General features: G+C 68.9%; 60 protein-coding genes (2 of these 60 cut by a window edge). 39 read left to right on the top strand and 21 right to left on the bottom strand.

The genetic code is table 11. The annotated features are described in order from the left end of the window. From ACWCRJ_RS10225 to ACWCRJ_RS10200, 6 genes are all read right to left on the bottom strand, one after another. Positions 1-154, bottom strand: partial view of a glycosyltransferase family 2 protein gene (locus ACWCRJ_RS10225; RefSeq protein ID WP_450938840.1) — the 5' portion only. 890 nt of this gene lie to the left of the window's left edge; only the first 154 of its 1044 coding nucleotides appear in the window; its start codon is at positions 152-154; its stop codon lies off the left edge, out of view. After that, positions 151-864, bottom strand: a complete 714-nt coding sequence (locus tag ACWCRJ_RS10220; RefSeq protein ID WP_450938839.1) for a phytanoyl-CoA dioxygenase family protein — start codon at positions 862-864, stop codon at positions 151-153. Before ACWCRJ_RS10220 ends, ACWCRJ_RS10225 begins: the two co-directional genes overlap by 4 nt. Next, positions 861-1865: a UDP-glucuronic acid decarboxylase family protein gene (locus ACWCRJ_RS10215; RefSeq protein ID WP_450938838.1), complete on the bottom strand. Its 1005-nt coding sequence runs from the start codon at positions 1863-1865 to the stop codon at positions 861-863. Before ACWCRJ_RS10215 ends, ACWCRJ_RS10220 begins: the two co-directional genes overlap by 4 nt. 598 nt (positions 1866-2463) lie before the next feature. Continuing rightward, complete coding sequence (locus tag ACWCRJ_RS10210; protein ID WP_450938920.1) at positions 2464-2970, bottom strand: GNAT family N-acetyltransferase; 507 nt, start codon at positions 2968-2970, stop codon at positions 2464-2466. Positions 2971-2984: 14 nt separating this feature from the next. Then, a complete protein-coding gene (locus tag ACWCRJ_RS10205; protein WP_450938837.1) occupies positions 2985-3836 on the bottom strand; it encodes a hypothetical protein in 852 nt (283 codons plus the stop codon). Positions 3837-4449: 613 nt separating this feature from the next. Beyond that, positions 4450-4866: a hypothetical protein gene (locus tag ACWCRJ_RS10200; protein WP_390677397.1), complete on the bottom strand. Its 417-nt coding sequence runs from the start codon at positions 4864-4866 to the stop codon at positions 4450-4452. 611 nt (positions 4867-5477) lie between these two features. Between ACWCRJ_RS10200 and ACWCRJ_RS10195 the strand changes: the two genes are divergently transcribed. The 15 genes from ACWCRJ_RS10195 (at position 5478) to ACWCRJ_RS10125 (ending at position 21431) form a co-directional block, all read left to right on the top strand. Beyond that, positions 5478-6881 (top strand): helix-turn-helix domain-containing protein, encoded by a 1404-nt coding sequence (locus ACWCRJ_RS10195; protein WP_450938836.1) that lies wholly within the window; start codon positions 5478-5480, stop codon positions 6879-6881. A gap of 63 nt (positions 6882-6944) precedes the next feature. After that, positions 6945-7943: an asparaginase gene (locus ACWCRJ_RS10190; protein ID WP_450938835.1), complete on the top strand. Its 999-nt coding sequence runs from the start codon at positions 6945-6947 to the stop codon at positions 7941-7943. A gap of 33 nt (positions 7944-7976) precedes the next feature. After that, complete coding sequence (locus ACWCRJ_RS10185) at positions 7977-8444, top strand: PPC domain-containing DNA-binding protein (RefSeq protein WP_450938834.1); 468 nt, start codon at positions 7977-7979, stop codon at positions 8442-8444. 166 nt (positions 8445-8610) lie between these two features. Continuing rightward, positions 8611-9075 (top strand): GNAT family N-acetyltransferase, encoded by a 465-nt coding sequence (locus tag ACWCRJ_RS10180; RefSeq protein ID WP_450938833.1) that lies wholly within the window; start codon positions 8611-8613, stop codon positions 9073-9075. 413 nt (positions 9076-9488) lie between these two features. After that, positions 9489-10727 (top strand): helix-turn-helix domain-containing protein, encoded by a 1239-nt coding sequence (locus ACWCRJ_RS10175; RefSeq protein ID WP_450938832.1) that lies wholly within the window; start codon positions 9489-9491, stop codon positions 10725-10727. Positions 10728-10836: 109 nt separating this feature from the next. Then, positions 10837-11277, top strand: coding sequence for a hypothetical protein (locus ACWCRJ_RS10170; RefSeq protein ID WP_450938831.1), 441 nt, complete (start codon positions 10837-10839; stop codon positions 11275-11277). Beyond that, positions 11277-11471, top strand: coding sequence for a hypothetical protein (locus ACWCRJ_RS10165; RefSeq protein ID WP_450938830.1), 195 nt, complete (start codon positions 11277-11279; stop codon positions 11469-11471). Before ACWCRJ_RS10170 ends, ACWCRJ_RS10165 begins: the two co-directional genes overlap by 1 nt. A gap of 211 nt (positions 11472-11682) precedes the next feature. Beyond that, complete coding sequence (locus ACWCRJ_RS10160) at positions 11683-12687, top strand: hypothetical protein (RefSeq protein WP_450938829.1); 1005 nt, start codon at positions 11683-11685, stop codon at positions 12685-12687. 75 nt (positions 12688-12762) lie between these two features. Further along, positions 12763-14292 (top strand): amino acid permease, encoded by a 1530-nt coding sequence (locus ACWCRJ_RS10155; protein ID WP_450938828.1) that lies wholly within the window; start codon positions 12763-12765, stop codon positions 14290-14292. Further along, the gene (locus ACWCRJ_RS10150; RefSeq protein WP_450938827.1) at positions 14292-15722 is read left to right on the top strand and encodes a glutamine synthetase family protein; all 1431 of its coding nucleotides are present in this window, start codon (positions 14292-14294) and stop codon (positions 15720-15722) included. Before ACWCRJ_RS10155 ends, ACWCRJ_RS10150 begins: the two co-directional genes overlap by 1 nt. 31 nt (positions 15723-15753) lie before the next feature. After that, the gene (locus ACWCRJ_RS10145; RefSeq protein WP_450938826.1) at positions 15754-16380 is read left to right on the top strand and encodes a LuxR C-terminal-related transcriptional regulator; all 627 of its coding nucleotides are present in this window, start codon (positions 15754-15756) and stop codon (positions 16378-16380) included. A 5-nt stretch (positions 16381-16385) separates the two neighbouring features. After that, positions 16386-17270 carry an aminoglycoside phosphotransferase family protein gene (locus ACWCRJ_RS10140; protein WP_450938825.1) on the top strand — a complete coding sequence of 295 codons (885 nt, stop codon included), beginning with the start codon at positions 16386-16388 and terminating at the stop codon, positions 17268-17270. Between the two features lie 118 nt (positions 17271-17388). Continuing rightward, positions 17389-18444 carry a phosphotransferase enzyme family protein gene (locus ACWCRJ_RS10135; protein WP_450938824.1) on the top strand — a complete coding sequence of 352 codons (1056 nt, stop codon included), beginning with the start codon at positions 17389-17391 and terminating at the stop codon, positions 18442-18444. 201 nt (positions 18445-18645) lie between these two features. Then, the gene (locus tag ACWCRJ_RS10130) at positions 18646-20616 is read left to right on the top strand and encodes an ABC transporter ATP-binding protein (protein WP_450938823.1); all 1971 of its coding nucleotides are present in this window, start codon (positions 18646-18648) and stop codon (positions 20614-20616) included. Positions 20617-21125: 509 nt separating this feature from the next. Beyond that, entirely contained in the window at positions 21126-21431 is a 306-nt protein-coding gene (locus tag ACWCRJ_RS10125; RefSeq protein ID WP_239757817.1) for a hypothetical protein, read from the top strand. A gap of 124 nt (positions 21432-21555) precedes the next feature. On the opposite strand, the gene ACWCRJ_RS10120 is transcribed toward ACWCRJ_RS10125, so the two are convergent. Next, a complete protein-coding gene (locus ACWCRJ_RS10120; RefSeq protein ID WP_450938822.1) occupies positions 21556-21996 on the bottom strand; it encodes a pyridoxamine 5'-phosphate oxidase family protein in 441 nt (146 codons plus the stop codon). 707 nt (positions 21997-22703) lie between these two features. Between ACWCRJ_RS10120 and ACWCRJ_RS10115 the strand changes: the two genes are divergently transcribed. Genes ACWCRJ_RS10115 through ACWCRJ_RS10105 form a run of 3 tightly spaced genes read left to right on the top strand, consistent with a single transcriptional unit; the run spans position 22704 to position 25591 of the window. After that, the gene (locus tag ACWCRJ_RS10115) at positions 22704-23246 is read left to right on the top strand and encodes a hypothetical protein (protein ID WP_450938821.1); all 543 of its coding nucleotides are present in this window, start codon (positions 22704-22706) and stop codon (positions 23244-23246) included. Positions 23247-23258: 12 nt separating this feature from the next. After that, the gene (locus tag ACWCRJ_RS10110; RefSeq protein ID WP_450938919.1) at positions 23259-24365 is read left to right on the top strand and encodes an MAB_1171c family putative transporter; all 1107 of its coding nucleotides are present in this window, start codon (positions 23259-23261) and stop codon (positions 24363-24365) included. Between the two features lie 29 nt (positions 24366-24394). After that, positions 24395-25591 carry an amidohydrolase family protein gene (locus ACWCRJ_RS10105; RefSeq protein ID WP_450938820.1) on the top strand — a complete coding sequence of 399 codons (1197 nt, stop codon included), beginning with the start codon at positions 24395-24397 and terminating at the stop codon, positions 25589-25591. A 42-nt stretch (positions 25592-25633) separates the two neighbouring features. Here ACWCRJ_RS10105 and ACWCRJ_RS10100 read toward each other — a convergent pair whose 3' ends face one another. Continuing rightward, on the bottom strand, positions 25634-26539 hold the full coding sequence (locus ACWCRJ_RS10100; RefSeq protein WP_450938819.1) for a helix-turn-helix domain-containing protein: 906 nt from the start codon (positions 26537-26539) through the stop codon (positions 25634-25636). 815 nt (positions 26540-27354) lie between these two features. Between ACWCRJ_RS10100 and ACWCRJ_RS10095 the strand changes: the two genes are divergently transcribed. The 11 genes from ACWCRJ_RS10095 (at position 27355) to ACWCRJ_RS10045 (ending at position 36398) form a co-directional block, all read left to right on the top strand. Then, complete coding sequence (locus tag ACWCRJ_RS10095; RefSeq protein ID WP_450938818.1) at positions 27355-28407, top strand: hypothetical protein; 1053 nt, start codon at positions 27355-27357, stop codon at positions 28405-28407. Next, on the top strand, positions 28404-29159 hold the full coding sequence (locus ACWCRJ_RS10090; protein WP_215449500.1) for an ATP-binding protein: 756 nt from the start codon (positions 28404-28406) through the stop codon (positions 29157-29159). The genes ACWCRJ_RS10095 and ACWCRJ_RS10090 overlap by 4 nt, the downstream gene beginning before the upstream one ends. Positions 29160-29281: 122 nt before the next feature. Next, positions 29282-29899 carry a WhiB family transcriptional regulator gene (locus ACWCRJ_RS10085; RefSeq protein ID WP_239757812.1) on the top strand — a complete coding sequence of 206 codons (618 nt, stop codon included), beginning with the start codon at positions 29282-29284 and terminating at the stop codon, positions 29897-29899. Beyond that, entirely contained in the window at positions 29896-31539 is a 1644-nt protein-coding gene (locus ACWCRJ_RS10080) for a hypothetical protein (RefSeq protein WP_450938817.1), read from the top strand. Before ACWCRJ_RS10085 ends, ACWCRJ_RS10080 begins: the two co-directional genes overlap by 4 nt. A 14-nt stretch (positions 31540-31553) precedes the next feature. Then, on the top strand, positions 31554-31727 hold the full coding sequence (locus ACWCRJ_RS10075; RefSeq protein ID WP_389426202.1) for a hypothetical protein: 174 nt from the start codon (positions 31554-31556) through the stop codon (positions 31725-31727). 61 nt (positions 31728-31788) lie between these two features. Continuing rightward, positions 31789-32061 (top strand): hypothetical protein, encoded by a 273-nt coding sequence (locus tag ACWCRJ_RS10070; protein ID WP_450938816.1) that lies wholly within the window; start codon positions 31789-31791, stop codon positions 32059-32061. Then, positions 32058-32720 (top strand): plasmid mobilization protein, encoded by a 663-nt coding sequence (locus tag ACWCRJ_RS10065; RefSeq protein ID WP_450938815.1) that lies wholly within the window; start codon positions 32058-32060, stop codon positions 32718-32720. The genes ACWCRJ_RS10070 and ACWCRJ_RS10065 overlap by 4 nt, the downstream gene beginning before the upstream one ends. Continuing rightward, on the top strand, positions 32717-34444 hold the full coding sequence (locus ACWCRJ_RS10060; RefSeq protein ID WP_450938814.1) for a relaxase/mobilization nuclease domain-containing protein: 1728 nt from the start codon (positions 32717-32719) through the stop codon (positions 34442-34444). The genes ACWCRJ_RS10065 and ACWCRJ_RS10060 overlap by 4 nt, the downstream gene beginning before the upstream one ends. An 81-nt stretch (positions 34445-34525) precedes the next feature. Further along, the gene (locus ACWCRJ_RS10055) at positions 34526-34972 is read left to right on the top strand and encodes a hypothetical protein (RefSeq protein WP_327731512.1); all 447 of its coding nucleotides are present in this window, start codon (positions 34526-34528) and stop codon (positions 34970-34972) included. 103 nt (positions 34973-35075) lie between these two features. Beyond that, positions 35076-35771: a hypothetical protein gene (locus ACWCRJ_RS10050; RefSeq protein WP_450938813.1), complete on the top strand. Its 696-nt coding sequence runs from the start codon at positions 35076-35078 to the stop codon at positions 35769-35771. A gap of 171 nt (positions 35772-35942) precedes the next feature. After that, positions 35943-36398, top strand: coding sequence for an NUDIX domain-containing protein (locus ACWCRJ_RS10045; RefSeq protein WP_450938812.1), 456 nt, complete (start codon positions 35943-35945; stop codon positions 36396-36398). Positions 36399-36544: 146 nt separating this feature from the next. Here ACWCRJ_RS10045 and ACWCRJ_RS10040 read toward each other — a convergent pair whose 3' ends face one another. From ACWCRJ_RS10040 to ACWCRJ_RS10020, 5 genes are all read right to left on the bottom strand, one after another. Further along, complete coding sequence (locus tag ACWCRJ_RS10040) at positions 36545-37438, bottom strand: hypothetical protein (RefSeq protein WP_450938811.1); 894 nt, start codon at positions 37436-37438, stop codon at positions 36545-36547. 109 nt (positions 37439-37547) lie between these two features. Continuing rightward, complete coding sequence (locus ACWCRJ_RS10035; RefSeq protein ID WP_450938810.1) at positions 37548-37997, bottom strand: hypothetical protein; 450 nt, start codon at positions 37995-37997, stop codon at positions 37548-37550. 15 nt (positions 37998-38012) lie between these two features. Beyond that, entirely contained in the window at positions 38013-38699 is a 687-nt protein-coding gene (locus ACWCRJ_RS10030; protein WP_450938809.1) for a DUF317 domain-containing protein, read from the bottom strand. Positions 38700-38777: 78 nt separating this feature from the next. Beyond that, a complete protein-coding gene (locus tag ACWCRJ_RS10025) occupies positions 38778-39086 on the bottom strand; it encodes a hypothetical protein (protein WP_398404249.1) in 309 nt (102 codons plus the stop codon). A 95-nt stretch (positions 39087-39181) separates the two neighbouring features. Beyond that, the gene (locus ACWCRJ_RS10020) at positions 39182-39535 is read right to left on the bottom strand and encodes a DUF317 domain-containing protein (protein WP_420864134.1); all 354 of its coding nucleotides are present in this window, start codon (positions 39533-39535) and stop codon (positions 39182-39184) included. 249 nt (positions 39536-39784) lie between these two features. On the opposite strand from ACWCRJ_RS10020, the gene ACWCRJ_RS10015 reads away from it, so the two are divergent. The 4 genes from ACWCRJ_RS10015 to ACWCRJ_RS10000 all read left to right on the top strand — a co-directional run bounded on the left by ACWCRJ_RS10015 (position 39785) and on the right by ACWCRJ_RS10000 (position 43616). Next, a complete protein-coding gene (locus tag ACWCRJ_RS10015) occupies positions 39785-40567 on the top strand; it encodes a hypothetical protein (RefSeq protein ID WP_450938808.1) in 783 nt (260 codons plus the stop codon). Between the two features lie 406 nt (positions 40568-40973). After that, positions 40974-42302, top strand: a complete 1329-nt coding sequence (locus ACWCRJ_RS10010) for a hypothetical protein (protein WP_450938807.1) — start codon at positions 40974-40976, stop codon at positions 42300-42302. A 634-nt stretch (positions 42303-42936) separates the two neighbouring features. Beyond that, positions 42937-43173: a hypothetical protein gene (locus ACWCRJ_RS10005; protein ID WP_450938806.1), complete on the top strand. Its 237-nt coding sequence runs from the start codon at positions 42937-42939 to the stop codon at positions 43171-43173. A 23-nt stretch (positions 43174-43196) separates the two neighbouring features. After that, entirely contained in the window at positions 43197-43616 is a 420-nt protein-coding gene (locus ACWCRJ_RS10000; RefSeq protein WP_450938805.1) for a hypothetical protein, read from the top strand. A gap of 178 nt (positions 43617-43794) precedes the next feature. Here the strand turns inward: ACWCRJ_RS10000 and ACWCRJ_RS09995 are convergent, their stop codons facing one another. The 6 genes from ACWCRJ_RS09995 to ACWCRJ_RS09970 form a co-directional block, all read right to left on the bottom strand. After that, positions 43795-44814 (bottom strand): MSCRAMM family protein, encoded by a 1020-nt coding sequence (locus ACWCRJ_RS09995; RefSeq protein WP_450938804.1) that lies wholly within the window; start codon positions 44812-44814, stop codon positions 43795-43797. A gap of 555 nt (positions 44815-45369) precedes the next feature. After that, positions 45370-45864: a hypothetical protein gene (locus ACWCRJ_RS09990; protein WP_450938803.1), complete on the bottom strand. Its 495-nt coding sequence runs from the start codon at positions 45862-45864 to the stop codon at positions 45370-45372. 40 nt (positions 45865-45904) lie between these two features. Next, positions 45905-46777 carry a DUF317 domain-containing protein gene (locus tag ACWCRJ_RS09985; protein WP_450938802.1) on the bottom strand — a complete coding sequence of 291 codons (873 nt, stop codon included), beginning with the start codon at positions 46775-46777 and terminating at the stop codon, positions 45905-45907. A 45-nt stretch (positions 46778-46822) separates the two neighbouring features. Beyond that, on the bottom strand, positions 46823-47503 hold the full coding sequence (locus ACWCRJ_RS09980; RefSeq protein ID WP_450938801.1) for an HAD family hydrolase: 681 nt from the start codon (positions 47501-47503) through the stop codon (positions 46823-46825). Then, on the bottom strand, positions 47500-48588 hold the full coding sequence (locus tag ACWCRJ_RS09975; RefSeq protein ID WP_450938918.1) for an MFS transporter: 1089 nt from the start codon (positions 48586-48588) through the stop codon (positions 47500-47502). Before ACWCRJ_RS09975 ends, ACWCRJ_RS09980 begins: the two co-directional genes overlap by 4 nt. A gap of 74 nt (positions 48589-48662) precedes the next feature. Continuing rightward, entirely contained in the window at positions 48663-49889 is a 1227-nt protein-coding gene (locus ACWCRJ_RS09970; protein ID WP_450938917.1) for an ATP-grasp domain-containing protein, read from the bottom strand. A gap of 196 nt (positions 49890-50085) precedes the next feature. Between ACWCRJ_RS09970 and ACWCRJ_RS09965 the strand changes: the two genes are divergently transcribed. The 6 genes from ACWCRJ_RS09965 to ACWCRJ_RS09940 all read left to right on the top strand — a co-directional run bounded on the left by ACWCRJ_RS09965 (position 50086) and on the right by ACWCRJ_RS09940 (position 55899). Beyond that, positions 50086-51192, top strand: coding sequence for a tyrosine-type recombinase/integrase (locus tag ACWCRJ_RS09965; RefSeq protein ID WP_450938800.1), 1107 nt, complete (start codon positions 50086-50088; stop codon positions 51190-51192). 9 nt (positions 51193-51201) lie between these two features. After that, the gene (locus tag ACWCRJ_RS09960; RefSeq protein WP_450938799.1) at positions 51202-51558 is read left to right on the top strand and encodes a helix-turn-helix domain-containing protein; all 357 of its coding nucleotides are present in this window, start codon (positions 51202-51204) and stop codon (positions 51556-51558) included. Further along, a complete protein-coding gene (locus ACWCRJ_RS09955; RefSeq protein WP_450938798.1) occupies positions 51559-54078 on the top strand; it encodes a hypothetical protein in 2520 nt (839 codons plus the stop codon). 42 nt (positions 54079-54120) lie between these two features. Further along, positions 54121-54456 carry an ArsR/SmtB family transcription factor gene (locus tag ACWCRJ_RS09950; RefSeq protein WP_450938797.1) on the top strand — a complete coding sequence of 112 codons (336 nt, stop codon included), beginning with the start codon at positions 54121-54123 and terminating at the stop codon, positions 54454-54456. Further along, the gene (locus ACWCRJ_RS09945) at positions 54457-55161 is read left to right on the top strand and encodes a cation transporter (protein ID WP_450938796.1); all 705 of its coding nucleotides are present in this window, start codon (positions 54457-54459) and stop codon (positions 55159-55161) included. 75 nt (positions 55162-55236) lie between these two features. Further along, entirely contained in the window at positions 55237-55899 is a 663-nt protein-coding gene (locus ACWCRJ_RS09940; RefSeq protein WP_450938795.1) for a class I SAM-dependent methyltransferase, read from the top strand. 192 nt (positions 55900-56091) lie between these two features. On the opposite strand, the gene ACWCRJ_RS09935 is transcribed toward ACWCRJ_RS09940, so the two are convergent. Together ACWCRJ_RS09935 and ACWCRJ_RS09930 are read right to left on the bottom strand one after the other, a co-directional pair. Next, a complete protein-coding gene (locus ACWCRJ_RS09935) occupies positions 56092-56421 on the bottom strand; it encodes a hypothetical protein (RefSeq protein WP_450938794.1) in 330 nt (109 codons plus the stop codon). 60 nt (positions 56422-56481) lie between these two features. Next, positions 56482-56625, bottom strand: partial view of an MFS transporter gene (locus ACWCRJ_RS09930; RefSeq protein WP_450938793.1) — the final stretch only. Its footprint extends 1026 nt past the window's final position; 144 of the gene's 1170 nt are visible here — the last part of the coding sequence; the start codon falls outside the window, past its right edge — the gene reads right to left on this strand; the stop codon is at positions 56482-56484.

The raw sequence follows: 56625 nt of genomic DNA, 5'->3' as shown, positions 1-56625 counted from the left end.
TGTCGACGTACCAGACCGTCAGGTCGATCCCGGGGACTTCGCTGTCCAGGAGCGTGGCGAAGCAAGGCTCCAGCCAGCGGGACTCGTTGGTGCCCACCGTGATGGTGGCCACCCGCACCCTGGGACTCTCGCCAGTGGGGTTGGGGGTGGTCACGGCAGCTCCAGCTCAGCGGGGGCGAACTCGACGACGATGCTGCGGCGGATCCTCGGGGAGGCGTTGCGGCGTGAGGCGTGGGCGATGCGGACGTCGTGTACAGCGACGTCACCGGCCGAGAGCGGGAGGGCGCGGACCGGGCCCCGCGCCCGGAGCGCCTCGGCCTCTTCCGCGTCGGGCGTCAGGTGGGAGCCCGGAACGAACTCGAGGCATCCGTTGTCCACGTCGGAGTCGTCAAGGAAGACGCTGAGGTTGCACACGGTGTGCGGAGGAACATTGGTCCGGTCGCGATGCCAGGGCACGGGGGCGGCCACTCCCGGCAGTTTGACGATCATGGCGCAGGCGGTGGCGCGTATGGGCCCGCCGAGGATGGCGACGGCCATCGGGTGCAGCGGGCTGTCGTCGGCGTAGAGGCGTGTTGCCGCCGGGGAGCCCTGGTTCTCCAGGTTGTGGATGCGGTAGAGAACGGGTGCGTCCGTGCCCGCGGGTGTGAAATGCCAGTAGTCGTCCGAGCGGTACCCGTCCTGGGTGAAGCGCCGGATCAGGGCATCAGCCTCCGTGCGGAGGGCTTCGAGGGACTCTCCCGCGATCTTCTGGGATAAGACCGCGTAGCCGTCGGCACGGAAGTCCTGGAGAAACCCGTCGCCGAGCTGCTGCCTGTGCGACAGCGCCTCGGCGGACTCCGTCTTTCGCGGTGCGTGTCGCGTCATCGTTCCCTCACTGCGGTGTCGTTGAGCTGCGCGGCGAACCAGTCGACGGTGGTGCTCAGGCCCTTGCGGGGATCGGTCTCCGGCTTCCAGCCGAACTGCTCCCAGGCGAGGGCGATGTCCGGTCTGCGCCGCTCCGGGTCGTCGACCGGGCGGTCGACGAACTCGACGGGCGCGGCGGACCCAGTCAGTTCACGCACCACGTGTGCGAGTTCCAAGATCGTGGTCTCGGCGGGATTGCCCAGGTTGACGGGGCCGGGGTGGCTGCCCGCGGCGACGGCGAGGATGCCCCGGACCGTGTCGCCGACGTAGCACAGGGACCGCGTCTGCGAGCCGTCGCCAGTGACGGTCAGTGGCTCGCCCGCCAGCGCCTGGCGGATGAAGGTCGGTACCGCTCGCCCGTCCTCCGCGCGCATCCGCGGCCCGAACGTGTTGAAGATCCGCACGATCGCGGTGTCGACACCGTGCTCGGTTCGGTAGGCGGTGGTCGCCGCCTCCGCGAACCTCTTCGCCTCGTCGTACACGCTGCGCGGCCCGACCGGGTTGACATTGCCCCAGTAGGACTCCCGCTGCGGGTGCTCCAGCGGGTCGCCGTACACCTCGGAGGTGGAGGCGAGCACGAAGCGGGCCTTCTTCCCTCTGGCCAACTCCAGGGCGTTGAAGGTTCCCAGGGAACCTGCCTGAAGCGTCTGGACCGGCAGACGCAGGTAGTCCTGCGGAGAGGCCGGCGAGGCGAGGTGGAGTACGAGATCGACTTCCCCGGGTATCGGGATCGGGTCGGTGACGTCGTGGACCAGCAACTCGAACCGGTCGTCCGGCTGACGGTGTACGACGTTGTCCTCCGTGCCCGTAAGGAGGTTGTCCACGCACACCACCTCGACACCGCTGTCGAGCAGCAGATCGCACAGGTGTGAACCGACGAATCCACAACCGCCGGTGACGACCACACGGCGGAAGGGGGCCCGGTTCGAGTCCGGACCGCGCCTCCGTAAAGAGGTACTCATAGTGCCTCATTCCTCACAATGTGAACGAAAGTTGGCATGGCTGTGCCACACAGCAGGTGTGGCGAGAAGTGCTACGAGCTCAGCGGCGTTCGGCAGGGCCGGCGTGCAGCCGCAGTGCCCGGTGAGCGCGACCAGGAGCAGTCTTCGGTCGGTCTCGGAGATTTCGCCGTTGTCCCTCAGCGGGGTTCGGCGACAGCCTGGTCAATCACTTCGACGACGGCATCGTCATCGGCCGACCGGGCTTCACCCCGTCGCGCCGGAGGCCCCTGTGGTTCTATCGGCGTCGGCGCGAGTTCGGTCTGTGACCAGGCCGTCGTCCTTGACGGCATACGGGCCCGGCCAGCCGCTGAAGCAGTGGTGGACGATGCGGCGTGCCACGCCGGCAGCGACCGGTTCGGCCGCCAGGGAGCACCGGAGCCGAGGCGTCCTTGTGGACTGCCTGGTGTTGAGCGTCAAGGTCATCATCTGGCCCTTGCCAGACGTGGTCCCTTGCCTACGCACGGCTTCACCTCCATGGGGAGCCACCGCGAGATGCGGAGCACGCGCGGTTGGCCCGCACTCCACAATGACGCTGAACAGCCCTCCTGCTTATGAGTGTTTATGAGCGTGCTGCCGTCGCCCCGTCCGACAGGCGTTCGTGCACGTGGACCGCGCTCCTGGTCCCCGGGGCGAGGTTCCTTATGTACGTGATGGCCTCCGCGGAGCGGCCGGTGCAGGTGAATCCGGACTTGATCAGCACTCGCCCCGAAGCGTGGTTGTCGGGGTGGTGCTTGGCGTCAACGGAGGCCAGGTCGAGTGTGGTGGAGGCGAAGTCGAGCACGAGCGCCACCGCCGTGGTGGCGTACCCGTGACCCCATGCGTCGTCTCGAACGATGTAGCTGAGCGCCGCCGAGGTACGGGCGGGGTGTAGCTTGATCACGCCGACCAGGTCGTCGGTGTGTTCGATGCCGAAGCAGTACAGCATCCGTGGCGTCGCACGACTTTCGGCGATGCGATCGGTCACCCAAGAGGCGGCGTTCTCAGCGGTCAGGGGTGCTCGCGGCAGGTACCTCACGGAAGCGGCGCTGTAGATGCGTCGGACCGCTGGTGCGTCGGTCAGGGTCACCTCGCGGAGCGAGATCACGGCTCAACCTTGAGCAGGAGCTCCGCCAGCTCGCCGGCCGTGGGCCTGTCCTCGGGTACGGCAGCGAGCGCGGGCCGGAGGGCGTCCTGGAGCTCGGGCCACACGGTCGGCGCGAACGGCAGACGGCCAGTGGCGATCGCGTCTCGAACCCCGTCCGGGCCCGCGGCCTTCCGGTCGATACCCGCTGCCTTGTAGTCGAGCGGCCAGCCTCCCGAGGCGCACGTCCACAGGACACCGGCGAGGGCGTACGTGTCGCTGGCGCGCGTCGGTGCCACCGGACCGTCTCCGTGTGCGACGGCGGCAGCGAGTTCCGGCGCCATGAGGTGCACGATGCCACCGCTGAAGCCGCTGACCGGCTCCTCGCCCTCACGCCAGGACCAGGCGAAGTCGATCAGGCGGACGCCCGCCGGGGTGTGGATGCCGTGGGAAGGCTGGAGGTCGGCGTGGATCCATCCAGAGGCGTGCAGGTCGGCGACTGACCGGCACAGGTCAGCGCCACCTCGGAGAGCGGCCTCACGTCCGCCAGTGCCCTCGCGAGCGGGGGTGAAGACCGCCCAGGTGGAGGGGCCGGTGAACCAGGGTGTGACGAGCCACGAGCCGCCGTCGTACGAACCCGAGACCGCCTCGTATTCGGCAACGCCCATGGCCACCAAGGTGGTTGCCTCTCGCAGAGTGGCGGCCACACCGTCGTCGTATCCGATTTTCACCGCGACCGTGCCCTCGGGGCCGGCGGCCTTCCAGACCGCGGAGCCACGCCGGTTGGTCAGCTCCTTCAGGTCGACAGTGCCGCCGCAGGCGGCTTCCGCTGCTGCGAGGGCTTCGGGGGGACAGGGAGGGAACGCGACCATGCCTTTACCGCCTGCCAATCGTGTGGGATTCGCTCGAGGACATCGCTCCCATCGTCTACCGCGACCGAGAGGGCATCCGCGAGATCAGGGGTGTCCTTCAGGAACTGAGGGTCGCGGGCTCTCACGGCGGGACGAACAGGGAGGAACGAACACGGGGGAGGCGGGATCGGGCGGCTTGATCTGTCGAGCCGCTGCTCGCCTCCCTGGAACTTCCCGAACATGACACCCACAGGGCCGTACAGGTTCTTCAGTGCCCAGTGCGGCCACGCCATCAACTCACGGTGTTCGACTCCTTGGACGTCCCCCAGGATGACGACGTTCTCACAGACGAGAGCGCCTCTCGGGCGAGACGCGAGTGGACGAACCCACTCCGCGGCCTGCACTCCCGCATGGAACAGACCAGCTTCCACGGACTCGGGATCGCTGCTTGCGATCTCGTACACCGTCCAGGCCGTCAGACCGTGTCGAAGGGAAGGCACGAGGTAGGGGCAGTGCGCGGACACACGGTCGATGTAGTCCGTGATGTCCACGGTCCGCGGAGCCGTGGTACGTGCCTCGACCAGGCGGAGCGCCCTGGCACGGGACCAGGACGCTCCGGTCAGAGGGCCGGTCGTCATCCGGCCGCGAGTGCCGAGATCTTCGGTGCGACGTCGCCGCCGTCGCCCGGGATGGGGCTGCAGTCCCACTCCGCCCACACCTCGCCGGTCTCGCGGTAGCGCGCCATGGCCCGCTGGTCGAGCACCCCGTCCGCGCCGGTGAACCACACCTCGGGCAGCGGGCCGAACATCTCCACGTAGGCGTCGACCCAGGAGATCCGGCCGTAGCCGGTGTTCTCCACGTGGTTGATCAGCCGGCCGGCGCTCCGCGCGCAGAACTCCGCGTACTCGGGCTTGTCCAGGAGCTGGTGCCACTCGGCGTCGATGGCGGCCGAGAACATCTCGGGGGCGACCTGGCCAGCGTCGAACTGCCGGACCGAGACCTGGAAGAACTTGCCCAGCTCGGTCCTCTCGGGGGTCTGGACAGCGGTCACGCTGAACTCCTCTCATCTGGCGGAAGCGATCTTAGAACGAGTGCCGAGAATCCCTCGGGACTGACTCCCGAGGCCGGTTGGCGCCCGCCGGGCAGTTGGTCGCGGAAACTCGACGGGCCCCGCGCGGCTGCGCCGACCGGTCAGGTCTGGGGCTCTTGGATGACCGGCATCTCGTGGTGGAGACCCTTCCAGTTCGCACACATCGTGAGCGGACAGGTTGTCCGCAGGTTTTCGGAGCGAGGAGAGTTGACGGATCAGCATGCCGTGCTATGGGCGGCGAACCAACTGCGCGCATTCGGCGTGCAGTTGAGGGCCGGTTCAGGAACCCGAAGAAGGGCTTTCAAGGGATCGGCCACCTTGCTACCGAGCTTCCGCTGCCGTGTTTGGGTGATCGGCCGACGCGGCAAAGTAGTCCTGTGGAAAGTTCGGCAGCTGGGGGATACGCCTGATCACCTAGGGGTGAGACCGGGATGGCTCGCGGGGTGGAGCGGCACTGTTCGACGTGCCGTGCGACGCTCAGCCGATTCAACGTAGGACCGCGGTGTGGGCCCTGCCAGAGGGGCGGTGCAGTACCCCGAGTCGGACGTGAGTTCTGGGTGGAACCCGCAGTCGTGGCAGCGATCCGTGCCTGGGATCTCGGGTTGGTCGTGCGGCTCTTTCGGCAACACACCGGCCTCTCACAGGCAGCGGTCGCCCGGCTCGTCAACATCGACCAAGCCGAAGTGAGCCGGCTGGAGCGCGGCCGGAAGAAGATCCGCGACCGTCGCCAGCTCGCACAGTGGAGCGAGGCCCTTGGGGTGCCTGACGGCCTCCTGGGACCGTTACCCGACGTCGACCGGCCGTCGCCGATGGCGGACAGCCTGGGCAACCACCTGACGCTTCCTGACGGACGCGGGCAACTCCTGCTGCCCGCCGGGCGGAACCTGCCGCCTACGGCGCTTCCCACGCTGACAGGGCCAGTCGCCTCCTTACAGGGCGACGCTCTGCTTCTCGCGTCGAGCGGGGAGGCCGAGGCATGGAGTCGGATGCCGCTCAGGGCCCTGCTCGCCGTGCACCACAGCGGAGACGGGACACAGCGGTACTTCGTCACGGACGCGCGCGGGGGCGTCCGTGACGAAGCCGGAAGCCCCTTCGCCATTCCCATGGCCTACGAGTTCGACGACTTCACCTTGGGGATCCTCTGGGCTGCGGCAGGGTTCGACTCCGCCATCCTTGGCGACGACGCTGCGCTTTACGGAGAACCGGACCTTCCGTCACAGGACTTGTCGGGAGTAGGCCGTCAGTCGGTCACTCTCGACGGCCTCACCGACGGCTCCCAGATGCTCGTCGGCTCGCGGGCATGCGCCCGGTTCATCCTCGACCAGCGCGACGAGCTGGCCGGTGATCCGGTCTTCTGGACCCGCGAACAGCGAGGGGAGGAAGCCGCGACCTGGCTGCTCTTCGAGCACAAGCACCGCTACCTTGAGCTGATGGCTCCCGCACGAGCACACGACGGTGTCGGGCGAGCTTTCTGCGTTCCCCACCAAGAGGTCGCCGCCTCGCCCATGTACGAGCGCGTGTTGCTGTTCCTCGCGATCGCGCTGATGGAGTCGTACGGCATCACGACCTGGGTGACCGACGAGGCGGACCTCCAGCAGACGGAGGGCTTCGCGCTCGTTCCTGGTCACCGGGCGGCCATAGCGACCTGGGTACGCGCTGAATCCGCGCCCCAGACCGCTCTGACTTCCGGGGCGCGTTCCCTGCGGGCCTTCGCGGGCATCACGGGCCACGCGCGAGCACATAGCGTCACCATGGGATCGACCTCCGGGGAGCGCATGGCGGCGACTTCGGACTATCTCGGCCTTGACCGAGCTTGGTTGACTCACCGCTGCGGTCAGCTTGCCGCTGTGGGAACCACCGGCCTCGCCAGACCACGAAGCCGCCACCTCAGCCTTGATGCCTTGGACCGGGCTTGCGCGTACGTGGCGGCCGAGTTGCGGTCCGAGGCCGGTGACCCTGTGGGAGCGACCCGATAGCCTGCACGGAAAGATCTCCGAGGACGAGATCCAACCAGGCTGCGTGGATCGGAAGTTGGGGCGATGGCAGGCGTGACACGAACGGTAGCTGTCTACTCTCTCGGCGGCACCATCGCCATGACCACCGACCCGGGGACCGGAGGAGTCGTGCCGGCTCTCTCCGCCCATGACCTTCTCGCGGCTGTCCCTGGCCTGGATGGTCACGGCATCGACCTGCGCGTGCACGACTTCCGCCGGGTGCCTGGTGCCTCGCTCACCTTCGACGACCTCACGGAGCTCGGCACGGAGATTGGGAAGGTCCTCGACGGCGGCGACGTAGACGGGATCGTGATCACACAGGGCACCGACACCATTGAGGAGACGGCGTTCTTCCTCGACCTCCGCCACGGTCACAACCAGCCGGTCGTCGTAACCGGTGCCATGCGCAACCCCACCATGGCCGGCCCTGACGGACCGGCCAACCTGTACGCGGCCGTTGTCGCGGCAGCCGATCCGCAACTGCGTGGAGCCGGGGTGCTGGTCGTCCTGAATGACGAGATCCACGCGGCACGGCATGTCCGTAAGGCGCACACCACCAGCCCTGCCGCCTTCGCGTCACCCGGCGCCGGACCCATCGGCCGGATCGCGGAGGACCGGGTACGGCTGGCTTCCCCGTTGCCCGATCGATTCGTTCCCTTGGCACCGGCCGTCCGTGACCCTCGCGTGGGCCTTTACACGGTCAGCCTCGGCGACGACGGCGCGCTGCTCGAAGCCTGGTCCGGCCAGTGCGACGGTCTCGTCGTCGCTGCCTTCGGCGTTGGACACGTCCCACAGCGACTTGTCGAGAGCCTCGAACGGCTCGCCGTACGTGTTCCCGTCGTCCTCGCCTCGCGCATCGGCAACGGCCCGGTCCTGACCGGAACGTACGGTTTCCCCGGGTCGGAGAAGGACTTGATCAGCCGGGGGCTCATCCCGGCCGGCGACCTCGGCCCGTACCAGGCACGCCTCTTGCTTCAGGCGCTGCTCGCCCAGGACGTGGGCCGCGAGAGCATCGCTGAGAAGTTCGCCGTTTCCGCGCGCTGATTCCGCACGTTAGCCACGCCCGAGAGGACCCGCATGCGTGCCCATGAACTGACCACCGGCCGGACGTTCGGCGTCACCTTCGACCACGGCGAGGACTTCTTCGACGCGCTCTCCGCGTTCTGCCGTGACCAAGGAGTGCGGCAGGGCTACATTCCCTCGTTCATCGGTGCGTTCGCCGAAGCCGAGATCGTCGGCGCCTGCGAGAAACTCGAAGACCCGGACGCCCCGGTCTGGGCCAAGACGTATGTCACCAACGTCGAAGCCTTCGGTGCTGGGACAATCGCCCACGATCCGGAGACGGGAGGCATCCTGCCGCACATCCACGTCTCCGCCGGGCTGAAGGCACAGTCGGCCGACGGCCGAACCAGTCACCTCCTGAGCGCCAAGGTCCAGTTCCTCAGCGAGCTCTTCGTCGTGGAAGTGATCTCACCGGTCATGACCCGGCCTCGAAATCCTGAACTGTACGACGTGCCACTGCTCACTTTCGGCGCTCCGGAGTGATGCCCTCGTGGATAGACAAGGTCGTGATCACGGACGACGGCGAGCACACGCATGAACTCGCCGAGGTCGAGCTCGGTGCGGAGTCGGCTGCCGTAGAGGGGCGTGACCTGCCAGCATCTGGTGCCGCATCAGGCACCTTTCGCCTCGTTCCTGTCAGACTGCTCGGATGATCGTCAGACTCGCGGGAGATGAAGACTTCCCTGGCTTCCTTGGCCTGGCGGCCCAGGTTGAGCATTGGTTCGGTCCGATGGTCGAGGAAGTCGGCTTCCATGACGCTGTGCGCAAGCACATGCGTCGGTCCACGGCGCTCGCCGCTGTTTCCTCGGGGCCGGATCTCCTCGGTGGGCTGCTGTTCGGAGCGAAGGCGTCGACCTACCGAGTTCACTGGCTTGTCGTCTCGGAGCAGGCACGAGGGAAGGGTGTCGGTCGTGCACTGATGTCGGACGCGATGCGTAGGTGGGTGCAGGGTCCGGGCACCATTGAGGTCGTCACTTTCGGCGCAGAACACCCCGGCGCTTTCGTCAGCGGCGCGCGTGTCTTCTACGAGCGACTCGGCTTCACCCCTGCCGAGGCTGTCGGTCCAGGGCCGGAAGGCGGTTCCCGGCAGATCTATCGCCGGGCCGTCACCTGATTCACGCGATGTTGGCCCTGGCGTCCACGGTTCAGAGGGCGGCCGGCCAAAGACATGAGGCAACACATTCAGTAGTCCCGTCACGCGAAGTACGTGAGCACTATCCGTAACGGATGTGGCTTGTCGATCGCGGCAGTCGAAGAGAAGCGCGGACAATCTGTCCGTAAGTAATTGTTCCCCAAGCTCTTGACGACCGAGACGCAATGACCCTCAAATCTGGACCATTTAACCCCAACTTGCCGTTTTTGCGAAGTTTTCTAAACCGTGTTGGGCGTCTCGGACGCGATGCTAAGGGGCTTCCCCCTTAGCCGCCCCGCTGCCAGCTCCGTTAACACTTGGTGACTAGGGGCGCGCGTTAGGGCGTTTTCCGTACCCTGAGGCGAGTGCTTCATCGCGAAGGGACAGATCCACCGATGAGTGAAAACCTGACGCTGGGAGATCGTCTCCGTACAGCACGCAGGACACGGAAGCTGTCTGCTGCTCAACTGGCACAGAAGGTCGCAGTCTCCCCGAGCTACGTGCAGAAGTTGGAGTCCGGTGCGCGGAAGGCTTCACCGTCGCTGGTGCTGGCACTCGCGAAGGCGCTGCGCTTCGGCCCCGAGGTCCTGACCGGCCAGCCTTACTACGGTGAGCCGGAAGCCGAAGACGGCGTCCACGCCGTCATCCCTGAACTTCGCCGCCTCCTGCTCTGCTACGACAGCCCCGACGACTTGGAGATCGCACCCCGTGCGCTTCCCGTGCTCGCCTCGGAAGTCGACCAGGTGGCGGCCCTGCGCCGTGACGCCCGCTACGCGCCGATGGGCCCCCTGCTGCCGCCGATCATCACCGAGTTGACGCACGTAGCCCTTGGCGGCGGCAATGGCGACCAGACCAAGGCGTTCTGGCACCTGGCGCGCGCCTATCGTGCCGTGAACTCCCTGGCCCACAAGATGGGTCACCACGACCTGTCGAACACGGCACTGGAACGCGTCCGTTGGGCGGCCGACCGCTCCGGCGACCCGCTGATGCAGTTCACGGCGGGTTACCTCGTCGCGGGAGCGATGCTCCGCCAGGGCGCGTACTCGCCCGCACGTCGCAAGCTCCTCGCCCTGCGGACCGAGCTGGAGCGGTTCCAGCCGGAACGCTCCTTCACCCAGGACTCGCTTGCCGTCGACGGCGCGCTGCTGCTGAAGCTGGCCGTTCTCGAAGCCCGTGAGAACAACTCCGATCGCGCCGACGACTACCTCCGGGAGGCGGAGCAGGTCGCGGGCATGGCAGGCAACCGCGACTCCCTGGCCTACGAGATGTCGTTCGGCCCGACGAACATCCGCATCCACGAGGTGCACGCGATGATCGACATGGGTGACACCGAGCAGGCTCTCGCCCGCCTCACCGAATGGTCTCCGGTTTCCGGCGGCGAGTGGGCGCCGCCCAGTACGACCGTCGGTGAACGGTCGAGCCACCACTTCATCGACGTGGCCTCCGCGAAGCTTGCTGTGGGCGACCGGCCCGGTGCCTTCGCGGATCTCAAGCGTGCGCGGAAGGTCGCGCCGAACCACACGCGGTTCCACCCGTCCGTCCGCGAGACGACTGCGGCGCTGCTCAGGATGGACGCCCATCCTTCCAACGAGCTGTCTGCGTTCGGCAGTTGGACGGGACTTAGCACAACCTGAGCTTGTGTCAAGGGCTTTGGTGAGCGAACCCCACGGACAGTCTGTCCGCGCACAATAGCTTGCTGAATGGAATGGTCTCCTCACACCCAGTGGTGAGGAGGCCTTTTCCATGTCCGACGACAATCCCGCAGCTCGCGCGGTCCCGCCGCGCTGGATGCCCATCGGCGAGGAGCCGGAGCTGTGCTCGGCCGGCGAGTGGTGGGATGCCGTACGCGCCGTGGAGGCCGTGGGCCGGCGCGCGATCGAGATCCTCGGCGAGGGTGACGAACCGGTCGGCCCGGTGATCCTGGACCACGAGGGTCCGGAGCCCCGGCTGTACTTCCTGGTTCCGGTGGGCACCGCGGCCCGCTGGGAGGAACCGGGGACCGTTGCCCTGGGGCAGAAGTGCCACGTCGTCGTGCCGTCCGCCGAGAGCACGACGCCTCCCGGGATGCACTGGCACGTCTTCCCCCAAGCCCCGCGATCGTTGACCCGGGCCGATGCTCTGCGCCGCGCGCTGAGCCAGGCTCGTAGGGAGCGACGGGGGTCTGCGGAGGAAGCGGCCTTCTGATGGCTCTGAGCATCTCTCTCGTCCTGGTGCTCGGCATCCTCGTGGTCGTTCTGATCCGCGGGAAGTCAGTGAAACCCGGACCCGCGATCGTCTGCGTGTTCTTCGGGTTCTTCCTGGCGAGCACCTCCATGGCCCCGAGCATCAACCGATTCATGACCAGCATCGCGGACATGATCGGCCAGATTCGTTTCTAGGCTGCCCGGCTCGGTCACCCCTCCTTCCGCCTCCCGGCGGGGGTGCACGCCACCCCCTGCGCGGACCCAATCCCCCAACCCGCCTGAGGCCTTCGATGACATCGACGTCCAACCCAGAGAGCACGACGCCACCTCGCACGGTTCGAACACATTCGACGGGCAGCCTCGATCTCGCGTACCGCCACCGCTCTGTTCGTCGCGAGGGACTCTGATGCGCCTCGTGTATCACCCCGCCAGCCACGACGACGCCCTGGGCGTGGCCCTGGTTGAGTTGCAGGCCGGCCGCTGGAGAACGGCACGGCAACTGCTGCTGGGTACGGCCACGCATTGGGCACTGCGAACGTCACGCACCCAGCTGCTGGCGGTGGCAGCCGCCCGGTCGGATGTGGTGGGCGTGTGGCTCGGCGAAGAGCCTGGCAGCTATGACGCGCAGTTGATGGGTGCCCGCGTGGCTGTCGAGCGGGCGTTGCGCGCGCACAAACAACGGCATCCGCAGACGCTGGAGTTCGAGTTCAGGGCTCGGCGTGATGCGCTGCTGGCGGCTCGTCGCGCGCCGCATGATCCCGTGCCATGGGTGTGCCTCCTGGCTCTGGCACAGATCGACACGCGGCAGCAGCGCCAGGAACACCGGGTGAACCCCGGCGAGCCGATGCTGCCCAACGGTCCGTGGGGGCTGTTGTACGAGGTCAACCGGCGTGATCCGTACAACCGTGAGGCCTACCACCGGGTGCTGCAGTTCATGCTCTCCCTGGAGGGCCCGCCGGGCGCTTCCCTGGCCGCGGTCTTCGACTTCGGTCGGTCTGTCGCCTCGCAACGGCCTGTCGGATCGTCTCTGCTGCTTCTCCCCGCGTACGCGCAGATCGAGCAGCGACGGCGATCGCGCGCCGATCCGCTGTGGCGGCGGCAGTGGGCGCAGGAGTCGACGCTCGACTACACGCTGACCGCCTTCCACGACTGGTTCCACAAAACGCACGGCGAGCAGCGCTCAGTGGCTGACCTGAGCCTTCTTGCCTACGCGTTGTGGGCCGGCCACCAATATCTGGAAGCCGCCGAAGTGTTCGAGGCGATGGGCCCGTACGCGGCCCGCGAGCCGTGGGCGTCGGTGCATGAAGGGGCCGTAGGGCCAGACCCGGGTGAGGCGCTGCTCCTTCGAGCGCGCGCCGAGTCCCTTTCCTACGCCCGTACCCGTGGGCCGCGCGCCGGGCCGCACCCGTAACCGGAATCCGTTTCCACGAAGGCGCATTGGCATGAACCTGCCCATTTGTTTCTCTCTGAACTTGGAGGCTGACCTGTGTCTCGCTTGAGTCCGAACCACCGTGCGTCGTCCCGGAAGTCCGATGACGCGTACCTGCGGGAGCTGGGCTACGAGCCCGTGCTGACCCGGCGCATGGGGCCGTTCGGAAACTTCGCGATCTCCTTCAGCGTAATCAGCGTCCTGTCCGGCTGCATGACCTTGTACGGCTTCGGCCTGAACACCGGCGGCCCGTCGGTGATGCTGTGGGGCTGGCTCGTCGTCGGTGCCATGGTGATGTTCATCGGCGCCGCCCTCGCCGAGGTGACCTCCGCCTATCCGACCTCCGGGGCCCTGTACTACCAGGCAGAGCAGCTCGGCGGACGGAAATGGGGCTGGTACACGGGCTGGCTGAACCTGCTGGGCCTGCTCGGGGCAATCGCCGGCATCGGCTACGGGGCCGCGCTGTTCACGGGCGCCCTGTTCAACCTGCAGTGGGGCTTCGTGCCGACGCCGGGCAAGATCATGGTGATCTTCCTGTGCATCCTTGCCCTGCACCTCGCCCTGAACCTGTTCGGGGTCCGGCTGGTCAGCATCCTCAACAGCATCAGCGTCTGGTGGCACCTCGGCGGCGTCACGGTGATCGTCGGCGCGCTGGCGATTGTCCCCTCCCACCACCAGTCCTCGGACTTCGTGTTCGGCGAGTTCGTCAACAACACCGGCTGGAGCCCCCTCTACGCAGCGGTGCTCGGTCTGCTGCTGGCCCAGTACACGTTCTGCGGTTACGACGCCTCCGCCCACCTCAGCGAGGAGACGACGGACGCCCAGGTGTCCGCGTCCCGCGGGATCATCCACGCGATCGGCTGGTCGTGGCTGGCCGGGTTCGTCCTGCTCGCCGGGCTCACGTTCGCGATCCAGGACTACGCGGGCACCGTGGCCACGGCGACGGGGGTGCCGCCGGCGCAGATCTTCCTGGACGCTCTGGGTGTGGCGGGGGCGAAGGCACTGCTCCTGGTGGTGATCATCGCGCAGTTGTGCTGCGGCAACGCCGAGACCGCCGCGGCCAGCCGGATGGTGTTCGCGTTCTCGCGTGACGGGGCGCTGCCGGGCTCGCACCTGTGGCGGCAGGTCGACCGCCGTACCGGCACTCCGCGGATGGCCGTGCTGCTGGCCGTCGTGTGCGCCGCAGTCCTGGCCCTGCCGAGCCTGTACAGCCCGGTCGCGTACGCGGCGATCACCAGCATCAACGTGGTCGGAATCACCCCGGCGTACGCGATCCCGATCTACCTGCGTATCAAGAACCGGGATCGCTTCCGGCCCGGCCCCTGGAACCTCGGCAGCTGGGGTGTGGCCGTCGGCGCGATCGCGGTTGTCTGGGTGGTGTTCGTGACGGTGCTGTTCTGTCTGCCGCAGACGCGCCCCGCCGGCGGCGGCCTGGTGTCCGTGGAGACCTTCAACTACGCGCCGATCGCTCTGCTCGTCGTCCTCGCACTGGCATGGGCGTGGTGGCGGAAGCAGGGCAGCTCGTACGAAGTGCCGGCCCAGAACTTCGACCGCTCGGCGGCCACGTACGAAAGCGAGGTCGTCTGATGACGAGAACCATGAGCGGCAACGGCACCGTGGCACGCCTGGCTGCCGCGTCCGTCCCCGAGCACGGCGGGCGCTCCGAGAAGGCCTTCTCCCTGTCCGACCTGCGGAACCTCGTCAAGGCGGGTGCCATCGACACAGTGCTGCTCGCCGTCCCCGATCTGCAGGGGAGGCTGAAGGGGAAGCGTTACGACGCGGACCACTTCCTCAAGCGCGTCGCGCATCACGGCGCCGAGGTGTGCGCCTACGTCCTGGCCACCGACATCGACATGAGCCCGGCGGACGGCTTTGCCCTGACCTCGTGGGAGACCGGCTACCAGGACCTTTCCGTGCAACCGGACCTGTCGACCCTGAGCATCGTGCCGTGGCTGCCACGCACCGTTGTCGTACTCGGCGATGCCGTCCACCACGACGGAACGCCGATCGACATCGCACCCCGCCAGATCCTCCACCAGCAGCTGACCCGGCTGTCGCGGCACGGTCTGCACCCCAAGGCGGGGATCGAGACCGAGTTCGTCCTCTACAGGGGCACGTACGAGGACGCGGAACAGGCCAACTATCAGGGCCTGCGGCCGTTGACGACGGGGAACCTGGACTACGCCCTCGATCACGACCCCGTATCCGACCGGTTCCTGCGTCGTCTTCAGCGGGCGCTCGCCGGCGCTGGGATGCCCGTGGAAGCGATCAAGACCGAGGCCGGTCCTGGCCAGGTCGAGGTGACCTTCCCGTACGGTGGCGCGCTCACCGCCTGCGATCGGCACCCGCTCTTCAAGCACGCTGTGCGCACCCTGGGTCTGCGCGCCGGTCTGGCACCCACGTTCATGGCGGCCCCGGAAACCGACCGAGCCAACGGCCTGCACCTGCACGTCTCGCTGTGGTCGAAGGCCATCAGCCAACTCAACGGGCCCGGCAGCGAGTACGGACTGTCCCAGATCGGTGAGCACGCCATCGCGGGTCTGCTCGCCGGCCTGCCCGAGTTGGGCCCGTTCTACGCACCCAACGTCAACTCCTACAAGCGGTTCACGACCGGCTCGTTCGCGCCCACCACGTTCACCTGGGGCCGCGACAACCGCACCTGCGCGGTCCGCGTCGTCGGCCGCGGTGAAGGGCTGCACCTGGAGATCCGTGTGCCGGGCGCGGACGCCAACCCGTACCTGGCGCTGTCGGCGGTACTGGCGGCCATCGACCACGGTCTCGAGCGGAAGCTCACCCTTGGTCCCGAAGCGACCGGCAACGCCTACCGCGCAGGCGGAATCCCCGTGCCACCCGCTCTCGGACCGGCTCTGACCGCCTTCCAGAACAGCGTCTTCGCGCAGGAAGCCTTCGGCGCCGGGGTGGTCGAGCACTATGCCCATCTCGCCCGCCTGGAACTCGCCCACGACGAGTGCCTCGTCACCGACACCGAGCGGCAGCGCTGGCTGGCTCGCGCCTGACAAGCCCGCCTCACCGAAAGGACGCACAACCGTGAGTGCCCGCCCGACCCGCCCGCCCGCGACGCTTCCGCTGACGCCCGCACAGCTTCGGATCGCCCAGAAGGTCGCGGAGGGCGAGAGCACCCACGCGATCGCCTCCGAGCTGTCCATCACCGTCGGCACGATCAACGTGCAGTTGAAGCACTGCGGACAGAAGCTCGGCGTGAGAGGCCGGGCCGCCGTCGTCCACGCCTGCTTCGTCACCGGGCAACTCCAGCGTCCCGAGACGGCCACCTCCCCGGAGGCCTTCTCGGAAACGGAGATCGAGACCTGGCGGATGGTCGCGACCGGTGCGACGTCACAGGAGTTCGCGGACCGGGCCCGCATCAGCCGTGACAGCGCGCTGGCGCGGGTCAGGGCCCTGCGGGAGCGCGTCAAGGCCGAGAACGACCCGCACCTCGTGACGCTCGGCTGGAGCTGTGAGGTGCTCGACGAGTCCCTGACCGAGATGGCCTCCGGGACCGTCCTCCGCGTTCCCACCCCCCAGATGACCAGCTCAGGCCGCAATGTCAGTGCCCACTGGCAAGCTACCCACCCACAACAGGACACTGAGTGCATCCGACCCGTCACCCATCGTGGCGTGGTCGGAGGGCTCGGCGAGCGGAAGGGCGCACCGTGACCGACATGCCCAGCGCACTCCACCACCTGGTGGAGTCGGTGACCGACACGTACACGGTGGTCGCCGAGCACCCCAGGCCCGGCGACATCCGGCCTTCCGTCTGGGAGGTCAACGGGCCTGACGGCGAGAGGTGGTTCGGGAAGCTCCACGCGGGCGCGAAGCTCCACCACCGCGAGGTGACCGCGTACCAGAAGTGGACCGTGGCCATGGGCGTCGGCCGGGCACCCGAGTTGGTCGCCGCGGACACGCAGACGCGCACCGTCCTGATCACCGCCGTGCCCGGAGGCGGTCTCGACACGCTACGCCTGCCGGCCGAGCAGGAACGGGCGGCCTACGAGCAGGCGGGCGAACTGCTCGCCCGGTTCCACACCGCGGCAGCCGACGAGCCGACGCCGGCAGCGACGGAGGAGGCGTGGGACGAGGCGGTCGCCCAACTGCTGGACCGTACGGCGGCGTACGTGCCGGAGTACGACCTCGCGATCGTGCGCACGCTCGCCGAGGAAGTGCCTCCGAGCCTGCCCCAGGTATCCCAGCACGGCGACTACATGCCCAAGAACTGGATGTGGGACGAGACCGAGCAGCGGCTACGGGTCATCGACTTCGAAAGGGCCGAGCTTCGGCCCGCCGCCTGCAGGGACCTGAGCCGGCTGCGCTACCGGATTCTGAGCCACCGCCCCGACCTCAACGCCGCCTTCCACCACGGATACGGCCGGCCCCTCACCACGGAGGAACTCGTCGCATGCCGGGCGTACGGGGCACTGGATGCTCTGGACTCGCTGAACTGGGGGATCAAGCACCGCGACGGCGGCCTGGTCGACGAGGCGCACATCATGCTGGAGAACCTGCGCCTGGAGACCCGCAAGAGGGTGTGGGGCGGGTGGCGTACGTGAACGTCTTCGCTCGAACGTCCGCGGCTCCGCACCTGTTCGGCGATCGTCGCGATGCCTTCAACGCCTTCAACGCCTTCACCGTCCTCACCGCCCACTGTGCCTCTGCACGCGAAGGCCGGTGATCTTTGTGGACGAAGCAGGCTGGGGCGAGACGTTGACCGCTGACGTGCTGGAAGACCGGTACGGGCTGGTCGCCGACATCGTTGAACCGGTGCACATGGGCACGGACACCATCAACCGGCGAGTCCTGACGGACGACGGGGTGAGGCTGTACGTCAAGCAGTACCCCTCGATGGCCGACCTGGACGAGGCGCGCAACGCGTGGGACATGTCGGAATACTGCCGGGCCGCGAAGCTCCCCGTTCCGCGGGTGTGGCCCGACGCCAACGACAACCTGGTCACCATCGCGGGAGGCAGCGCATGGGCCGTGGTCGACGAGGCTCCCGGACGGGTGAACCCCTCCGCGATGACGGTCCCCCTCGCCGAGCACATCGGCGTCGTCATGGGACGCATGCACCGTGCGCTCGCCGCGTACCCGCTGCCGAAGCGCGTGCAGCAGACCCGCTGGCGGACCGAGCCCGTCGAGGACGCTGTGGCGAAATGCGACGCCGTGATGGCCAGAGCCACGCGCCAAGGCCACGACCGTCTCGACCAACTACGCGTTGACCTCGACCAGCGGCGTGGGGACCTGCGGGCCCACGTCCACCTGTTGCGGGAACATCTGCCCGAGACGCTGGCGGAACAGGCACTGCATGCGGATCTCAGCCGCACCAACCTGATCACCCTCGCCGACGCTGTCACCGGCGTCATCGACTTCCGCTGCGCCAGCGCTATGCCGGCCTGGGAGTTGGGGCGGGCGGCGTTCGACCCGCGCACCGTCGCCACCAGCACTGATTGGGCAGCTTGCGCACTGGCGATGGCTAGGGCCTACCGCTCGGAGCACCCCAGCCTCCCGATGCGGGAGGTGTGGGCATGCGCCCGGATCGCGCTGCTGTACATGCTGTTCAGCTTCTACGGCGCCACGACCGCCGAGTACGACCTGCCGGGGGAAGCGGAGGCGGATCTGAAGCGGCACTGGCGCGAGCGTCAGATCACCATCCGCCGCCTGCTCAGTGACCTTGAGGGCATCGAAGACGAGCTCACTGGCCTTGAGGCGAACGGAGACACGTCCTGACTATCCAGCACCTTCCGACTGCGCTGAACGAAACGGCTGACGAGCGACAGCCTCAACCACACACGGCATACAGGGGGACGTCTTGGCGTATCAAACCGCGACCGGTCTGCACCTTGCACTCATCCGCGAACAGCATGATCCGCTGGAATTCCGTACGACCTCCCTGGCCGGGCACCGCGTGTCGGCGGAGGGCTGGAGTCGATGACAACCATCCCGAAGCCCACCGCTACAACCGCACCGACCGGCGAGGCGGAGGTCTCGGATGAGGAACTGAAGTTCGTCATCCCCGGCGACCGCCGTATCGAGGCCGCCAACGCGATCACGACCCGTGCGATGGCCCGGCGTCTGCCCCAACTGATCCGCCGGTCCCTCGCACTGGGCTGGCAGGTCGACCGCGCCGCAGTCATCGCCCTGCTCGGCGTGCAGCTCCTTTCGGGAGTACTTGAAGCGTTCGGGCTGATGGCCACCACCGGGGTGATCAAGCCGCTGATCGCCTCCCAGCACATCAGCGGCGACCAGCTCCGCTCCGCCGTACCTTCCCTTGTCGTCCTGTCGGGGGCCATCGGTCTGCGCGCCCTGCTGGGTATCGCCTCCACCGCGCTGTCGGCACGGCTGGCCCCGCGTATCGCCCGGGAGGCCGAACTCGAGCTCCTCGACGCGGCGACCAAGGCGGAACTCGCCGCGTACGACAACCCCGGATACAACGACCGCTGGGACGCGGCCGACCGGGGAGTGGAAGTCTCCAGGGACCTCCTCACCCAAGCGCAGTACATCCTCGCTGCCTCGGCGTCGCTGATCGCCTCAGCGTTTGTCCTGACCGCCGTGCACCCGATCCTTCTGCCGCTCCTCCTCCTGGCGGCCTTGCCGAAGGGTGTGGCCAGCGTGCGTGCGGCGCGCATCAGCTACATCGCCTCGCTCGCCACGACGAAGGACCGGCGGCTGCTGGGCATGCTGCGCTGGTACATGGTCGACAAGCAGACCGCCGACCAGGTCCGTTCCGGCACCATGGCGCCGTTCCTGCTCGACAAGTACCGCACGGCCGGAGCGCGGATCGACAGGACCACCGACCAGGCCACTTGGCGCTCGGCCAGGATCTCCCTGGTGGGCGGGGCAGCGGGAGGTCTCGCCCACGCGGTGGTGTGGGTGGCCCTGGCGCTGCTGGTGTTCGCCGGGCAGATCTCAGTCGCCGCCGTCGGCACCGCGTTCCTCGCATTGGGCCGCGTCAGCGCGGGACTGGACGGGGTCGTCGGCTACGGGGCCCAACTCTTCCGTACGGGAATGTACTTGGACGACTGGGCGGACTTCATCGACGAAGCCGGCGGGCATCGCATCGACCGCGGCTCTCAGGCGCCAGGCGCCCCCACCGTCGTACGCGCCGAGAACATCACCTTCCAGTACCCGAGCGCCGACCGTCCTGCCCTCGACGACGTCTCCTTGGAGGTCCGGCGCGGCGAAGTCGTCGCGCTGGTGGGCGAGAACGGCTCCGGCAAGACCACCCTAAGCAAGATCCTGTCGGCTCTGTACCTGCCCGATCAAGGAGCCGTCTCCTGGGACGGAATCGACACCAGGGACCTGGACGCGCACGCCACCTGGGAGCGTGTCGCCGTCGTACCGCAGTCCTACGCGAGCTGGCCTCTGTCGGCGAGGGAGAACATCACCCTCGGCCAGGCCACCGAGGAAGGGGACGCCGCAGTGCTCGCCGCGGCGCATGCCGCAGGCGCCGACGAAGTCATCAACGGGTTGCGCAGCGGGCTGAACACCCTGCTGGCTAAGGAATGGTGGGGTGGGCAGGAACTGTCCGGCGGACAGTGGCAGAGGATCGCGCTCGCCCGCGCATTCCATCGGCCGGCCGGACTGCTCGTCTTGGACGAACCGACCGCGGCCCTTGACCCAAGGGCCGAGCACCGCATCTTCACCGGGCTGCGTCGGCTTGCCGCCGACCGCGCTGTCGTCCTGGTCACGCACAGGCTCACCAACGTGACCATCGCCGACCGCATCGTCGTTTTGGACAAAGGCCGCGTCATCCAGCACGGCACCCCCGAGGAACTGTTGGCCCAGGAGGACGGCTTGTTCCGCGAACTGTGGGATCTGCAGAACGAGCGCACCGGTCGTGTACCTGCCCCGGCTGGCTCCGAAGAGAACGTGCCACTGAACCAGCCAGCCCTGTTCTGAACGATTCGACGCCAGGAACGGTGAGGCACCAGAATCATGAGCCGCCCCCGCAGCCGACGCAACGCCCGCACCGTGACATCGCGGTGCGGGCCGTAGCGGCCATCAACTTTGAGGCACACGTCCACGGCCCTAGGGCCGTCGCCCTGTACGGAGGGGATGAGGGGCAGATGGGCGCGAAGTATCGGCCTATGGCACTGACGAGAGCGGCCTCGATCACCGAATCTGCGGGCCATCTGGCGGCTACACAGGCAGGCGGGCAGCCCGCGGAGTACTGACCATCGCCTTGGCCGGGATCGCCGACTGCCTCACCGCGGATCACATCGACGCGTACACCCGACGGGCCGGGGCGGCGGTCCACGATGAAGGACCCGCAGCATCATGACGGCGGCCGACATGACGCAGGACGAGATCCTGACTGCCGTCGCCTACCTTCAGGCTGTCTGGGATGGCGAACCGACGCGGTCAACGCGTTGTCACACCGTGAAGACTCCGAGCGAGACATCCTCGACGTGGTCATCGACCTCGCCGACCGCTTCGGACAAATATCCATGCTGTTCCGCCTCGGCATTGCCCCAGACCTCGACGACGAATACAAGGCAGCAGCCGACGCCAAGGTGGGCAGCGATCCCACCACCGCAGTCACAGCAGTGCTTATCGATGCCTACCGGCGATGGGCCAAGTCAGCCGAAGGCCCTGCGGTCAGGGAACTAAGCCTGTCCGTGATCGACTATCTAGCGATGTCGACGAAGGCCGCGGAGGACGAGATCCCGAGGCTCTTCGAGAGGCTCCGCGACGCTGCCATCACCAACAACTGAGCGTCACGTCACCTGGGACGCCGCGCCAACGCCAGCCTCAAGAGCCCGTCGACACCGAGGGCTGTGTGGGGATCGGCCTACGCCGCGTGCCGCCGCCTGTACGGCGACAGGGCGGGAGACCAGATCACACGGCACGTTCAGTCGACGCAGGGCGGGGAAGTGCGGCCAGTCCCATGGCCCGTTCGATCCTGATCTCGATGACCACGCGCTCGGGGTCCGGGGCCGGAGTCCGTCCGTACCGGTCGGCGTAGCGCGCCACGGCATCGTCGACCGCTGCCGCGTCTGTGAGCACCTCGGCCGTGCCTTCCAGGGTGGCCCAGCGTCCTCCGTCGACCTGGCAAACGGCCACGCGGGCTTCGCTGGCACGGAACGCCTGAATATTGGCGACCTTCTTGCTTGATTTGCGTGTGATAACCCGGGCGACTCCGGCGTCGGCATCAACGGTGACTCCGACGGGCACCACATGCGGACTTCCGTCGGGCCGCAGAGTGGTCAGCGTGCACAGATGGTATTCATTCCAGAACTCAGAGTGTTCAGATGTCTGGCTGAATTTGTCACTAGGCATGCCCGGGATCGTAACGCGGAGCACCTCGCGGATTGACACAGAAGTGACCGCTTCCACACAAGCCCTCACACCCAGAGCGCCGACATTATGCGGCATTTACTACGACATGCCCGCATTACACCGTTGCGGAATATCTCAAACCGGTAACAGAAGTGTGAGCCCGTCATGCACGAGCGACCAAAATGACCACAAGCGAATCAGCAGTTCAGGGCCATGATCAAAACTCGGGAATGGATGATTTGTAAGGTTTTATTGGTACTGATCACCACCTTTCATTGATCTTCGAGATGTCGTTTTCCGGCCTTGATCTCATGCGGGCCTCACGTAAAGTCCGAGACTGTTCCCGTGAGCCTCACCGAAGGGCTTCGACCGGGCCGAATGCTCGTTCGCGCTAGCGACCGTGTATGTCCGGAGGGGATCGAGCGTGTCCTCGCGGCTCAATCGCTGGGGTCGGCGTGTGCCCTTCGGTCGGTGCTGGTCTCGGCGTCCGTGATCACCTTCATGAGTGCCGTCCGGGGACCCGAACATCGTTGACCCGTGGTGGCTGGCGCCCGGCTCCGAGTAAGAGCCCCGATCGGCCGGTACGAAGGGATTGCTCAATGTCTCCGGGAGAAAGTGGTCGCGACGCTCCGGAATCTCCGGTGCCTGCGCGAGAGCAGGCGATCCGCCGGCGGTTGGGGCGGTGGCGTACGACTGAGAGGCGGACCGTGGAGCGCGACCTCCACCGCCGGCTGCGGCAAGAGCTGCGCAACCTCGGCATTCACCCGCCCCTGGACGTGGAGGAGCTGGTCCGGGCGCTCAGTGAGAGGCGCGGACGCCCGATCGTCTTGCGCCCCTTCCCGCTGGAGAAGCCGGGACCCTCGGGGCTGTGGATTGATATGCCGCAGATGGACGTGATCCTCTACCAGCAGGAGACGACCCGGCTCCACCAGCGGCAGATCATCCTCCACGAGATCCTCCATATCCTCGTCGCCGAGTGGGAAGAGGATCAGGCCGAGGAGTCGCCGGAGGAATCCCCGGACGACTTCGTCGAGGGCTGGGCGACCCTCCTCCCCGTACTCGATCCCAAGCTGATCCGGCGGGTCGCCCGCCGCTGCTCGTACGAGGAAGAGGAGGAGTGCTCGGTCGAGCTCGCGGCCACGATCATCCTGGAGTGGTCCTCGGTGCTCGACGAACTCCCGCCGCTGTCCGACGACCCGGAAGTACGTCGAGTGCAGTCCGCCCTGGGCGACCGGCGAGGATGGTTGTAGGACGTGACCGAGATGCTCCTGCTGATCATCGCGGCTGCCGTCATTTGGCGGCTCTACCTGTGGTCGCGGGCCCCGCACGACGCACCCACCCGGTCGGTCGCCCTCTCCCTCCTGAGCGCGGGCCTGTCGTATCCGGTGGCCATGCCGGGGGGCACCACCGGCATCGACACCGTGGCCGGGCACGGCACGGCGAAGCTGGTCCAGAACGTCCTACTGTTGCTGACGGTCTACTTCCTGATGTGCTTCTACCTGTACTCGGCCGACGGGCAAGCAGCGCGGCGTCGCGCCCGGTGGGAAGCCGTCGTCGTGGCCGCAGTCACGGCGGCGATCATCCTGGCGGCCGTGAACGTGCCGCACGAGGCGCTCGCCGGCTCGTTCAGCACGGCGGACATGACGATCCCCCAGGTCGCCTTCTTCTACACCGGCGCCGGCCTGTACCTGATGTACGCGCTCGGTGCTGCCGGACAGTGGTCCGCCCGCTACGCCCGCATGTCCCGTCGCCCTCACGCGACGGGACTGTGGATGACCGCGATCGGCCTCGGGGCGATGGCGGTGGCCTGCGCTGTCCGCGCGGTCTTCGTCGCCGTCCGGTGGAGCGGGGGGTCCGTGCCGCACCAGCTCACGGCGAGCGTGGCGGTCGGGCTGGTGGTGTCGAGTCTGCTCTTCGTCGCGGGCATCACCTATTCGGGGATCCGCGCCAGGATCACGGCGACGCGCCTGTGGCTGCGACGGCGGCGGGATCACCGTCGGCTGACCCCGCTGTGGCAGCTGCTGATCGAGGTCTACCCCGAGAACGAGCTGCGCCCCGCCTCCCGCAGATTCTGGGACCGGTGGCGGGCGCGTGGCGTGCACCGCCGCTACCACCGGCGGATAGTGGAATGCCGGGACGGACTGGTCGACATCAGCCCCTACCTGGTGCGTGGTGAGGACGGCACCGGCCTGCTGGACCTTGAGCCGACTCAGCTGGCCCGGCGCCTGCGGTCCGCCGCAACCATGATCAAGAACGGCGTCCCAGCACCGGGGCAGGCGGTCGCCCTGGCAGTGCCGCAGGAAGACGACCGGAACGCTGATGTCCGTCAGCTGATCGCGGTGTCGGAAGCGCTCCGGCTGACCGCGTGACGGTGGAAGAACGAGGGAGACGAGACGAGATGCTGATCACCGCTGGCCGGGTCCTGACCGGGTCCGGGACATATCTGGAGGACGGCGCCGTCCTCGTCGAGGGCGACTCGATCACCGAAGTCGGGCCGCGCACGCAGCTCGCTGACCGCGCCGGGGCAGACGGGATCCTCCTGGCGTTTCCCGACGAGACGGTGGTGCCCGGGCTGATCGACGCCCACGTGCATCTCGCGTTCGACGGCGGCGACCCTGTGGCCACTCTCCACGAGTCCAGCGACGAGAGACTGCTGCAGGACATGCGCCAGCGCGCGGAGCAGCTCCTGTCCAGCGGTGTGACGACGGTCCGCGACCTGGGCGACCGCAACGGCCTTGCCCTCCGCCTCGACACAGAGATCAGCCGGGGCAGCACTCCCGGCCCGCGCATCGTGTCCGCGGGCACACCGGCTACCCCGCCCGGAGGCCACTGCCACTTCCTGGGCGGTGAGGTATCCGGCGTGGCCGAGGTCCGTGATCTCGTGCGGCGCAACCTCGCTGGGGGTGCCGGCGTGATCAAGGCGATGGTGACCGGCGGCGGCCTGACCAAGGACGGGCCGAAGAGCTGGCAGAGCCAGTTCTCCGCAGAGGAACTCCAGGCCCTGGTGGACGAGGCACACCAGGCCGGAGTGCCAGTGGCCGCGCACGCGCACGGAGCGGACGGCATCTCAGCGGCCGTGGACGCCGGCGTGGACACGATCGAGCACTGCACCTGGATGACGAGCGACGGCTTCGACCTCCGTCAGGACGTCCTGAAGAAGATCATCGACCAGGGCATCGCGGTCTGCCCTGCCGTCAGCCCGCACTGGCAGATGCTGCCCCGCTTCTTCGGGGAAGAGCGGGCAGCAGCCATGTTCGCCCTGGTCCGCGAGATGGCCGAAGCCGGCGCCAAGCTCATCGCCGGGACCGACGCCGGCGTTCAGCGGGCCGGGTTCGACGGGCTCGTGCCGGCGCTCGCGTTCTACGAGCACCTGGGCCTGCCCAACAGCCGGATCCTCGACATGGCCACTGCGGACGCGGCCGGAGCCCTGGGGCTGGGCGGGCAGACGGGCCGGATCGCGCCCGGGCTCCGCGCGGACCTGCTGGTCATCGGCGGAGATCCGCTGGACGACCTCGGCGCCCTCCAGCAGATCCGTGCCGTGATCGCGGCAGGACGGGTGCACGAGGCGAGCTCGCCGGCAGAGAAGCAGCAGTAGCCACGCCGCCGGCCCGCAGCCCAGAAGCTGCGGGCCGGACTACTACTTGGTGTCCGCTTCCTTCTCCGTCATCTCCGCCACCAGCTCGTTGACCAGCGCCAACGCCTTGGGCGACAGACCCTGCGAACCCAGGCCGCGAGCTCGCACCCGGCCCACGGCGCCCTTCTTCGCGGCGGCCAGCAGCTGGAGACCCTCATAGACCTGGGCGGCCACGGCCTCGTCCGGCTCGAAGTACATCCGGGACACACCGACAACGGCGGCCAGCGCATCCAGGACCACGGGCGGCGCCGTGTCCGTGACGCCGGCCCGAAGATCGGCGAAGCCTTCCCCGGTGATGATCTCCGCCCCGGCATGGGCATTCACCTCGGCCGCCATCTCGGCGTCCGAGGGGGGGCCCTGCGGACCGGGGTAGGAGCGCTGCAAGATCAGAGTGATCTTCTCGGCGAGGGATCCCGGCGGCCCGCTGAACTCCGCAGCGGCGGCTTCCTGGAGTTCGGACTCCCCCGCCGTGCCGTTCTTCCTCGCCTCTGCGGCGGCCATGGAGCGGTCCTCGGCCCGGCGCAGCTCGGCTTCACTGACGCCGTATCTCGCTGCCAGGGCCGCGACGTACTTGTCCTTGAGTCGGCGGTCACCGCGCTCGGCTCCCGCGACCGGTCCGGCGCTCTTGGTTCCGATCACCGCGGCCGTCTCGTACTGATAGATGCCAGCATCGCAGCGCAGATCGGCCAGATCAGGCAGGCCGGTGCGCGGGAACAGATCGTTCAGATCACCTCTGAGCGCCGCCGCGTATGCGGGCAGCTTCTCCGGATCGGGCGAGGAGTGGCCGGCCTCCCAGTTCGCCACCGCAGAGTCGGACACGCCCAGCTCTGCCGCCACCTCACTCTGGAAGATGTCGGCAGCTCGCCGTACCGCGCGAGCACGGTCTCGGTCGAAGTGACGGGCAGGCATCAGACCTCGCTTTTTCTCCAAGTTGAAGTGAATGCATCTTGTTGACTTTTACTTCTGGTGGGAATAGCTTCAGCGTAGCGAAAACAGAGCGCCTTCGCATACCGCTCGCCCTCTGGATTCGGCCTCCCCACCAGCGCCTCTGGGCTGCGGTGAGGTCCCGCACCTCGTGTGAGAGGTCCCCTCTTCGCGGCGGCGCGGCGTGTTCCACCGCGTGCCTGGGGGTCAGCAGTCCCAGCAGTCCCCCCGGCTCCGCAGTGGATACCCCGTTTCTCCCCTCCCCGTCAGGAAGTCCGCGCCATGCCGCAGCACCCCTTAAGCCCAGCGGCCAGTCCGCTCGGTGCGTGCGACGCCTGACTCCGGGGATCGCTTCTCCTTCGCCTCGCTCCGCCTCCTCGACCCGCCCTGGGCGCCGCCCGACGAGTTGTCGAGAAGGCAAGAGCTAAGTCTGGATGTCTTCGCAGGCCACACGTATGTTGCTGGTCCCCCGCCGGGCATCCGCCCGGCGACCGGCACGGAAGGAGACGCGTGAGGCGCGCACCGCCCACCGCAACGGGGCACGGCCCCATAAACGCCGACGGCGTCTGAGAGCGGGAACTCTCAGACGCCAAACGGCCAGGACACCCGCGCCCCGGGAAGGGCGCGGAGATCACCCAACGAATCCGCTCTGGTCCCTTTCCACCAGCACCGGAACGGATCTGCTTCAAGGGAGAGTTTCGCATGCCGACTGCCCTGCGTGAAAGGCCGAAGACCCCGGCCTGCGCGGCAGCCTGTGCCCGTGCCACCCCGTCAGTGCGGCGGAGTGGCGGTGATGCCTGATGGCACGTATCCGCACCGTCAAGCCGGAGATGTTCGAGTCGGAGTCGCTGGCGGAGTGCTCGGTGACCGCCATGCTCACCTTCATCGGGCTACTGACGCAGGCTGACGACTCCGGCCGTCACCGCGACCATCCGGCGATCATCGCCGGTCGGCTGTGGGCACTACGCCCGGAGCACACCGCCGCCCACGTCGCCCAGGACCTGGAGGAGCTGGCCACCGCCGGGTTGATATGCCGCTACTCCGGATGCGACGGACGTACCTGGCTGCACGTCGTGACATGGGAGCAGCACCAGAAGATCAACAAGGCCACGGCATCCCGGGTGCCGCGCTGCACCCGCCACCAGGGCCACCAGCCGTGCGGAAAGTGCCAGACCGGCGCCTGCCCCACCACGCGCACGGCACCGTCCGTGACGTCTCACGGAACCCTCCCGGAGCACTCCGGGAGCCCGCAGGGAGGGGTGCACCGCCCGGTCGCGGACGCCACTCAGCCCGCAGAGACCACCACGGGCCCCGGAGAGACGTTGTCCGTGCCGCAGACCGGCCCAGCTGCATCCGCTGCGGCACCGCCGGGGAAAAGTGCAGGTCAGACGGCGGTCCCGGAGGACTCCCGGAGGACTACGGGAAGACTCCCGGAGGACTCCCGCTCTGGATCTAGGATCTTGGATCCTGGATCTGTACCTAGGGGGCGCGAGGCGCCCGCACCCGACGCCGTCTCCAGATCGGTCTCCGCGAAGGAGCTGGTCGCCGAGTACGTCCGGGACTGCCAGCGCCGACCGCCGGAGGACGTCCTCGGGCTGCTGGGGCGCAAGATCCGGGTTCTGCTGGACGAGCGCTTCGACCCGCAGGACATCCGCACGGCCCTGGAGCGGCTGCGGGCCAAGGGCCTGCACCCGAGCGTGCTGCCGAGCCTGGTGAACGAGGTCGTCAACGCAGCCCCGCAGGCCACCTCGGCGGCGTCATCCGCCTCCGGCGCGGGGCCCTGGGTCAGCACCTCCGGATACACGCCCTACCTCAACCCGACCGAGCCGACGACGTTCGGAGGCCACCTGTGACCCGCGCACACCTCGCCGACCCTCAGCCCGCCATCGGCGAGCGGCTGCGCGCCCGGTTGGAGGCCAGGCTGACCGAACGCGGCATCGACCCGACTGCGCCGCTGCCGGACACCCCGGAGCCGATCCCGGCGCTGGAGGCCGCGCAGGCGCGTATCCCGGTCGACTACCGCGACGCCGTGGTCGAGCACCCCGACGTCGCCGCCTGGGTCCGTTCCATCACCGAGGCCGCGGTCGAGCCGAACGCCGGCGGGCTCAACCCGCACTTCGGCGCGGCCGGACGCCGGCGGATCGCGCACGGCCCGTCGCTGCTGCTGTGGGGCAGTACCGGGGCGGGCAAGACGCATCAGGCGTACGGCGCGATCCGGGCCCTGACCGCCGCCGGGTGCGGCGTGTCCTGGCAGGCGACGACTGCCGCCGACCTGTACGCCGACATGCGCCCGCAGTCCGGGGTGGACCCGGAGCACATGCTGCGCCGGATCGTGCGGGTGCCGCTGCTGCTGCTCGACGACCTCGGCGCCGCGAAGGGCTCGCAGTGGACGGAGGAGATCACCTTCCGGCTGGTGAACTGGCGCTGCCAGAACCGCCTGCCGACGATCTTCACCACGAACCTGCCGCCGGTCCGCGACCGGGGCGTGCCCCCGCAGCAGCCGGTCCTGCGCGACGTGATCGGCGACCGCGTCCTGTCCCGCCTGTCCGGCATGTGCACACCGGTCCACTTCAGCGGCCCGGACCGGCGCTTCCAGCGCCGCTGAACCGGCCGCTCTCGCAACCGACTTCACCTCCGGTGCGGCACCGCCGCGCCCCTGCCCCGCCTCATCACAGCGCCCACCCACGCTGGTGCCGCGCGACCGCTGAGGCGTACCCGGAGACTGACTTGCGCACCATCACCACGAACGACACCGCGCGCCCGACATTGCGCGGGATCGCCGACCACAGCTGGAACGCCCGGGGCTTGTGCTACGGCATGCCGGCCGAGGACGCCGACGAGCTGTTTTTCCACGCCCCACGGGACCACGAGGCCGCCTCGGAGGCCAAGTCCATTTGCGGCCGGTGCCCGGTCAAGAAGGACTGCTTCAACTACGCCCTGGACAACGACATCCGGCACGGGATGTGGGGCGGGCTGACCGAGATCGAGCGCCGCCCCTGGCACGCCCGGGTCAGCAAGCGCCTCGACTACGCGCGGGTCAAGGCGGCCTTCCAGGGCCGCGACGTGCACCTCAGCGACGCCGAACGTGAGGCCGTCGTCCGCCACGCCTACGCCCGCGGATGGTCCCCCGAGCGCCTCGCCTACACCCTCCAGCTCGAACTCGACTGGGCCCGGGACCTGATGCGTCGAGCGGCCCATGCCGTCGCCGACCGCGACCGCTACTGGGGCCTGTACGACGAGGCCGAGCCCACGCCCGACGACGAGGAGGACGAGGTCACCTCCTCGCCCGTGCCCCGGCAGGTGCACACCCACGCTCTGATCACCGCGCTCGGAAGGGCAGCATGACCCACCCCACCGCCATCCCCCTGGCTGCCGTCCGCTTCGGGCTGTCGCCCGTGATCACCGCCGCCGTTGCGCTGCCGGTCCTCGCCGTACTCGTGGGCGGGTGGCTTACCCTGCGCCGCCGCGACCGCGCCAGAACGGAACGGTCGTCTGCGCTGGCGGTATGGGTCGCAGCGCTCGCCGCGATCGGCTGCACCGCCTACAGCGCCGACACCAGCTGGCGGTTCGCCGCCGACTACCTCGACATGGCCGGCACCACCGAGCGTGCCGCCATGTTCGGCGCCGCCGAACTCGCGCTGTTCGCCACCGCGCTGATGGCCCGCCAGAACCTCACCTCCCAGGGTGCACCGGGCCTGCCCGGAGTCCTGGTCTGGATGATCACCGGCGTGCAGGTGATCCCCGCCTACGCCGAGTCCGGCCCTGTAGGCGGGACCGTGAGGGCCTTCGTCGGCCCCATCATGGCGGCGATGCTGTGGCACCAGGCCATGGGTATCGAGCTGCGCCTACGCAAACCCGGCGCCGCCTCGCACGGCATCCTGGCCACCCTCGGACGGGAAGCACGCGAGCGTCTGCTCTCCCGCCTCGGCATCGCCGAACGCGACCGGGACGCCGCCCAGATCACCCGCGACCGCGCCACCGCCAAGGCAGTCGCCCTGGCCGCCCGCCTGGCGGAACGTTCCGCCAAGAGCCGCCAGAGCTGGCGGGGACAGCTGATCACCCGGCGGCTGTCCAAGGCCCTCGCCAAGGCCGACGTCGGCACCGACCTCCAGCAGAGGCGCGCTCTCCTGGACCAGCTCGCCGCCCGCCGCCATGCCACCGCGCTCGCGACGGTCGACCTGCCCTCGCCCTGGACTCACCCGTCACAGGACACGGACCCCACGGCCCACCATCCCGTCCGCCCGTCCCTCGCCGACGGGACGGCATCCGGGGACCGGCCGATCCGCCTGCTCACGGTCCCCAATGCGAACACCACACCGATCGGGGACGGTCCCGAAGAAGACCATGCAGATCCGGTCCCCGAGACGGCACCCGCCGAAAGCGGGGACCGTCCCCCCGCGGCCCCCGAAACCGGGGACCGCACGCCGACTGGGGACCGGGACAACGCGCTCTCCGGGACCGACACCACACGGGACCGCACAGACGCGAGCCCGGAACACGGGGACAAAACCGCAGCTCAAAGCCCAGATCTTCCGTCCCCGACGCCGGTCCCCAATGGGGACCACGATGCCCGCGACTCCGACACGGGGACCGAATCCAACGGGGACCGTCCCCAACCGGTCCCCAACGAGGGGGACCACGGTGACCCCGACACCGGAACGGGGACCGAGTCGGGCGGGGACCGTCCCCACTCGGTCCCCGCGCGCAGGAGGCCGAAGGCGTCCCGGAACCGGTCCCGAGGTGGTCAAGGCAAGCCGTCCCGCAGGCAGGGGAAGGTGAGTGTGGACCAGCTCGTCACCCAGCTCCGTCCCCACGTGCCCAAGCTGCTGGAACGGGACGGGAACGCCGAGGTCACGCGCAGCCAGCTCAGGGAGATCATGCGCGCCCACGACATCGGCATCCGCAATGACCGCCTTACGCCGGTCCTGGAGCGTCTGCGCCACGAAACGGCCACGTCCACCACGAAGAAGAGGAGTGCACGGTGAGGACGTGCCCGCGCATGTCGCACATCAAGTCCGACTTCGAGAAGGACATCCGCTTCCTGACCGCCTATGCGGAGCGTAAAGCCGGCGCCCCATCGGCCAAGACCAGCGCGAAGCAGGCGATCACGCTCAAAGGCAATATGGCCAGGGCGATGAGCCGGCACTTCGCCCGCTGCCCCGAGTGCGGCTGACACCTGCTAGACGCAGGTCAGGCGACTCCACTGCACTCAATCGCTGCGGTGGCCCGGCTTCGTGCGGGGCCACCGCCCCCTCCGGAAGGAAAACGCCATCCGACGCCCACGCCCACGGACGTACACCCCCACCGCCGCCGAGGCCGCCGCCTGGGCGGACGTCCTGATCCACCACCAGCTCCTGCACGCGGCAGTGCTGGCACCGAACGGCCAGTGGCTCGTCCAGGACACACCCGAAACGCGCGTCCGAGTCCTCGACGGACCGGCCGCCATGGTGGACCTCGCCGCCGAAATCCAGCACCGACTCCGCGCCACCAGGAACCGCACCCGATGACGAACTCGACTACGAGCCCCACTCCCACACCGGATGAGCCGGTCCCCAACTCGCTTGCTGAGCGAGCAAGTTATCGCAAGAGCATTGCTCCCGTCGGGAGCAATGCTCTTGCCTCCCCCGCCCCTGAAGTGGCGGGAGAAGTCCGGCGCCAGGGGGCGCCGAACGAGCAGGACGCGACCGAGGGCGGCTCGCGTCCGGGGGAAGAGCACACGCATACCTGCCACACCGAGCAGTGCGCCCACACCGCACCGTCGAAGCCGCACGTGCAGCAGCGCGAGCGCCTGCGTGACGAGCACAAGCGCGTGCGCCAGCCCAGTTGCCGCATGAACGACGACGAGTACCAGCTGCTCGCACGTGCAGCGTCCGCGTGCCGTATGAGCGTCGCCAGTTTCCTTGCCCACGCCGCTCTCAAAGCCGCCCGCGATCTCGACCGCACCGCCGCCGAGATCGCCACCGAACGTGAAGTGCTGAACGAGCTGTTCGCCCTGCGCCGACACCTCGGACACATCGGCAACAACGTCAATCAGGTGGCCAAGGCCCTGAACTCGGGTGCGGACGCCCCGAACACGGTGGCGGTCCTCGACGCCGTGACCCGCGCGGCCCGCCGCGTGGACGCCTTCACCCGGCACTACCTGGAGACCGAGACCACCGCGGCATGATTCCCCGAGTCCACGATCGCGGGCAGCGCACCATCGGCCTGCTCTACTACCTCTACGGGCCCGGCACCCACGAGGAGCACATCGACCCCCACCTGGTTGCCGCCTGGGACAGCCTCGCCCCCGACCCCGGCCGCGACCCGAACGCCACATACGCCGACCTCCAGCAGCTGCTGGACATGCCCGTCGAGGCCCTCGCCAAAGGCCGTCGGCCCAAGAAGCACGTATGGCACCTGTCCGTCCGGGCGGCCCCCGAGGACCCCATCCTCAGCGACGAGCAGTGGGGCGACATCGCCCGGCGCATGGTCGCGGCCACCGGCATCGCCCCCGACGGCGACGACGCGGCATGCCGCTGGGCTGCCGTACGGCACGCCGACGACCACATCCACATCATCGCCACGCTCGTCCGCGAGGACCGCCGCCGGCCACGGCTGAACAATGACGCCGCCCGGTCCCAGGCCGAGGCCAGGCTGATCGAAGCCGAGTACGGGCTCAAGCAGCTCAACACCGGTGACGGCACCGCCGCCAAACGTCCCACCAGCGCCGAGCGCCACAAGGCCGAACGCGAGGGCCGCGAGCGCCCCGCCCGCGAGGAACTGCGCGAGACCGTACGGCAGGCAGTTGCTGGCGCCACGAGTGAGGAGGAGTTCTTCGACCGCCTGGCCGACGCCGGCGTACTGATTCACAAACGCGTCGCGCCCTCCGGCGACCTCCTCGGCTACAAGGTCGCGCTCCCCGACGACCGCAACGAAGACCAGGAGCCCGTGTTCTACGCCGGTTCCACCCTCTCCCCCGACCTGTCCCTGCCCCGTATCCGTAGACGCTTCTCCAACGGCACCCCCTCACCGAGCGCCGACACGTCCTCGGACCAGGCCACCCCCCTGGAGCCGAGCGGCCCGGCCACGGCCAGGCGCCGGGCGGCCACGGCCGTATGGCAGGCGGTGCTGGTCATCGACGGCGGCCAGGACGCGGCGGGGGCCGCGCAGATCGCGGCGGCCGGGGAAATCCTGGACGCACTCGCTCAGACCTCAGCCGCCCGCACCCGTACCCAACTGCGCGATGCGGCCTTCGCGTTCGAACGGGCCACCCGCTCTCACGTACGAGCTGAACGCGGGCACGACCGCGCCCTGCGCGTAGCCGCCCGCGACCTCGTCTACAGCGGACCCGCACTCGGCCGCGGAGAGGACGGAGCCACCACGGCGATGCTGATCGACATGGCGTTCTTCCTCGTCACGGCCACAGCCCACTGGCATGCGAAGAAGAACCACGCCCAGCAGGCCGCCGCCGCCCGCCAGGCCGCCGAGCACCTGCGCGCCGCCTACCAGGCCGCCGCCGGCATCCCATTGGGGGTGCTGTACCAGCGGGGACGGCATCTGTCGCAGCCACTGCGGCACAAGCAGGCTGCCTGCCTACGAGCGGCGGTGCCGCAGTTGGCCGAGCAGATCCTGGCTGAGCCGGGCTGGTACGCCCTCGCGGCCACCCTCGCCGACGCCGAGAGCGCCGGCCACGATCCGGCGGTGCTGCTGGCCGAGGCCGCCGCGCGGCGAGAGTTGGGCACCGCCGACTCCATCAGCGACGTGCTGGTGTGGCGGCTGCGCCGCATGGCCGATCTGCCCGCCGACGCGACCACGATGCCCATCGACTCCATCCCTACCTCGGCCGGTACGCCGGGGCGTGCGACAAAGCCCGCAGCGGGCCGCGGCGAGGGTCCGGGCAAGGCCCGCTGATTACGGAGTTTGAGAGTTGAAGCAGGTCAGGTGCATGAGGCACCCTCCTTGTGGCCTGTCAGACGAAGAGAAGGAGAGCGGATGTTCGGACGTGCTCGTGCCCACCGTGAATTCCGTGAAGCCCAGCGTGCCGGCCACGCCCTGCTGCACACCATGCAGTCGCATCCCGGCTTCCAGCCTCCGGCACCCCCTGCTGATCAGGCTTCGGACCCCGCCGCGGAGGCGGTAGTGCCCGACTTCCTGCCGCCGGATCTGCGGGTCCCCTCGCGTCAGGAGGTCGAGGGCCTGATGATGCGCTGGCAGCAGCCACTCGTCATCGACGGCGAGGTCCGTTCGTGCCCCGAGTGCGGCGCATACCGGGACTGGATCATCTTCAGCATGTGCGACGACACGATCCACCTGCGCTGCCGGGCCGGCCACACAACGCCGGAGCCCCGCCTCGACCCGGTGTGGTTCAACCGCAACTCCGGCCCGGTCGATCACTTCCATCCCACCCTCGACGAGGGCCTGCGCCACCTCGGCCACTGAAGCCGGCGAAACCCCTGAAACCCCAACTCCCCTTCTCTCTGCCGGCGCCCGGAGGGCCGGCGCAGTCAACCTGTCCGCTTCGCAGGCCACTTAGGGGTTTCGCATGCGCCTTCCCACCACGACCGTCCTCAGCCTCAGCGCTCTCGCCGCTCTGGTTCTGACCGGCTGCTCGACGGGCAGCACCACCTCCGCCGAGCCGGCCTCCCCCACAACCGCCGCGCCGCGCAAGGTGGGCTCGAATACCGCAGCGTCGGCGCCGCTGTCCTCGGCCGCACTGAGCAAGCGGCTCCTTGACGAGAGCGACCTCGGCGAGGGCTACAGCCGCAAGCCGCAGCGCCCGGCCACGCACGGCGATGTCACCGTGATCGGCTGCCCGGCACTGGCCAAGCTCGGCAGCAGCGCGGCCACTGGCACCGGCCTGTCCTTCCCCCGCCAGGCGAAGGCGTCCTTCACCTACTCCGGCGGCAGCGACTCCGAGGTGTCCGAGGAGCTGTACAGCGACACCGCGACGAAGCTTTCGCAGGGCATCGGGGAGATCTTCGACGCGATGACCGCCTGCCCCACGTACCAGCTCGTGTCGGGCAGCATCGTCATCGACATGGGTACGAAGCAGACCGCCGCCCCGGACCTGGGTGACGAGCAGTGGAGCCAGCTGCTCACCTACGCGGTCGGCGGGCAGCGCAGCGTCGTCAAGCAGACGGCGATCCGCACCGGCACGATTCTGGTGGTCCTGTCCGGGGCGCCCGCTCTCGTCGACGCCCATCTCTCCGACGCCGTCCAGGCGGCGCAGGTCCGCTGACACTCGACGCTCCGTCGCGCCCCGTTCTCCCCGCTGCCAGGCAGTGGAGAAGGGCGTTCGTCATCCAGCATTACCGTGCTGCATGGCCCTGCACACGGCGAGGGCCATGCTCTGGCTCCGGCTTCGGCCGTGGGCCATCCGGACGCTGTCGTACGAAGAGAGGTCACCGGCGTGGTGGACCGTCCCACGAAGACCCGCGGGTGTTTCGCGTTCGTCACTACACCGCGCCGTGAGGTCGTGCTGCAGTTGCGGGACGACAAGACGGGCATCGGCTGGCCGGGGCGCTGGTCGCTTCCCGGCGGCGGACGTGAGGCGGACGAGACGCCGCTCGAGACGGTCCTGCGCGAGTTGCTGGAAGAGACTGGCATCGTACCGTCGGTGATCGAGGAAGTGGCTGTCACCGCCTACGAGGAGGGCAAGACGCCACCCCACGTGTTCGCCGCAGTCTGGGACGGCACCGAGAGCGAGCTGGTCCTCGGCGAAGGGCAGGCCCTTCGTCTGTTCCCGCTGGACGCTCTGCCCGAGCCGATGCCGCCCCATGTCCGGCACTACGTCGAACAGCTCGCACTGCGTCTGCCACCCCGTAGGAACGACCCCACGCCACCCACATCCTCCGAGTTCCTGTGAGCACCGAGACGGAACGGCACAGCCTGACGCAACGAAAACGGGCCCGGTTTCCTCACCTTACGAAGGTGAGGAAACCGGGCCCTTGGGTGACGCGGCGGCCAGGCACGGCGCGTCCAGAGCAGGCTGGTGCGTACCGCCACAGGGGGTCATGGCAGCGTGGGCATGCCCGCCTCCGGCGCGTGCGGCCGTTCGATGGCAAGCAGGCGATCGGGGTGAAGGCCCAGTTCCACGATCTCGTCGGCGGCAGGGACATAGACCAGGACGGCAAGTCGCCGACCCCGGCCGGGGTGGGTCACAGTCAGGACGTGGTGCTGGTCCGGGCAGCCGGAGAGCGTATAGGCGTCGCCGGAGTTGAGGCCATCGGCACGGCCCTGGAAGGTGTCCAGTTCACGGCGTTGGCCCCACCAGCGGGCGCGTGCACTCATGTGGGGAAGCGCGGCGGTCCGCCGGTCGCGCTCGGTCCTCCATGCTCGGCGGCAGGGGGCGCATTCGTTGGTGGCCTCGGGGTTCGGTCCGGCCAGCGGCGTGTCGCACAGGCCGGTGCCGGCCGCGGCGCGGCGGCGGTGTCCCGTGACGAGATTGGCGTGGCCTTTGGGTGCCCACAGCAGGTCCTCGTCGCGCGGGCAGGATCCGTCGAAGGACACGCTCACCTCGCCCGCGAGCCGGTGGAAGCGCTCCAGGGCCGCCGCGAGCGCCGAGCAGTTGGCGCACACCCGGCGGGCCGAAGTCGAGCGAAGGCCAAGGGACTTGCCGCAGTAGCCCAGCAGATGGCCGGGGATCGGCAGGTGGGCGGTGGCGCCCTTGCCGGTGCCGGCGGCGGGCCGGAGATCCCGTTCGCCGCCGGAGTGCGGCTGCGTGGTCAGGATCAGCCAGGCGCGTGTACAGCTCTGGCACAAAGAGTGCGTGGTGTTCTCCGCGATCGGTGCGAGATCGGTCGAGTGCGTAGCGCACACCGTCAACGGTTCGGTGCCGATCAGGACGCCGTGGTGAGCGGTCCCGTTCGTGGGAGAGATGGACAGCCGGATCATGGGCAGGGGCAAGCAGACCTCCAAGGGTCAGTGTGGGGCGGGTGGGAGACGAAAGGCTCGTCAGAGAAAGGCGAAACGCCCGGGCAGGGTGGCGAGCGTGCGCGCGTCCTCGGCCGCTCTGTCAGCCTCGACGCGGGCGAACGTGACCGCGCATTCGCCGTACTCGCGCGTTCAGCTCTCCGGCCTCGGTGCACTGCCCGTCTTCGATGATGTACCGGGTCACCGTCCGGGCCTGGCCCGAGTCGGTGGGGGCATCGGACACCAGCGACAGCACCGACGACCCGCACCGATTACCCGCATCCTCCAGGGCCCGGTCTACCAGGCGCGTCAGGCGGTCAAAGCGCTCCATGCTCACCGGCCCGAGCACAAGGGTGTTGCCGCCCAGGTAGAGGAGTTCGGCGAGCACTTCCTGGGCAACCAGCGGCCGGATGACGTGCAGGTAGTGACGTCCCGGCCCGGCCGCCGCAATGGCATTGGCGACCGCGAGTCGTCCAGGGGACAGGTATGAAACCGACAGATCGGTGTCCTTTCGCAGCGGAAGCGACCGCCCGGGGCGAGGGGCGGCCGGCATGAGGAGGCGTCGTCGTCAGTCACGGCGCACGACGGTTAGCCGCTCTTGCGCGCCCTCGGGCAGGGTGCGCCGAGGCACGGGGACTGGGGAGGCGAGCGAGGCGGCGAAGGCCGCGACCAGGTCGTGCGGGACGCTGGCGCTGAAGCTGGCGCACCACAGATAGGGGGCGCCCAAAACAGGTTCCGCCCACGCCTGCCAGCCCATCAGATCGGGGCGCGGGTCGGCGTCCTGAATGAGCTTGGGCAGTTCCTCCAGCGACACGCTGGAAGCGAAGCCGGGGTCCGTGGCCGCGGTCGCGGGGCGGTCCACGTCCCGGATCCAGCCCTGGGAGACAAGCGCGGCCATGACCGCCTGAGGCCCGTCGAACCCGGTGTCGGGCGCCTCGCGGGCATCGAGCGCGACGAGGAGGTCGGCAAGCGCCTCATGGGGGACGCCCGTGGTGAAGTAGGCGTTCCACTCCGTCAGGGCGCTCGTGGCATGCGGACGGGCGGACAACTGCCACGCCACGGGCAGTCCGCCGAGTTCAAAGGGGTAGCTGGCGAGGATCCACTCGGCGCCGCGCAGCTCGTCCGGGCTCACGTACAGCAGGGTGTGGCGGGAGGTCGGCCACAGCCGCCAGCCCAGGCCGGTCAGCAGGTCGCCGATCCACTCGCCGAGCGCGCCGTCGTCGCCGGCCAGGTGGCGCGGGGTGACCCAGTACACCGCCTCCTGCGAGTCGGGGTGGGCAGGGTCGTGGGGGTCGTGCGGGTGCAGGGGCGCCTCCGTAGGGTCGTTGGTGGTTCAGCTGCCGTCGTCGCGTGGCCCGGTCGCCCTGCGACGGCGGCGTGCGGGAGCCTCGGTCGGCTCGTGCCAGGTGAGTTCGACGGCGACGTCCGGTGGGAGGTGGCCGACCTGCTCGGCGTCCTTGGCCTCGGTGATGAAGACCAGCGGGTCGCCGTTCTCATCCTGGGCAGCGATCACCCCGCCGATACGGTGGGCCATGGGAAAGAGCGGGTTGATGGCGAGCCGGGCCGTCGCTTCACGGTCGCAGGCGGCCAGAAGGTCGACGAGTTCGCCGACGGTCATCTCGTGCAGATGCGGTTCGTCCACAGCGTTCTCCTCGCGGTAGCGGACAAGGGTGTCCCGAAGCTGGGCAGGGTATGCGGCGCGCAGGGCGCCCCGTGGTGTGGCGCCGGCCCCGCTCTTCAGAGCGGCTGGGAGGTGGCGAGGACCTGGGCCACGGCAGCGGCGACGATGGCGGCCGGAGTCTCGGTGTCGAACGACATCCGGTACCCGCGGACCTTCGCGGTGCCGGTGACCGCGATCACCCAGCCCTCACCGTCGGTGCCGGGACGACCCATCGGGAACCACCCGAGATAGAACCGCCCGTCCTTGCTGTTCACATGGACATCGGCGCGGTCGTCCACGACCAGCTTGAAGTCGGCGTCCGTGAACTGGTCGATCACCAGCATCGGTCGGCCGGGACCGAGTTTCCATGAGTGCAGCCGCAGCGCCTCGACAGTGGTGGCGAATCCGGGCTGGGCCACGTCCAAGGCCACAGGCATCACCTCTCTGACCTGGGGTTTTCCGGGAAGGCGTCTACGTTGACATGCCCTAGAAGCGTTGGCCAGTCTTTTCGGGATCCTTTCCTGTCTGCCACAGGCGAACTGTTGACCGCTGTCACTGTGGGATCTCCGACTGCGTGGCCAAATCTCCTAACTCATGGCCACTCGGTGGCCGGTGGGCCACAGATCTGAGCCCGACCGGCCCACCCTTCGGCGTGATCCTCGGCATGAAACGATGTCGGAATGGATCAGGGGGTAGCTGCCGTACTCGCGGCGCTGATCGCGGTGGCAGGTGTGGCGCTTGGTCTGTTCGGCGCCCGCTGGCAAGCACGCAGTATGCAAGAGCAGGCGAACGCAGCCATCGAGGCGGTCAGGGCACAAGGCCGAGACCAGAACGCACAGTGGCGACGAACCGTAAGGCGCGACGTGTGGGTCGAATATCTCGGCGCTGTGGATGAGTTCAGGCTTTCTGCCGGAGTCGTGGCAGAGCATCTCGCCGATGAGAATCTGCCGGAGGCCGAGCTGGCGCTCGAAGCGACTTATCCTCGCTCCGCGAGCGCTGCAGACGCATATCGCAAGATCGAGCTTGAAGGGCCCGAGCAGATCGTCTCTAAGGGCTATGCCCTACAGAGCGCCATAGTCAACACGATCTTCGAGTTGGAACAGGCACTCACTGCTGCGCGCTCAATGGGCGTACTCGAAGAAGCCGGGGGGCGTGAGGAGCGTGAGGTTCCCTCTGATCAGGATCGGCCGATCGCGGCGATTCTCAGTTCCCTACGCGAGCTGCGGGCAATGGACTCCCGCGATCCAGGCCGCACGGAGTACGGGCAGCAGCTCGGCCTCCAGATCATCACCTTGGGCCTGCTATCCGCCTCTGATACCGGGGCCCTCCTGTTCACCTACAGTCAACAGCTGTCGCTGAGCGAGGCCCTGGAGCGCTTCCCGCACGGGCGGTGGCTCCATTTCCACGAAGTGCGCACAGGCTTCGTTCAAGCGGCTCGCTCTCATCTCGATGGCAGCCCTTGAGCCTGCCCCGGCGCGGGGAATGTCAACGCTCGGGCCGGGCGCCGGTCCGCGGATTCGGAGCCGTTCGTGAGACTGGTTGGCCGGTCACGGCGGGAGACTCGGACGAAGCCACTAGGTCACAATGTCGCTGCGGGACACGAGTCGCGAGACCCTACAGTTCACCCAATCGAGGCGTTTGACAAGGAACCTAGTTGCTCGGGCTTCCTTGCCAGCGAACCTAGGGCGAACGCGCTAGGAGCGTCATTTCGCGGGGCTGGTACTGGTTCGCGGCGACCAGTCATCAAGCAGGACCGTCCGGTCGCTCGGAGAGTTGCTCATGCACTGCAGGACTCCGGATGAGTTGGCGCGATCACGACAGTGATCTCACAAGCCGGAGTGGACACAAGCCAGACCGGAGACGCTATCCATGAGCCAGCAGCAGTACCAGCTCATCGCCACCGGCATGACCGGCGACGCTGACGACCTTGTGCGGCGTGTACGAGGCGAGAATCCCAGCGCGCGAGAACTGGACAAGATCGCTGCGGCGCATGCATCACCTAGCGGAGTCTGGCATCGACTCTGGCTGAATGAGCAGGCGGGGGTGCTGTTGTTTCTGGAACGTGCGGCTTCCGGCAACGGCGCGACTGGCGGGCTGAAGTTGCATCAAATCCCACTGCACTCAACATCCTGCACCCGGGTGCTGACCCGCCTGACGGCTGCGGTGCTGGCGCGGCTGGCCAGCCCTGCTGACAGCTACCAGGGCCGCCCGGAGGCCCGACCCGACGTCGATCGAGACATCGGCGCGCTCGTACAGCTGTTCCGCGTACAGCTTGCACGGATGCGGACCGACTATTCCCATCCCAACAAGCTGTGGGAGGCGGTCCACGCCCAGATCGAGCGAGCAGGCGACGAGCAGCGGGCCACTCTACTCACGGCGTTTCTTGGCTGGTACCTGGAAAATGTCTACCCCGATGACGTGGACGCCTACAATCAGGCAGAACGGGATCTGGGATACGACGGCGAAGAAGGCCCAGCCTGCGGCTACATTGGCCCTCGCTTTGAAGCCAAAGCAATCCGGGACTGGAGGCGGTACCGGTACAAAGTCCGCTATAAGGCTCCCCAGCCCAGCCTGGAATCGGTCCCGAGCGAAAGACACCGCCGTCGGCGAGGAAACAAGCACTGGTACTACGAGTTCCGAGCCCTCGGCCGCCACCTCACCGAGCATCAGATGCTCAAACTCCGTGCGAAGCTGCCTGGGGCGGACGTCAGCTCCGACTCCCTCGTGCTCGACCAGTGGACCGACTGGAACGAACACCCAATCTTCGGGACTGAGGACGAGCTCATTCCCCAGTACTTCGACGCCGGTCTCCGCTTCAGCCAGGAAGGATCACGCACTCTGTGGCTGCGGCTCCCGGCCACTCTCGCCCACCAGATAGCCCCCTACGAAGACAGACTTGCTGTTACGACCACGATCGTCGGTGACGATCTCTTGCTGAAACTCCACCGCCTCGAAGAAGACGGCGAGCTCTCCTACCTGTACCACGACCCGCGTCCGTGGCTGGAGGAACTGCTGCCCCTGCGCGACGACTTGGTCGGAGGCGACGTCCGCGCGCCAGCCATCGCCTGGCGCGCCTCCAATGTGACCCGCGCGTACACCGAGGCACCGGAGTGGCCACCTATGCCAGACGGGCTGGACGAGGACGAACGCAGCCCTCAACTGCAGGCACTTGTCCGGCTACTGGAAGAGACCCCTTGAACGCACGCCCCAGATATCACTGGGGCCGCGGACTTGCCCGCACAGCAGCGGCTATCGCTTACATCACCAAACGATCGCGAATCAACGCATACCGCAAGGTAGTTCGGGCAACCGGCGATCTCCCGTCGCGCTGGCCAATGATCGTAGAATCACCGCATGTCGGTCGTCTCGCACCTGTACCACGGTGAGTTGAGTGACTGGTGCGAGGCGCGGCTGTCCGAATCGTCCGAGGCGGCCCGGCACATGGCGGCTCAGGTCCGTGACCGCTTCGTCACGCGCCCGGAGGGAACGGTCGACAGACATCACTGGAGCCAGGCCGGCCGGGCCTTCACGCTGCGCCTGGCCGCACTGATCCAGCCCGCCCCACCCTATGCGGCACTGTTGGGACTGGCTGGCGCCGGGCTTGTCTCGCGCTCCTGGGCAGACGCCCAGGCGGCGCGCTATCCCACCCACGCTGGTCTAGCGGAGGAGCGCCGCGAGCGGGCACTGGACATGCGTCCGACGCCGGGCGGCTGGTTCGACCTCAAGACGGCACGCGACGCGGGGGCGACAGTCGGCATGGTGTTCACCTCCGCAGAGCGGGGACACCGCGGTTCCTCGCGTCCCGGCCTGACTCGGCGAGCTGTTCAACCGGATGCGCGACTACTTCGCCGCGCACGCACCGCTCGGCCGGCTCGGCGGGCCAGGGCCGGAACGGGGCCTGGCCCGGCTGTGCTGGATCCTCGCCGCGTTCCAGTACGCCTATCGCAACAAAAGCATCGAACACCCGCTGTTCCGAGTGTTCCGAGAGGACGTTCCGAGCGTCGAGGAACTGCACCGTAGCGCGCACGACGAGGCGATGCCGATCCCCTGGCCCTCACGCGGCGGCTGATCACCTCGGGTGCCCTGGAGCAGATGCGCCGCCTGGCCGGCGATCCGCCCATCGGCACGCCTTGGGGGATCACCTGCCCGGTGATCTTCGACCACTGGGACGACCACACCTTCGTCCTCGACGGCCCGGATGGCGCGACCCTGTTGGAGATCGCGAGCGTGGTCACCGCCGACGCCGCCACCAGGCGGGCGCGCCGCCGCATTTGGAAACTGCTCGCCGGCGCGTGGCTCGACACTGCCGACACCTTCCGCATCCGCACCCTCGCCGTGTACTTCGCGCGACACGGCGTACTGGTCGTCTGGCCGGTGGCATCCCTGACCGAGCTCCTGCTCGAGGGCCGCGACCCACAGGAGGCCAGGAACGAGTTCGTTGGTCTGGCGACATGCCTGCGCGACAAGGATCGCGCCCGCCGGTCCGCGTGGCGCGCAGGCCGTGACCTGTAGCAGACCAGCAGGGCAAGTCCGGCAGTCGCTCGGGGGAGAGGGGCCCACTCCCATCGGAATCCGCGTCACTGCACCCGCCTCGGCCGTCCGGCATAGGCACCGGTGCGGGCATGCGTGAGGCCCCAGGAATCCGCCGCGGATTGGATCCCTGGGGCCTCACGTCGTGGGTCAGGTTCGGTCAGTCCTCGGACACGTCGCCGTCGGGACGACGTCGGCGTGCTGCCAGGACCGCGCCGCCACCGGCGGCGATCAGGAGGCCGGTACTGCCGAGCAGCCATGGGGTGGCGTCGGCGCCGGTGTGGGCGAGCGTGCCCTCGGGAGCTGGCACCGAGGTACTCGATGCGGCCTGGCGCGCGACCGGGACATCGGACGCCGAGGCGGACGGGGAGGAGGCGCTGCCGTCCTTACCAGGCTTGTCCTGAGTCGGATTGTCCGACGTCGGCTCGTCCTGGTTCGGCTTGTCGGACGGCTTCTCCGAGGGATTGGGCCTCGGCGTCGTGCTGGCGGTCTTGGCGTTGGTGATGGTCACGGTGACCGAGTCGCCGGGCTTCGCGGTGAAGGTGCGCGAGGGCTTGTAGAGGTCGTACCCGGCGGGTGCCTTGATCTGCTTGCCCCAGAAGCTGGTGCCGGTGCGGCTGTTGACGGGCAGCTGTGCAGTGGCCGTGCCGTTGGGGCCCGTGGTGAGCGTGAGGAGGGTCTTGTCGCCGGTTCCGATGTTGACGGTGGATCCGGCCAGCGGCTTGCCACTCTTCTCGTCCCTGGCCTTCAGCAGGAGGGAGGCGGGCTTGAAGGGGTCGATGATCGTCAGCGGTGCCTCGGCGCCCGGAGTGACGATGACGTCCTGGTCGTCGACCACGTCATGCAGCGGGCTGCCGCTGGAGACCTCCTTAAGCCGGTAGACACCCGGGGCCAGGTCCTTGAAGGCCAGCTGGCCGTCGGCATCGGTCTTGCCGCTGGCGGCCTGCTGGCCTGTGGAATCGAGCAGGGTGAACGTGGCGCCGGGGAGAACATCCCCTCCGGGATCCTTCTTCAGGATGGTGACGCCGCCGGTCGCCGCCACGTTCAGCGGGGTGATGCTGGTGCTCGGTGTCGGCTCGGGAGTCTGCGCCGAGGCAGCGGGGGCCAAGGCCATCGTGCCAGTCACGGCTGCGACGGTGATGGTCGCGGCGGGAAGGCTGCGGGCAGAGCGGGTGCGCAAGTAGGAACTCTCCTGGGTGGGACGCGGGCAGGGCTGCCCGTCGGTAGCGAGCGGGGTGAGGCCGGTCAACGGGTACTGCGGGACGGCTGGCCCGTCGGGGAGGGCGGTGCCGGACAAGCTCGTGCTGGACGGTGTGTGGGAGCGTTGATCGCGTAGCGGCGGGCGGCGGCCCGTACGAGGTTCTGCTGGTCCTCGATGGACAGCGTCTGGATGCGGGCAGGCCAGCGGCTTCGACGATCTGGGCGGCGGCCTCGGCTTCGACGAGGATGCCGTACTCGGCGGGAATGTTGAGCAACTCGGCGGCGTGGTAGCGGAAGCCGTCGATGGCCTCGGTCAGGGTGAAGTCGTCTTCCATGACGTTCTCGACCAGGTCGAGCATGGTCAGCGTGGCGGAACGCAGCCGGGCTTGGAAGTCCGGGTCCGTGAGCCAGGGGCCCTGCGGTCCTGGCAGGGAGTGGGCCTTGGGCTCGGTGGTGCGAGTGGCCTCGGGCTGCGGTCGGCGCCGGAGGGCCGGCCAGGGGGCGGGGTCATGTATCTCCGTGTTCGGGAAGCGGGTCAGCGTGTTCGTGATGCTGAGGCGCTGGCCGGGGCGGTGGGGACGTTGCGCGCCGTACGGCTCCGGCTGCGTACGGGCGGAGTGGTCTTCCAAGCACCGGGAAACCAGACCGCCGTGTACTGCTCAATCGCCGCTCGCAGATTGGCGACGTGCGCGCCCTGCCACGGCACCCAGTCCGGCCGGTCTTTGAAGACCCGGATGATGCCGTAGCCCATCTGCCCCGGTTGCGTGTTGCGGGCTGCGTCACGGTGGGCGAAGGTGCCGTGTTCGGTGAACGACAAGGCGACGGCATCGAGTTCACCGTTGTCCGGGTGGATGACGGCTAGGCGCAGGCCCCCGTATTCGTCGGCGACGATCGTCCGTGAGAAGTCGATGCGCAGCCGGAGTGGGCTGCTGGGCACCGGAGTGGCGTAGTACGTGCTGCCGACGACCGAGCTACCGGCGAACGGGAGCGCGAGGTGCTCGGTGAAGAACTGCTGGGCGTGCAGGGACACTTACGGAATGGCTCCTGGCGTGCGTTGGGGGAGAGATCGTTCAGCGGCGTGGGCCGGTACCGGCTGCGGCGGGAGCCGCGGCAACGGTGGTGGTGCTCCAGCGAGGGACGCTGCGGGTGCCGAGGGCCGATGGGCGGCGGGCGGCGGCGCGCTGGACGTCGAGCGGAGTGGGTACCGGGGGTGCGGGTGGTGTGACGGGGGTGAGCTGTGCGGATTCGCGCAGCCAGGGAAGCAGCGAGCCCTTCCAGCGCGGCAGGGGCGCCGGGTCGGCCACACTCTGGGTGATGGCCTTGACCAGGGCAGTCGGGGTGTGGGTGGAGGCGGTGGCATACCAGCGGGCGTGACCGCTCTTCGGGCCGCCCCACAGATGCCAGCGGGCCTGAAGGGTGGTGAGTTCCTTCTCCGGGTCGAGGCGGCCGGTGGTGTATTCCAGGGTGGCCATCCCGTCGGGGGGCTGGAGTTCCATCACGCCCCAGCGCGGGTGCTGGAACTGCCAGCCGCCCTTGATCAGCGGGACCACGGCGTCGAAGGCGCCCAGTTCGGGATCCTTGAGGTCGGGCGGGGCGAGGTAAGTGTCGGGGCCGGCGGTGTATGCCTGGGCCAGAGCGGTGGTGAAAGCGGTGACAAACTCTGTGGGCGCCATGTCGTTGAAGCTGACGCCCCACGCAGGCGGGCCGAAGCGGTCGCGGTAGGCGTTGATCCGCCACAGTCCGTCGTCGTCTCCCTCAGGCAGGAACCCGAGGCGGATGCGGTGGTCGGGCGCCGTGATGTAAGCGTTGCCGAGGTCGTCGTGACGCAAGTCGAAGCCGAGCGAGAGGAGAGGCTCCAGCGCGGGGTCTCCGATGGCAGTGCTGCCGGCGAGGTAGCGCGGGGATACGTAGACGTCGCCGTCGATCTCTTCGGTGTCGGGCACGAAAGTCCTGAGCGTCGGGGTGGTGTCGAGCGAGGGCAGGCGAGATCAGTGGCTGGCGCCGCGAGGGGCTGCTGGCGAGCGCACGGCGACCGGGCCGGAAGGGAGCAACTGCTCCTCCAGATCAGCGGGTTGGCCGGTGTAGTGCAGGGTGCGCAGGCCCAACTCGGCGGCGGCCTGGCAGTTGTCTTCGCGGTCGTCGATGAACAGGACGCGTCCGGGGTCGGCAATGCCGGTGGCCACGAGCGCGTGTTGGTAGGCGGCCGGGTCGGGCTTGCACAGGCCCAGGCGGGCCGAGTACAGGGCGTCGGTCATCAGTTCGCGCCGCCAGTCGGTGGCGTCAAGGACGTCACTCAGGAAGTGCGGGGCATTGGAGAGGAGCACCATGGGCAGTCCCGGCTGGCGGGCGCGGTGCAGGATGTCGAGGACGCGGTTGTCGGTACGGATCCACATGGCCGTGTCTGCGGCGCGTAGGGTGCGCAGCCACCGCGGGCTGGGGTGGTGGCCGAGGACCTTGGCCCAGTAGGCGAGATCACTCAGTTCTCCGGCGTCGTACTCATTTCGGGGAGCCCAGAAGGCGTCCTGGAAGGAGTCGAGTTGCCCGCTGGGCCACTCGGCGATGTCGGCGAGGCGGGTCCACATGGCGTTGGTGGGCTGCAGACCGGCGACACCGTTGTAGTCGGCGATCACGGCGTCCACGCCGGTCGGAGTGAGGGAAGTGCTGGTCAAGGGGTGGGGTTCTCCAGGGCTTTGCGGGACAGGGCGGCGACCGCGGCTGCGAGGAGGGCGGGCAGCAGCAGCGCGTGGGGCAGGGCGGTGAGGGTGGCGAGGGCGCCGATGAGGGCGGGGCCGGCGAGCAGTCCGGCGTAGCCGGTGACCGAGACGGTGGCGACGGCGCGGGGGCCGCCGCGTCCGGCGGCGGTGATCAGGCTGGGGATGGTGACGGACAGGCCCAGGCCCAGTGCCGCCCAGCCGGCCAGGGCTGCCGGGACGGTGGCCAGGGCCAGGCCAGCTGTGAGCCCGGCCGCGGCAAGGACGGCCCCGATGCGTACGACCACCGGGGCGCCGAAGTGGGCGATGAGGCGGTCCCCGGCGAGCCTTCCGGCGACCATGGCCGCGCTGTAGAGGGCGAACGCGGAGGCGCTGACCACCGTCGAGGCATCCAGGCTGTGCAGGTGCACGGCCGCCCAGTCGGCTGCGGCTCCCTCCCCCAGCAGACACGCTGCGGCCAGCGCCCCCAGCAGCCACAAGCGCGGCCGGGGCAGGCCCGGCGAGTCCTTCGGGTCCGGCGAACGCCGGGATGTGGCGGGGGTAGTGGGCTCAAGCATGCCGAGGGTGCGGGCCACTGGAGCCATGGCCACAGCAGCCGAGGCGACGGCGACTCCGGTGACGGCGAACAGCCAGGTGTGGGAGGTGCGGGCGCTGAGAGCGGCGAGCCCGGCCCCACCGAGCGCGCCCAGGCTGTAGGCGGCATGCAAGGACGACATGATGAAACGTCCGAGACGGTCCTGGCAGCGGACCGCCGCGGCGTTCAGAGCCACGTCCAGCACACCGTGCGCGATACCGAACACGAACGCCCCCAGAGCGAGGGTGAGCGGCGTGCGACAGGCGCCGATCACCGCCAGGGCGGCGGCGAGGCCGACAGCGCCGCTGGTCAGCAGCAGTGGCTCCCGGGCAGGAGCGGCAAGACGCCCGCCGACGTGAAGGCCGATGACCATGCCGACGGCTGCGGCGAGCAGGACCAGGGCGAGACCTGCGGTGCTCAGGTCGGCCGCCTGCTGGACGGCCGGCATCCGCGCGCCCCAGACAGCCATCACGACCCCGAGGGCGGCGAAGTACCCCGTCAGCAGACGGCGGCCATGGAGAGGGGCGTGAGCAGTCGTCGTGCTCACGTGGCCGAGTCCTGTGTGGGGACGGCGGTCGGGTGCGGGGAGACCTGGACAGTGAGGTGGCGGTATGCCTCCTGGGAACGCTCCTGGGCCACGTCGGCGGTGGGGCCGGTGGTGATCAGGAACCCGATGCGGGCGGTGAACAGGTCGCCGTCCGGCGGTAGCATCAGCTGGTCGCCGACGTCGCGGTGGAAGTGGGCCCGCTCCAGCCACGGCGCCTGCTCGGCGAAGCCGTCGGTGAGGTGGCGGGTGGTGAGGGTGCCCGGGTGGGCGGGGTAGATCATGCGGATCGCCGCTGCCCGGCTGTGCGTCCGGGTGAGGTCCGGGGCACGTCCGCAGGCGATGTCCGCCGCCACCCGGGCGAGGTCGACGCCGGTGGCGAGGTGCACGAGGTGGCCGATCATGTCCCCGCCGAGGCGGGCGTTGACCTCGATCAACCGGGGGCGGCCGTCGACGAGGCGGAGTTCGACGTGGCTGACGCCGTCGGTGACGCCGAGGGCCTGCACGGCGGCCTGGGCAGTGGGGGCAACAGTGGCCAGCAGCGGGTCGGCGGCGTCGACGGCGTGCGCGATCTCCTCGAAGTACGGCGGGAGTCCTACCGTCTTGCGGGTGACGGCGACCACGGTGGTGGTGCCTTGGTAGGTGACGCATTCGACGCTCACCTCCGGACCGTCGAGGTATTCCTCGACCAGCACCTCGGTGTCCTCGGCCCCGAGGCGGGCGGCCTGGGCGGCGAAGGCGTAGGCGTCCGGCAGTTCTTCGGGGGTGTCGACGCGGATCACGCCGGCGCTCGCGGCACGCGCAGCGGGCTTGAGGACGATTGGGTAGCCGATGTGCTGTGCGGCGCGGGCCGCCTCCGCAACGGTGCGGACGCCGTTCGAGGTTGCCGAGGGCACCGCGTGCCGGGCGAACAGGGCACGGGAGGTGGCCTTGTTGCGGCAGCCCTGCATCACCTCCGGGCCGGGGGTGGGCAGGCCGAGGCGGCGGGCGAGGCGGGCCACGGGCACGAGGTACCACTCGGTCCACGTCATCACCCCTGCCACCGGATGCCGCTCGGCCAGGGCCAGGGCGGCGGCGCTCAGGGCCGCCTGGTCCGTCGGGTCGGCGACCTCCCAGTCCAGAAGGTAGGGGCGTTCCCACGTCGGTTCGGCATCGGTGATCAGGACGACGTCGTAGTGGGCGGCGACGTTCTCAAGGCAGTACGCGCGGTATGCCTCGGCCTCCATGTCAGCGGCGGCGACGATCAGGACGACGGGGGACCCCGGGGAATTGCGTTTGATGCACGATCGGGAGTCGTCTGAGCTGGTGGCCTGCGACATTGTGCCACCTTCCTTTCTCTTGAATGGGGAGCCATGACCTGCACCTTTGCGGGCAGGCATGCATCTGATGCATGATTCGCGCACCTGGCGGTCGGGAGGGCGCGTGTCGAAGTCAGGCTTGAGTGAGGGCTCGGCGCGACTGGTGTTGTTGGACGGCGTCTCGCTGCTGCACCCCGAAGACGCCGTGTTCGAGGCGATGTTGGAGGGCTGGGGCCGCCAGCAGCGCGGAGGCCGCCGCCTTCAGCCGAAGACCGTCATGCGCAGGCAGAACCTGGTGCGTCGCTTCGGCGCGTTCACCAACGGCTATCCGTGGCAGTGGTCCGCGGCGGACCTCGACGAGTGGATGACGTACCTGATCGCCGAGTTGAGGCGGAAGGAGTCGACGATCCGCAGCTACCAGACCACGATGCGGCTGTTCTGCGACTACGTCACCTCGCCGCACTACCAGTGGCCCGGCGAGTGCGAGACCCGGTTCGGTACGCACCCCGTCCAGATCTGCCACGAGTGGAACACCGTCGCGCACCTGGTCGACTACGAGGGTGATCCGGAGCGCCGGCCGATGACGCGCGAGGAGATCCAGCTCTTCCTCGACTACGCGGACGACCAGGTCGAGCGGGCGGTCCGGCTGGGCCGCAAGGGGGCGTTGGCCGCCTACCGGGACGCCACCGTGTTCAAGGCGATCTACGGCTGGGGGCTGCGGTGCACGGAGACCTCGAAGCTGGACGTCACGGACTTCTACCGCAACCCGAAGGCACCGGAGTTGGGCCGGTTCGGCTCCCTGCACGTGCGCTACGGCAAGCGGTCGAAAGGTTCGCCTCCGCGGCGCCGGATGGTGCTGAGTGTGATGCCCTGGGCTGTGGAAGCGGTCGAGTACTATGTGGTGAACGTCCGCTCCCGCTACGCCGGTTCGGCGAAGAAGCAGGCGCTGTGGCTGACGGAGCGGGGCGGCCGGCTGCAGCCGAGGGACATCGAGGACCGGTTCGCCGCTTACCGCGACGCGCTGGGTCTGGACAAGGAACTCGTGCCGCACTGCCTGCGGCACAGCCACGTCACCCACCAGATCGAGGACGGCGCCGACCCGGTGTTCGTGCAGAACCAGGTCGGGCATCGCTTCGCCTCGACCACCGCCCTGTACACCGGGGTGAGCGGCGACTTCATGAACAGCATGATGCGTAGGGTCCTGGACCGGGCACTGCACAGCGGACAGTAGGGAGTGGACGTGACGGCGAAGCTGGACTACCGCTGGCATCTGCGGGAGGTGATGGCCACCCGCGGCATGTTCTCCACCACGGATCTTCGGCCCAAGCTGGCCGAGCGAGGGATCGACCTCTCCCCCAGCCAGACCTACCGGCTGGTGGTCGAGCGTCCCGAGCGGCTGAGCCTGAAGACCCTGATGGCCCTGCTGGACATCCTCGGCTGCTCGATGGAAGAGCTGATCGAGCCGGTTCCGGCCGCAGGCGCCCGGCGCCGCAAGAGTGCCGCGGCGGCAGAGGCTGACCCGGCCGAGCCCGGCTCGGCGGGCGTGGGGGACTTCAGGCCCCGCCGGGCCCGGATCGTGACCGACAAGGACCGGTGAGTGGCTGCCCAGGCGGTGCTGCCGCGGTTCGCCGCCGAGCCCGAGCAGCTCATCGCCGAGACGGTGCGCATGGTCGAACCCCAGCTGACGGCCGAGGAGATCGAGGCCGTCCTGGTGGCCACCGTCAAGCGCCGCCCGGAACGGCGACGGCTTGCTGAAGTCCTTTATGCCGCACCGGACTTGCTGACCTCCGGCCGCCCCGAAGGTCCACGGTCGATCGAGCGTCTGATCACCGCACTGCTCCAGCACGGCGCGCTGCGCCTGAGGCCGCCGGAGTGTGCGCGGTGCGGGGCGCAGAAGCCGCTGAGGGCGTTGATGGACGGGCTGCGGATCTGCTCGTACTGCAAGGGCCGGCAGATCCAGCGGGCCAACCCCTGCGTGATCTGCGGGAGCCGGAACTACCAGGGCCGCGACCGCGACGGGCGGCCTCGCTGCCGGCGCCACCCTCCGGACGAAGGACGCGATCCCCTGGACGAGCTGTCCCGCAACATCGCCGCCCTCTCCATCGGGCTGTCGCACTCGGCCGTTGCCGCGGTGATCCGGTCCGTGGAACGCAGCCGCGCAGGGCAGTTGAGGCTGCTGTGGGCGTGGGAGGACCATCCCGACCTGCTCACCGGCGGCGGTGCCGCCGGACCGGCCAAAACCATCCCGCTCGTCCGGGCCCTGCTCGACCACGGTGCCACCGGCCTGATCGTCCCGGCCTGCCCCTTCTGCCTGCGCGCCACCGAACTGGACATGGTTCTCGACAGCCTCCGCTGCTGCCGGATCTGCTGGCGCGATGCCCGGCCCCAGCCGTGCGCACAGTGCGGCAAGTCCCGGTACGTCGCCGGACGCACTCTCGACGGCAGGCCGCTGTGCCAGAACTGCAACCGGGCCGACCCGCTCAACCTCGACCTGTGCAGCCAGTGCGGCACGCCCGGTGAAGTCATCACTCGGACCGAGGCGGGAGCGGTCTGCAGGGGCTGCTACCAGCTGCCCACGGCCACGTGCGTCACCTGTGCCCGCACCCTCCCATGTCTCTACTCCGGCACCGATCACCCCACCTGCAGCACCTGCGTCTCGAACGCCCGCGAACATCGGCCGTGCAGCCGCTGCAACACCGTGCGGCGCATGATGTACCGCAGCCCCGAGGGCGATCCGCTGTGCAAGCCGTGCGGGGCGCCCAAACCGACCTGCTCCCAGTGCGGTCACGCCCGCCGCTGTCACGGCCGGACCCTGGAGGGCGACAGGCTCTGCAAGAGCTGCTGGCGAGCCCATCCCGTCTCGCAACGTGCCTGCACAGACTGTGAATCGGTCGTGAGGCTCTTCCACTTCGGGCTGTGCCCGCCGTGCGCCGCCCGCCGTCGCCTGGCCGCCGTGCTGTCCGGCACCCGCGAGGCGATGCGCCCGGAGCTGGAGCCGGTCTTCCACGCTCTGCTGCGGACGTCGCCGAGCACGCTGTTGCGATCGCTGCTGGCGGACCGGCCCACCCACGGGCTGCTCACGGCCCTGGCGGCCGGCCACGGACCGGTCACCCACACCACACTGGACCGGATGACGCCGACCAAAGCCGTCCAGGCCCTGCGCGCCACGCTCGTCGCCGGAGGCGCCCTGCCCGAGCGCGACGAACACCTCGCCACCCTGGAGCAATGGCTGAGCAGGACGTACGCACGCATCCCGCACGCCGACGACCGGCGCCGGCTGCGCAGCTTCATCACCTGGACACAGCTGCGACGGCTGCGTCGCCTGTCCGAGCGCAGACCGGCCACCTACGGCCAGATCATCGCCGTCCGGCATGAGGTCAGGAACATCGTGCGGCTGCTGGAATGGCTGCACCAGCAGGGCGTCCGCCTCAGCGAGTGCACCCAGGACCACCTCGACGCCTGGCTCGCCGACGGACCCGCCGCCCGGTGCCTGGTGCGCGTGTTCCTCAACTGGACCAGCCGCCGCGGCTACACCCGCCCGCTTCAAACTCCCATGCCGCCCACCGACCTCAGCGTGAACCTCCTCGTCCCGGATCAGCGCTGGGCCATGGTCCGCCGCCTCGTCGGCGACGAGGACCTGCATGCCGTCGACCGTGCCGCCGGACTGCTGCTCCTGCTGTTCGCCCAGCCGACCAGCCGCATCACCCTGCTCACCACAGACCAGGTCGCCGACCACGGCGACAAGGTCACCCTGCAGCTCGGGCGCGTCCCGGTGGAGCTGCCCGCCCCTCTGGACGATCTCGTCCGCCAGCTCGTACGACGCCGCAAGGGCCACGCCAGCCCGGCAGGCGAGGGGAAGTGGCTGTTCCCCGGCGGCCAGGCCGGCCGTCCGCTCGCCGCCTCCCACCTCAACCACCGGCTCAAAGTCATCGGCATCCGCCCACGGCTCGGCCGCAACACAGCCCTGATGGACATCGTCTCCGAGGTGCCGTCCGTCGTCGTCAGCCGCCTGCTCGGCTTCCACCAGCACACCGCCGACACCTGGCAACGCGAACGCGCAGGCTTCGGCCCTGAATACGCCGCCGTAGTCTCCCGACGCCGAACCACCCCCAATTAGTCCACAGTTTCGTGAATTCAGGATTAGCTGTACTGTCGTGGAGTGCTGACTCTCGCTGCCGACATCGAAGTGCTCGCCCGGTTCGGACGGGCCCTGGCCGACCCGATCCGCTGTCGTATCCTGCTCGCTCTGCGCGATGCCCCGGCCTACCCTGCCGACCTCGCCGACGCGCTGGAGATCTCCCGCACCCGGCTCTCCAACCACCTGGCGTGCCTGCGCGACTGCGGCCTCGTCGTCACCGTCCCGGACGGCCGCCGCACCCGCTACGAACTCGCCGACGAGCGCCTCGGTCACGCCCTGGACGACCTGCGCAACGCGGTCGTCGCCGTCGAGGCCGACCGCACCTGCCCGGACGCCGACGAGAAGGGCTGCTGCTGAATGACCGCGATATCCCTCGGCCCCAGCCCCGCCCGCCGCGACGCACTGACCCGGCGCATACGCCTTCTGGTCGCCGCGACCATCACCTACAACGTCGTCGAGGCGATCGTGGCGATCACCGCGGGCACCCTCGCCTCCTCCACCGCCCTGATCGGATTCGGCCTCGACTCCGTCATCGAGGTCTCCTCCGCCGCCGCTGTCGCCTGGCAGTTCTCCGCCCGCGACCATGCCGCCCGGGAGGCCCGGGAGAAGACGACACTGCGGATCATCGCCGTCTCCTTCTTCGCGCTCGCGCTCTACGTCACCGTCGAGTCCATCCGCGCGCTCACCGGCACCGGCGAAGCCGGCCACTCGGTCCCCGGCATCGTCCTCGCCGCACTCTCCCTGGCCGTCATGCCGTTCCTGTCCGCCGCCCAGCGCAAGGCCGGCCGGGAGCTCGGCTCCGCCAGCGCCGTCGCCGACTCGAAACAGACTCTCCTGTGTACGTACCTCTCGGCCGTCCTTCTCGTCGGCCTGCTGGCGAACCTGCTGCTCGGCTGGTCCTGGGCCGACCCCATCGCCGCCCTCGTGATCGCCGCCATCGCGGTCAAGGAAGGACGCGACGCCTGGCGAGGCGAAGGCTGCTGCGCCCCCTCCGCCCAGCTCACCCCCGCTGGCCCACAGGCCGACACGTGCGGATGCCAGCCCGGCTGCTCCTGCTGCTGAACCGGCCCGCCCCCCGTGGAAAGATCGGCCGTAACACCCTACGAACAGCGACCAACAGTCCTCGCGGGAGACGCCATGCAGCACCACGACGGCGACCTCGCCGACACCCAGCAGGAACACTGGCAGCGCACCTACGCCGCTCACCCCGGCATGTACGGCCAGGAGCCCTCCGCTCCCGCCGTCCACGCCGCCGAGGTCTTCCGCGCCAACGGTGCCAAGGATGTGCTGGAACTCGGCGCGGGACACGGTCGCGACGCCCTGTACTTCGCCCATGAGGGCTTCTCCGTCCAGGCGACCGACTTCAGCGCCACCGGCCTCGAACAGCTGAAAGACACCGCTCGTAGCCAGGGCCTGGCCGAGCGCGTGACCACGGCTGTTCACGACGTGCGCGAGCCGCTGCCGCTGCCCGACGCCTCCGTGGACGCCGTCTTCGCCCACATGCTGCTGTGCATGGCCCTGTCCACCCAGGAGATCCAGGCCCTGGTCCGCGACGTCCGCCGCGTCCTCCGTCCGGGCGGCATGTTCATCTACACCGTCCGCCACACCGGCGACGCCCACTACGGCACCGGAACTCAGCACGGCGACGACATCTACGAGCACGGCGGCTTCGCCGTGCACTTCTTCCCCCGTCACCTCGTCGACTCCCTCGCCGACGGCTGGACCCTCAACGAAGTCCACGCCTTCGAGGAAGGCGAGCTGCCTCGCCGCCTGTGGCGCGTCACCCAGACCCGCCCCTGAAGACCACCGCGCCGAGCGCGGAAGAGCACTGAGCCCTCGCCGGATCCGCCGTACCCGCAGCCGTACGCCTCGTACTGCAGCGAAGGATTCAGCAAGTTCTGATCGCGGTGATTACCAGTACGAAACGGCAACAGAGTGCTCCAAATTGGCGTTGCGGTGAGGGGAGTTGGTCTGGTCTGGTTCGCCGTCGAGTCAGGGGGTACGTCGGCGGCGGAGTTCGAACGCGCCAGCCCAGTCGGGGTGATCAGCGATCAGCTTGCGTGCGTACAAGGCCGTGAAGTTGTTGTTCAGCCCGCGCAAACCCTGCGGGAGTCGCCAACGCAGCGCTTCGAAGAGGGCCTTCAGTCCGATGCGGGTAGCTCCCGCCGCTATCCGGTCTGTGGTGAGCCGCTCCAACGCGCGGTAGACGTATGGATGTTCAGTGTCGAGGTCGAGGAACTGCTCCGTGATCGTTCGCCTGTCGATGGGACGACCAACAGGTTCGGGAAGCGGCAGGATGTCCTGCTTGACGGCGTCGGGCATGGGAATCGGGCAGCCCTCCAGGAAGGCGGACGGGTGGGCGAGGCGGGTGCGAGGTGGAGGTCAGGCGGCTGACGGGCGCAGGTCCGGGAGGGTGCGCAGCCGGGTGAAGGCGGTGGCAAGGCCGATTGCCTGCAGGACGGCGCAGGCGGTGATCGCATGGCCGAGCTGGCTGGGCGGAATGGCGGCAACGAGCAGGCCGGCGAC

The organism is Streptomyces sp. NPDC002324, from assembly GCF_053593335.1.
Note: the sequence above shows the minus strand (reverse complement) of the source record. Positions and strands in the feature narration are given on the sequence as shown.

Bases quoted from the DNA above. Each gene is read 5' to 3' on its own strand.
- ACWCRJ_RS10220 (WP_450938839.1), bottom strand. From the start codon at position 864: ATGACGCGACACGCACCGCGAAAGACGGAGTCCGCCGAGGCGCTGTCG.
- ACWCRJ_RS10215 (WP_450938838.1), bottom strand. From the start codon at position 1,865: ATGAGTACCTCTTTACGGAGGCGCGGTCCGGACTCGAACCGGGCCCCC.
- ACWCRJ_RS10205 (WP_450938837.1), bottom strand. From the start codon at position 3,836: ATGGTCGCGTTCCCTCCCTGTCCCCCCGAAGCCCTCGCAGCAGCGGAA.
- ACWCRJ_RS10190 (WP_450938835.1), top strand. From the start codon at position 6,945: ATGGCAGGCGTGACACGAACGGTAGCTGTCTACTCTCTCGGCGGCACC.
- ACWCRJ_RS10185 (WP_450938834.1), top strand. From the start codon at position 7,977: ATGCGTGCCCATGAACTGACCACCGGCCGGACGTTCGGCGTCACCTTC.
- ACWCRJ_RS10180 (WP_450938833.1), top strand. From the start codon at position 8,611: ATGATCGTCAGACTCGCGGGAGATGAAGACTTCCCTGGCTTCCTTGGC.
- ACWCRJ_RS10175 (WP_450938832.1), top strand. From the start codon at position 9,489: ATGAGTGAAAACCTGACGCTGGGAGATCGTCTCCGTACAGCACGCAGG.
- ACWCRJ_RS10170 (WP_450938831.1), top strand. From the start codon at position 10,837: ATGTCCGACGACAATCCCGCAGCTCGCGCGGTCCCGCCGCGCTGGATG.
- ACWCRJ_RS10165 (WP_450938830.1), top strand. From the start codon at position 11,277: ATGGCTCTGAGCATCTCTCTCGTCCTGGTGCTCGGCATCCTCGTGGTC.
- ACWCRJ_RS10160 (WP_450938829.1), top strand. From the start codon at position 11,683: ATGCGCCTCGTGTATCACCCCGCCAGCCACGACGACGCCCTGGGCGTG.
- ACWCRJ_RS10150 (WP_450938827.1), top strand. From the start codon at position 14,292: ATGACGAGAACCATGAGCGGCAACGGCACCGTGGCACGCCTGGCTGCC.
- ACWCRJ_RS10140 (WP_450938825.1), top strand. From the start codon at position 16,386: ATGCCCAGCGCACTCCACCACCTGGTGGAGTCGGTGACCGACACGTAC.
- ACWCRJ_RS10130 (WP_450938823.1), top strand. From the start codon at position 18,646: ATGACAACCATCCCGAAGCCCACCGCTACAACCGCACCGACCGGCGAG.
- ACWCRJ_RS10120 (WP_450938822.1), bottom strand. From the start codon at position 21,996: ATGCCTAGTGACAAATTCAGCCAGACATCTGAACACTCTGAGTTCTGG.
- ACWCRJ_RS10110 (WP_450938919.1), top strand. From the start codon at position 23,259: ATGCTCCTGCTGATCATCGCGGCTGCCGTCATTTGGCGGCTCTACCTG.
- ACWCRJ_RS10105 (WP_450938820.1), top strand. From the start codon at position 24,395: ATGCTGATCACCGCTGGCCGGGTCCTGACCGGGTCCGGGACATATCTG.
- ACWCRJ_RS10100 (WP_450938819.1), bottom strand. From the start codon at position 26,539: ATGCCTGCCCGTCACTTCGACCGAGACCGTGCTCGCGCGGTACGGCGA.
- ACWCRJ_RS10095 (WP_450938818.1), top strand. From the start codon at position 27,355: ATGGCACGTATCCGCACCGTCAAGCCGGAGATGTTCGAGTCGGAGTCG.
- ACWCRJ_RS10080 (WP_450938817.1), top strand. From the start codon at position 29,896: ATGACCCACCCCACCGCCATCCCCCTGGCTGCCGTCCGCTTCGGGCTG.
- ACWCRJ_RS10075 (WP_389426202.1), top strand. From the start codon at position 31,554: ATGTCGCACATCAAGTCCGACTTCGAGAAGGACATCCGCTTCCTGACC.
- ACWCRJ_RS10065 (WP_450938815.1), top strand. From the start codon at position 32,058: ATGACGAACTCGACTACGAGCCCCACTCCCACACCGGATGAGCCGGTC.
- ACWCRJ_RS10060 (WP_450938814.1), top strand. From the start codon at position 32,717: ATGATTCCCCGAGTCCACGATCGCGGGCAGCGCACCATCGGCCTGCTC.
- ACWCRJ_RS10055 (WP_327731512.1), top strand. From the start codon at position 34,526: ATGTTCGGACGTGCTCGTGCCCACCGTGAATTCCGTGAAGCCCAGCGT.
- ACWCRJ_RS10050 (WP_450938813.1), top strand. From the start codon at position 35,076: ATGCGCCTTCCCACCACGACCGTCCTCAGCCTCAGCGCTCTCGCCGCT.
- ACWCRJ_RS10035 (WP_450938810.1), bottom strand. From the start codon at position 37,997: ATGCCGGCCGCCCCTCGCCCCGGGCGGTCGCTTCCGCTGCGAAAGGAC.
- ACWCRJ_RS10015 (WP_450938808.1), top strand. From the start codon at position 39,785: ATGGATCAGGGGGTAGCTGCCGTACTCGCGGCGCTGATCGCGGTGGCA.
- ACWCRJ_RS10010 (WP_450938807.1), top strand. From the start codon at position 40,974: ATGAGCCAGCAGCAGTACCAGCTCATCGCCACCGGCATGACCGGCGAC.
- ACWCRJ_RS10005 (WP_450938806.1), top strand. From the start codon at position 42,937: ATGCGCGACTACTTCGCCGCGCACGCACCGCTCGGCCGGCTCGGCGGG.
- ACWCRJ_RS10000 (WP_450938805.1), top strand. From the start codon at position 43,197: ATGCGCCGCCTGGCCGGCGATCCGCCCATCGGCACGCCTTGGGGGATC.
- ACWCRJ_RS09975 (WP_450938918.1), bottom strand. From the start codon at position 48,588: ATGGCTGTCTGGGGCGCGCGGATGCCGGCCGTCCAGCAGGCGGCCGAC.
- ACWCRJ_RS09970 (WP_450938917.1), bottom strand. From the start codon at position 49,889: ATGGAGGCCGAGGCATACCGCGCGTACTGCCTTGAGAACGTCGCCGCC.
- ACWCRJ_RS09945 (WP_450938796.1), top strand. From the start codon at position 54,457: ATGACCGCGATATCCCTCGGCCCCAGCCCCGCCCGCCGCGACGCACTG.
- ACWCRJ_RS09940 (WP_450938795.1), top strand. From the start codon at position 55,237: ATGCAGCACCACGACGGCGACCTCGCCGACACCCAGCAGGAACACTGG.
- ACWCRJ_RS09935 (WP_450938794.1), bottom strand. From the start codon at position 56,421: ATGCCCGACGCCGTCAAGCAGGACATCCTGCCGCTTCCCGAACCTGTT.